Annotated in this window: 67 protein-coding genes; 45 read left to right on the top strand and 22 right to left on the bottom strand. The window is 39.5% G+C overall.

Translation table 11 applies throughout. The features are described 5' to 3' along the window. Positions 1-214 precede the first annotated feature (214 nt). Entirely contained in the window at positions 215-295 is an 81-nt protein-coding gene (locus OK414_RS20420; RefSeq protein WP_016765202.1) for a YjcZ family sporulation protein, read from the top strand. Between the two features lie 189 nt (positions 296-484). Here the strand turns inward: OK414_RS20420 and OK414_RS20415 are convergent, their stop codons facing one another. Further along, the gene (locus OK414_RS20415; RefSeq protein WP_016765201.1) at positions 485-571 is read right to left on the bottom strand and encodes a YjcZ family sporulation protein; all 87 of its coding nucleotides are present in this window, start codon (positions 569-571) and stop codon (positions 485-487) included. A 174-nt stretch (positions 572-745) separates the two neighbouring features. On the opposite strand from OK414_RS20415, the gene OK414_RS20410 reads away from it, so the two are divergent. The 4 genes from OK414_RS20410 to OK414_RS20395 all read left to right on the top strand — a co-directional run bounded on the left by OK414_RS20410 (position 746) and on the right by OK414_RS20395 (position 6,733). Then, positions 746-1,243 carry a tetratricopeptide repeat protein gene (locus OK414_RS20410; RefSeq protein WP_230184466.1) on the top strand — a complete coding sequence of 166 codons (498 nt, stop codon included), beginning with the start codon at positions 746-748 and terminating at the stop codon, positions 1,241-1,243. A gap of 410 nt (positions 1,244-1,653) precedes the next feature. Continuing rightward, positions 1,654-3,732 carry a gamma-glutamyltransferase gene (ggt, locus tag OK414_RS20405; RefSeq protein WP_034649555.1) on the top strand — a complete coding sequence of 693 codons (2,079 nt, stop codon included), beginning with the start codon at positions 1,654-1,656 and terminating at the stop codon, positions 3,730-3,732. Between the two features lie 436 nt (positions 3,733-4,168). Further along, positions 4,169-5,068, top strand: coding sequence for an arginase (rocF, locus tag OK414_RS20400; RefSeq protein WP_013084571.1), 900 nt, complete (start codon positions 4,169-4,171; stop codon positions 5,066-5,068). A 231-nt stretch (positions 5,069-5,299) separates the two neighbouring features. After that, the gene (locus tag OK414_RS20395) at positions 5,300-6,733 is read left to right on the top strand and encodes an amino acid permease (RefSeq protein WP_016765197.1); all 1,434 of its coding nucleotides are present in this window, start codon (positions 5,300-5,302) and stop codon (positions 6,731-6,733) included. 50 nt (positions 6,734-6,783) lie between these two features. Here OK414_RS20395 and OK414_RS20390 read toward each other — a convergent pair whose 3' ends face one another. After that, positions 6,784-7,956, bottom strand: a complete 1,173-nt coding sequence (locus OK414_RS20390) for a hypothetical protein (protein ID WP_264363544.1) — start codon at positions 7,954-7,956, stop codon at positions 6,784-6,786. Between the two features lie 167 nt (positions 7,957-8,123). Next, positions 8,124-8,357 carry a hypothetical protein gene (locus OK414_RS20385; protein WP_095378640.1) on the bottom strand — a complete coding sequence of 78 codons (234 nt, stop codon included), beginning with the start codon at positions 8,355-8,357 and terminating at the stop codon, positions 8,124-8,126. Positions 8,358-8,682: 325 nt separating this feature from the next. On the opposite strand from OK414_RS20385, the gene OK414_RS20380 reads away from it, so the two are divergent. Next, entirely contained in the window at positions 8,683-9,057 is a 375-nt protein-coding gene (locus tag OK414_RS20380) for a GerAB/ArcD/ProY family transporter (RefSeq protein WP_237892821.1), read from the top strand. Here the strand turns inward: OK414_RS20380 and OK414_RS20375 are convergent. Further along, entirely contained in the window at positions 9,013-10,422 is a 1,410-nt protein-coding gene (locus OK414_RS20375) for a polysaccharide deacetylase family protein (protein ID WP_205661828.1), read from the bottom strand. The two genes, OK414_RS20380 and OK414_RS20375, sit on opposite strands and share 45 nt — an antisense overlap. 157 nt (positions 10,423-10,579) lie before the next feature. Between OK414_RS20375 and OK414_RS20370 the strand changes: the two genes are divergently transcribed. From OK414_RS20370 to OK414_RS20360, 3 genes are all read left to right on the top strand, one after another. Then, complete coding sequence (locus OK414_RS20370; RefSeq protein WP_205663078.1) at positions 10,580-11,080, top strand: RNA polymerase sigma factor; 501 nt, start codon at positions 10,580-10,582, stop codon at positions 11,078-11,080. After that, positions 11,077-11,940, top strand: a complete 864-nt coding sequence (locus tag OK414_RS20365; protein WP_034649569.1) for an RsiV family protein — start codon at positions 11,077-11,079, stop codon at positions 11,938-11,940. Before OK414_RS20370 ends, OK414_RS20365 begins: the two co-directional genes overlap by 4 nt. 196 nt (positions 11,941-12,136) lie before the next feature. Next, a complete protein-coding gene (locus OK414_RS20360) occupies positions 12,137-12,670 on the top strand; it encodes an HTH-type transcriptional regulator Hpr (RefSeq protein ID WP_013084563.1) in 534 nt (177 codons plus the stop codon). A 40-nt stretch (positions 12,671-12,710) separates the two neighbouring features. Here the strand turns inward: OK414_RS20360 and OK414_RS29930 are convergent, their stop codons facing one another. Further along, the gene (locus OK414_RS29930; RefSeq protein WP_319638208.1) at positions 12,711-14,000 is read right to left on the bottom strand and encodes a globin-coupled sensor protein; all 1,290 of its coding nucleotides are present in this window, start codon (positions 13,998-14,000) and stop codon (positions 12,711-12,713) included. A 185-nt stretch (positions 14,001-14,185) separates the two neighbouring features. Here OK414_RS29930 and OK414_RS20345 point away from each other — a divergent pair, with 185 nt between their 5' ends. From OK414_RS20345 to OK414_RS20310, 8 genes are all read left to right on the top strand, one after another. Next, entirely contained in the window at positions 14,186-14,860 is a 675-nt protein-coding gene (locus OK414_RS20345; protein WP_034649575.1) for an NlpC/P60 family protein, read from the top strand. Positions 14,861-15,119: 259 nt separating this feature from the next. Continuing rightward, positions 15,120-15,467: a DUF2642 domain-containing protein gene (locus tag OK414_RS20340; RefSeq protein WP_034649577.1), complete on the top strand. Its 348-nt coding sequence runs from the start codon at positions 15,120-15,122 to the stop codon at positions 15,465-15,467. Between the two features lie 18 nt (positions 15,468-15,485). Then, positions 15,486-15,686, top strand: coding sequence for a hypothetical protein (locus OK414_RS20335; protein WP_013084559.1), 201 nt, complete (start codon positions 15,486-15,488; stop codon positions 15,684-15,686). Positions 15,687-15,688: 2 nt separating this feature from the next. After that, positions 15,689-17,215, top strand: coding sequence for a glycosyltransferase family 2 protein (locus OK414_RS20330; protein ID WP_034649579.1), 1,527 nt, complete (start codon positions 15,689-15,691; stop codon positions 17,213-17,215). Further along, a complete protein-coding gene (locus OK414_RS20325; protein ID WP_263044990.1) occupies positions 17,208-18,431 on the top strand; it encodes a nucleotide sugar dehydrogenase in 1,224 nt (407 codons plus the stop codon). Before OK414_RS20330 ends, OK414_RS20325 begins: the two co-directional genes overlap by 8 nt. A gap of 44 nt (positions 18,432-18,475) precedes the next feature. Next, positions 18,476-19,897, top strand: coding sequence for a glycosyltransferase family 2 protein (locus OK414_RS20320; protein WP_095378635.1), 1,422 nt, complete (start codon positions 18,476-18,478; stop codon positions 19,895-19,897). 155 nt (positions 19,898-20,052) lie between these two features. After that, positions 20,053-20,448 carry a DoxX family protein gene (locus OK414_RS20315; protein WP_013058570.1) on the top strand — a complete coding sequence of 132 codons (396 nt, stop codon included), beginning with the start codon at positions 20,053-20,055 and terminating at the stop codon, positions 20,446-20,448. Between the two features lie 169 nt (positions 20,449-20,617). Then, positions 20,618-21,832: a cytochrome P450 gene (locus OK414_RS20310; protein ID WP_034649587.1), complete on the top strand. Its 1,215-nt coding sequence runs from the start codon at positions 20,618-20,620 to the stop codon at positions 21,830-21,832. 110 nt (positions 21,833-21,942) lie between these two features. On the opposite strand, the gene OK414_RS20305 is transcribed toward OK414_RS20310, so the two are convergent. From OK414_RS20305 to OK414_RS20295, 3 genes are all read right to left on the bottom strand, one after another. After that, positions 21,943-22,497, bottom strand: coding sequence for an HPP family protein (locus OK414_RS20305; RefSeq protein ID WP_263044989.1), 555 nt, complete (start codon positions 22,495-22,497; stop codon positions 21,943-21,945). A 113-nt stretch (positions 22,498-22,610) separates the two neighbouring features. Continuing rightward, complete coding sequence (locus tag OK414_RS20300) at positions 22,611-23,210, bottom strand: CGNR zinc finger domain-containing protein (protein ID WP_047930826.1); 600 nt, start codon at positions 23,208-23,210, stop codon at positions 22,611-22,613. Positions 23,211-23,225: 15 nt separating this feature from the next. Further along, positions 23,226-23,594 carry a winged helix-turn-helix transcriptional regulator gene (locus OK414_RS20295; protein WP_263044988.1) on the bottom strand — a complete coding sequence of 123 codons (369 nt, stop codon included), beginning with the start codon at positions 23,592-23,594 and terminating at the stop codon, positions 23,226-23,228. Positions 23,595-23,835: 241 nt separating this feature from the next. Between OK414_RS20295 and OK414_RS20290 the strand changes: the two genes are divergently transcribed. The 3 genes from OK414_RS20290 (at position 23,836) to helD (ending at position 27,179) form a co-directional block, all read left to right on the top strand. Further along, a complete protein-coding gene (locus OK414_RS20290) occupies positions 23,836-24,351 on the top strand; it encodes an enoyl-CoA hydratase/isomerase family protein (RefSeq protein WP_034655000.1) in 516 nt (171 codons plus the stop codon). A 139-nt stretch (positions 24,352-24,490) separates the two neighbouring features. Beyond that, positions 24,491-24,616 (top strand): hypothetical protein, encoded by a 126-nt coding sequence (locus tag OK414_RS20285; protein ID WP_016765178.1) that lies wholly within the window; start codon positions 24,491-24,493, stop codon positions 24,614-24,616. A gap of 244 nt (positions 24,617-24,860) precedes the next feature. Then, positions 24,861-27,179 carry an RNA polymerase recycling motor HelD gene (gene helD / locus OK414_RS20280; protein WP_263044987.1) on the top strand — a complete coding sequence of 773 codons (2,319 nt, stop codon included), beginning with the start codon at positions 24,861-24,863 and terminating at the stop codon, positions 27,177-27,179. Positions 27,180-27,207: 28 nt separating this feature from the next. Here the strand turns inward: helD and comJ are convergent, their stop codons facing one another. Together comJ and OK414_RS20270 are read right to left on the bottom strand one after the other, a co-directional pair. Then, the gene (comJ, locus tag OK414_RS20275; protein WP_016765176.1) at positions 27,208-27,615 is read right to left on the bottom strand and encodes a competence protein ComJ; all 408 of its coding nucleotides are present in this window, start codon (positions 27,613-27,615) and stop codon (positions 27,208-27,210) included. A 35-nt stretch (positions 27,616-27,650) separates the two neighbouring features. After that, complete coding sequence (locus OK414_RS20270; RefSeq protein ID WP_263045151.1) at positions 27,651-28,025, bottom strand: NucA/NucB deoxyribonuclease domain-containing protein; 375 nt, start codon at positions 28,023-28,025, stop codon at positions 27,651-27,653. A gap of 289 nt (positions 28,026-28,314) precedes the next feature. On the opposite strand from OK414_RS20270, the gene OK414_RS20265 reads away from it, so the two are divergent. Together OK414_RS20265 and OK414_RS20260 are read left to right on the top strand one after the other, a co-directional pair. Further along, on the top strand, positions 28,315-28,575 hold the full coding sequence (locus OK414_RS20265) for a metal-sensitive transcriptional regulator (RefSeq protein ID WP_013058561.1): 261 nt from the start codon (positions 28,315-28,317) through the stop codon (positions 28,573-28,575). A 156-nt stretch (positions 28,576-28,731) separates the two neighbouring features. Beyond that, positions 28,732-30,681: an FUSC family protein gene (locus OK414_RS20260; RefSeq protein ID WP_263044986.1), complete on the top strand. Its 1,950-nt coding sequence runs from the start codon at positions 28,732-28,734 to the stop codon at positions 30,679-30,681. Between the two features lie 35 nt (positions 30,682-30,716). On the opposite strand, the gene OK414_RS20255 is transcribed toward OK414_RS20260, so the two are convergent. Next, entirely contained in the window at positions 30,717-31,535 is an 819-nt protein-coding gene (locus OK414_RS20255; protein ID WP_013058559.1) for a squalene/phytoene synthase family protein, read from the bottom strand. Positions 31,536-31,860: 325 nt separating this feature from the next. Between OK414_RS20255 and OK414_RS20250 the strand changes: the two genes are divergently transcribed. From OK414_RS20250 to OK414_RS20225, 6 genes are all read left to right on the top strand, one after another. Beyond that, on the top strand, positions 31,861-32,532 hold the full coding sequence (locus OK414_RS20250) for a response regulator transcription factor (protein WP_034649601.1): 672 nt from the start codon (positions 31,861-31,863) through the stop codon (positions 32,530-32,532). A gap of 1 nt (position 32,533) precedes the next feature. After that, complete coding sequence (locus OK414_RS20245) at positions 32,534-33,568, top strand: sensor histidine kinase (RefSeq protein ID WP_034649604.1); 1,035 nt, start codon at positions 32,534-32,536, stop codon at positions 33,566-33,568. A gap of 87 nt (positions 33,569-33,655) precedes the next feature. Beyond that, the gene (locus OK414_RS20240) at positions 33,656-34,012 is read left to right on the top strand and encodes a YxeA family protein (RefSeq protein WP_263044985.1); all 357 of its coding nucleotides are present in this window, start codon (positions 33,656-33,658) and stop codon (positions 34,010-34,012) included. Next, positions 34,009-34,776, top strand: a complete 768-nt coding sequence (locus OK414_RS20235) for an ABC transporter ATP-binding protein (protein ID WP_013084541.1) — start codon at positions 34,009-34,011, stop codon at positions 34,774-34,776. The genes OK414_RS20240 and OK414_RS20235 overlap by 4 nt, the downstream gene beginning before the upstream one ends. After that, entirely contained in the window at positions 34,763-36,673 is a 1,911-nt protein-coding gene (locus OK414_RS20230; protein WP_263044984.1) for an ABC transporter permease, read from the top strand. Before OK414_RS20235 ends, OK414_RS20230 begins: the two co-directional genes overlap by 14 nt. 127 nt (positions 36,674-36,800) lie before the next feature. Continuing rightward, the gene (locus tag OK414_RS20225; RefSeq protein WP_095378624.1) at positions 36,801-37,733 is read left to right on the top strand and encodes a patatin-like phospholipase family protein; all 933 of its coding nucleotides are present in this window, start codon (positions 36,801-36,803) and stop codon (positions 37,731-37,733) included. Between the two features lie 11 nt (positions 37,734-37,744). Here the strand turns inward: OK414_RS20225 and OK414_RS20220 are convergent, their stop codons facing one another. Then, positions 37,745-38,110 (bottom strand): DUF3221 domain-containing protein, encoded by a 366-nt coding sequence (locus tag OK414_RS20220; RefSeq protein WP_034649615.1) that lies wholly within the window; start codon positions 38,108-38,110, stop codon positions 37,745-37,747. A gap of 174 nt (positions 38,111-38,284) precedes the next feature. Here OK414_RS20220 and OK414_RS20215 point away from each other — a divergent pair, with 174 nt between their 5' ends. The 3 genes from OK414_RS20215 (at position 38,285) to OK414_RS20205 (ending at position 39,824) form a co-directional block, all read left to right on the top strand. Next, on the top strand, positions 38,285-38,893 hold the full coding sequence (locus tag OK414_RS20215; RefSeq protein WP_095378623.1) for a hypothetical protein: 609 nt from the start codon (positions 38,285-38,287) through the stop codon (positions 38,891-38,893). A gap of 136 nt (positions 38,894-39,029) precedes the next feature. Next, entirely contained in the window at positions 39,030-39,290 is a 261-nt protein-coding gene (locus OK414_RS20210) for a hypothetical protein (protein WP_016765166.1), read from the top strand. A gap of 195 nt (positions 39,291-39,485) precedes the next feature. Next, positions 39,486-39,824: a hypothetical protein gene (locus OK414_RS20205; RefSeq protein ID WP_034649620.1), complete on the top strand. Its 339-nt coding sequence runs from the start codon at positions 39,486-39,488 to the stop codon at positions 39,822-39,824. 43 nt (positions 39,825-39,867) lie between these two features. Here the strand turns inward: OK414_RS20205 and OK414_RS20200 are convergent, their stop codons facing one another. Next, a complete protein-coding gene (locus OK414_RS20200; protein WP_013058548.1) occupies positions 39,868-40,341 on the bottom strand; it encodes a YtxH domain-containing protein in 474 nt (157 codons plus the stop codon). Between the two features lie 327 nt (positions 40,342-40,668). Here OK414_RS20200 and OK414_RS20195 point away from each other — a divergent pair, with 327 nt between their 5' ends. Further along, positions 40,669-42,144, top strand: coding sequence for a glycoside hydrolase family 32 protein (locus tag OK414_RS20195; protein WP_034649623.1), 1,476 nt, complete (start codon positions 40,669-40,671; stop codon positions 42,142-42,144). A gap of 50 nt (positions 42,145-42,194) precedes the next feature. Here OK414_RS20195 and OK414_RS20190 read toward each other — a convergent pair whose 3' ends face one another. Together OK414_RS20190 and OK414_RS20185 are read right to left on the bottom strand one after the other, a co-directional pair. Next, entirely contained in the window at positions 42,195-42,476 is a 282-nt protein-coding gene (locus OK414_RS20190; protein WP_028414975.1) for a hypothetical protein, read from the bottom strand. Positions 42,477-42,562: 86 nt separating this feature from the next. Further along, complete coding sequence (locus OK414_RS20185; RefSeq protein WP_263044983.1) at positions 42,563-42,751, bottom strand: hypothetical protein; 189 nt, start codon at positions 42,749-42,751, stop codon at positions 42,563-42,565. Between the two features lie 123 nt (positions 42,752-42,874). On the opposite strand from OK414_RS20185, the gene OK414_RS20180 reads away from it, so the two are divergent. Then, a complete protein-coding gene (locus tag OK414_RS20180; RefSeq protein ID WP_263044982.1) occupies positions 42,875-43,165 on the top strand; it encodes a DUF5316 domain-containing protein in 291 nt (96 codons plus the stop codon). Positions 43,166-43,214: 49 nt separating this feature from the next. Here the strand turns inward: OK414_RS20180 and OK414_RS20175 are convergent, their stop codons facing one another. Together OK414_RS20175 and OK414_RS20170 are read right to left on the bottom strand one after the other, a co-directional pair. Further along, positions 43,215-44,459 carry an MFS transporter gene (locus OK414_RS20175; protein WP_263044981.1) on the bottom strand — a complete coding sequence of 415 codons (1,245 nt, stop codon included), beginning with the start codon at positions 44,457-44,459 and terminating at the stop codon, positions 43,215-43,217. Next, positions 44,456-45,199: a MerR family transcriptional regulator gene (locus tag OK414_RS20170; protein WP_263044980.1), complete on the bottom strand. Its 744-nt coding sequence runs from the start codon at positions 45,197-45,199 to the stop codon at positions 44,456-44,458. Before OK414_RS20170 ends, OK414_RS20175 begins: the two co-directional genes overlap by 4 nt. An 83-nt stretch (positions 45,200-45,282) precedes the next feature. Between OK414_RS20170 and OK414_RS20165 the strand changes: the two genes are divergently transcribed. Both OK414_RS20165 and OK414_RS20160 read left to right on the top strand, forming a co-directional pair. Next, entirely contained in the window at positions 45,283-45,963 is a 681-nt protein-coding gene (locus OK414_RS20165) for a CPBP family intramembrane glutamic endopeptidase (protein ID WP_034649635.1), read from the top strand. Between the two features lie 224 nt (positions 45,964-46,187). After that, the gene (locus OK414_RS20160; protein WP_016765160.1) at positions 46,188-47,150 is read left to right on the top strand and encodes an aldo/keto reductase; all 963 of its coding nucleotides are present in this window, start codon (positions 46,188-46,190) and stop codon (positions 47,148-47,150) included. A 36-nt stretch (positions 47,151-47,186) separates the two neighbouring features. Here the strand turns inward: OK414_RS20160 and OK414_RS20155 are convergent, their stop codons facing one another. Continuing rightward, the gene (locus OK414_RS20155; RefSeq protein ID WP_034649639.1) at positions 47,187-47,573 is read right to left on the bottom strand and encodes a MerR family transcriptional regulator; all 387 of its coding nucleotides are present in this window, start codon (positions 47,571-47,573) and stop codon (positions 47,187-47,189) included. 184 nt (positions 47,574-47,757) lie between these two features. Between OK414_RS20155 and OK414_RS20150 the strand changes: the two genes are divergently transcribed. The 7 genes from OK414_RS20150 (at position 47,758) to OK414_RS20120 (ending at position 50,331) form a co-directional block, all read left to right on the top strand. After that, complete coding sequence (locus tag OK414_RS20150; protein ID WP_016765159.1) at positions 47,758-47,928, top strand: hypothetical protein; 171 nt, start codon at positions 47,758-47,760, stop codon at positions 47,926-47,928. Between the two features lie 62 nt (positions 47,929-47,990). Continuing rightward, positions 47,991-48,149: a hypothetical protein gene (locus OK414_RS20145; RefSeq protein ID WP_162267401.1), complete on the top strand. Its 159-nt coding sequence runs from the start codon at positions 47,991-47,993 to the stop codon at positions 48,147-48,149. Positions 48,150-48,298: 149 nt separating this feature from the next. Then, a complete protein-coding gene (locus tag OK414_RS20140) occupies positions 48,299-48,433 on the top strand; it encodes a hypothetical protein (protein WP_016765157.1) in 135 nt (44 codons plus the stop codon). Between the two features lie 157 nt (positions 48,434-48,590). Next, entirely contained in the window at positions 48,591-49,112 is a 522-nt protein-coding gene (locus OK414_RS20135) for a hypothetical protein (RefSeq protein WP_171776731.1), read from the top strand. A 64-nt stretch (positions 49,113-49,176) separates the two neighbouring features. Next, entirely contained in the window at positions 49,177-49,671 is a 495-nt protein-coding gene (locus OK414_RS20130) for a GNAT family N-acetyltransferase (protein ID WP_013084522.1), read from the top strand. Positions 49,672-49,697: 26 nt separating this feature from the next. Further along, positions 49,698-50,180 (top strand): DinB family protein, encoded by a 483-nt coding sequence (locus tag OK414_RS20125; protein ID WP_016765154.1) that lies wholly within the window; start codon positions 49,698-49,700, stop codon positions 50,178-50,180. Then, positions 50,164-50,331, top strand: a complete 168-nt coding sequence (locus OK414_RS20120) for a hypothetical protein (protein ID WP_013084520.1) — start codon at positions 50,164-50,166, stop codon at positions 50,329-50,331. Before OK414_RS20125 ends, OK414_RS20120 begins: the two co-directional genes overlap by 17 nt. Before the next feature lie 11 nt (positions 50,332-50,342). On the opposite strand, the gene OK414_RS20115 is transcribed toward OK414_RS20120, so the two are convergent. Continuing rightward, positions 50,343-50,984: an MSMEG_1061 family FMN-dependent PPOX-type flavoprotein gene (locus tag OK414_RS20115; protein ID WP_263044979.1), complete on the bottom strand. Its 642-nt coding sequence runs from the start codon at positions 50,982-50,984 to the stop codon at positions 50,343-50,345. 125 nt (positions 50,985-51,109) lie between these two features. Next, positions 51,110-51,364, bottom strand: coding sequence for a hypothetical protein (locus tag OK414_RS20110; protein ID WP_230184437.1), 255 nt, complete (start codon positions 51,362-51,364; stop codon positions 51,110-51,112). Positions 51,365-51,661: 297 nt separating this feature from the next. On the opposite strand from OK414_RS20110, the gene OK414_RS20105 reads away from it, so the two are divergent. The 3 genes from OK414_RS20105 to OK414_RS20095 all read left to right on the top strand — a co-directional run bounded on the left by OK414_RS20105 (position 51,662) and on the right by OK414_RS20095 (position 53,837). Beyond that, complete coding sequence (locus tag OK414_RS20105; protein WP_095378612.1) at positions 51,662-52,672, top strand: aldo/keto reductase; 1,011 nt, start codon at positions 51,662-51,664, stop codon at positions 52,670-52,672. Positions 52,673-53,058: 386 nt separating this feature from the next. Further along, on the top strand, positions 53,059-53,481 hold the full coding sequence (locus tag OK414_RS20100) for a phosphate-starvation-inducible protein PsiE (protein ID WP_013084516.1): 423 nt from the start codon (positions 53,059-53,061) through the stop codon (positions 53,479-53,481). Positions 53,482-53,483: 2 nt separating this feature from the next. Then, positions 53,484-53,837 (top strand): DUF2294 domain-containing protein, encoded by a 354-nt coding sequence (locus OK414_RS20095; RefSeq protein ID WP_016765150.1) that lies wholly within the window; start codon positions 53,484-53,486, stop codon positions 53,835-53,837. Between the two features lie 149 nt (positions 53,838-53,986). Here the strand turns inward: OK414_RS20095 and OK414_RS20090 are convergent, their stop codons facing one another. Together OK414_RS20090 and OK414_RS20085 are read right to left on the bottom strand one after the other, a co-directional pair. Further along, positions 53,987-54,721: a class I SAM-dependent DNA methyltransferase gene (locus OK414_RS20090; RefSeq protein ID WP_095378608.1), complete on the bottom strand. Its 735-nt coding sequence runs from the start codon at positions 54,719-54,721 to the stop codon at positions 53,987-53,989. A 251-nt stretch (positions 54,722-54,972) separates the two neighbouring features. Further along, complete coding sequence (locus tag OK414_RS20085; RefSeq protein WP_263044978.1) at positions 54,973-55,698, bottom strand: AbrB/MazE/SpoVT family DNA-binding domain-containing protein; 726 nt, start codon at positions 55,696-55,698, stop codon at positions 54,973-54,975. Positions 55,699-55,844 lie beyond the last annotated feature (146 nt).

The following is a 55,844-nucleotide window of genomic DNA, read 5'->3' as shown; positions in this document are numbered from 1 at the left end:
ATGGGCAATTTAGAATGTCGGCGCATTAAAGGCCCCCCTTTTTTATAGTAAAAAAATCTCTTACTATATATAACGAAAGAAACAAAAATATGATTCACTTTTTTGGCGAAATTTGAAGGTTTTTCTCGTTAAAAAAATCCGCACCCCTGTCCTAAACATTTTGCCAAGCTGTTGCATACACTAAAAGCAGATAACAGGAAGTGAGGGATGGTACGTGGGAAAACAAAATTTTGCGTTAATCGTTGTGTTATTTGTTTTACTTGTTATTGTAGGTGCGTCTGGCTTTCGCTTTTAAACGTTAACTTTATTTGCGCATAGCCCCCGTCAAAAAGGGCATACTAGGCGGAAGTAAAAACCAAAAATTTCTTCAATATTGCCGAACAATGAGTTCCTCTACTCATTCATCTAATCGGTATGTAGCCATGCGAAAGCATGGTTTTTTTTGAAATAGGAGAGGATGAATGATGTTCATCCCCTCTAAAAATTAGTAGTAGCAAGAACATCCTACGATTACTAATAGAATAAATAAAACAACGATAAATGAAAAACCAAAACCGCCTTTTGCGCCCATATGTGTAACCTCCTTTAATAAAATTCTCTATATCCTATGTACTAATTGGGTTAAGTGATTGAGAAATTTGCCTGTTTTTTAACGGTAACGATCTTTTGAGAAAAATGAAGAACACTTATTTTTTTCATTTGTGCAGAAATCCTTTATGATAAAGAGGAAAAGGAGGGCAAAGTGGTGGGAATACATGTAGAATACGTCATGAATCAGCTAGAAGAGGGTAAGTGGAAAGAGATCAAGCGCGAAATTCAACAAGAAATGAAGAAAAAACCTCAAGCATCTGATTTGTACTGTTACTTAGCGGTTTGTTTAGCAAAGCAAATCGAAGAATCAATTATTTTTGAAAAAATGGTATTAAATTTAGAAATGGACAGAGCTCTTCATCAGGCATTAACATTAAATCCATCTTCAAGCTTGGCGCACTTCGTTCGAGGAATAAAATACCGGGAAACTCCGCTTATGTTTGGAGGGAATTACGAAAAATCGCTGTCTTACTTGCAGCGGGCACAAGATCTTGGTTTTGAAGGGGTTATGCTGCCGCTCGAACTCGCAAAAACCTATATTCAATTAAAAGAAATGGAAAAAGCGAAAGAACAAATCGCCTATGCCCGAGAAATCAATCCTACTCACGCGGATATCAAAAAAGTCGAAAACATGCTGCAAACAGGACGGTGAATCAAAAGTCCTGTTTTATTTTTGGTTTTTAGGAAACATATGCTGATTTTCATAAAGAATTGCTTTTTATATAACAATAGGAATATTTATAGAAATTTTAAGAAGTGCATGTAAGTCCAACGACTTCTTAACTGCTAGATTTTCTACATTATTAGAGCGTTCAGTCTACATAATTCCAAAAATAGTAAGAAACTATCAGCCTATGGATAAATTGTTAGAAAATATAGATAATTGTAAATGGATAGAGAGAAAAGTTAAACATGCGACTAACTAAAAAAAGCAAAGGTCTGATTTACTTTGCTTTTTATTTATACACATATGTAAGAAATATCATAATAAACAAATTTATTCCTTGTGGAATCCATCGTTTCAGACGATGTGAAATAATGTATTTGAAGGAGGAGACCCAGGTGAAGGTTATGAAGATGTTGGTTATTGCATTATTTAGTTTAAGTTTAGTTGTCACACCAGCTGCTGCTGAAGTTCCGGGTGTCGACCATTCAATGAAACGAGGTGCTACACAAGGAATTGTAGCGGCATCTCACCCGTTGGCTGCTGAAGCGGGAAGGAAAGTTTTAGCTGAAGGCGGAAACGCTGTAGACGCGGCAGCTGCCATTCAATTATCTCTCAACGTTGTGGAACCGATGATGTCAGGTATCGGCGGCGGCGGCTTTATGATGATTTATGAAAAAAAGAAAGATAAAATTACGATGCTAGACAGCCGTGAAATGGCACCAGCTGATGTCACGCCTAAGCTGTTTTTAGATTCAAAAGGAAAAGTCATCCCTTTCAGTAAGCGTCACATAACAGGAAAAGCAGTTGGAGTTCCTGGTACGCTAAAAGGGGTAGAAACAGCCCTTAAAGATTACGGAACAATGGACTTATCAGATGTTATTAAACCAGCTATTACTCAAGCAGAACAAGGAATCAAAGTAAATTGGTCGATGGCTCAGTACATTGATGAAAATGCGGACAAGCTTGAAAGATACCAAACGGCCGGTAATGTATTTGTGCCGAATGGCAAGCCGTTAAAAGAAGGAGATAAGCTTGTTCAGCCGGATCTTGCTAAAACATTAAAGCTTATTCAAAAAGAAGGGTCAGACGCTCTTTATAAAGGAGAAATTGGAAAAGCGCTTGTTAAAGAAGTTCAAAAACGCGATGGAAGCATGACCATGGATGATTTGAAAAATTACGTTGTAAAAGAACGTGAGCCGGTTAAAACAACTTACCGAGGCTACGATGTGGTTAGTGCGGCTCCTCCTAGCTCCGGCGGATTAACCGTTCAGCAGATTTTAAAGCTAATGGAAGGTTATGATGTAGAAAAAATGGGTTCCAATACGCCTCAGTATTTGCAGCATTTAACGGAAGCGATGCACTTAGCTTTCGCGGACCGCGCGGCGTATATGGCAGATGAAGACTTTTACGAAGTGCCGAAAAAAGGACTGTTAGATGAAGATTATATTAAAGAACGTCGTAAATTAATTAATCCAAACAAAGCAACGCCTAATGTCAAAGAAGGAGACCCTTGGAAATATGAAGGAAAAGAAAATCCAAATAAAGCAACAGTAAAGGAAGAAAATCCAATCGGCCAAACGACTCATTTCTCCGTTGTAGACAAATGGGGAAACATGGTTTCTTACACGACTACCATTGAACAAGTTTTTGGTTCAGGAATTATGGTTCCTGACTACGGATTTATGCTCAACAATGAAATGACGGATTTTGACGCCACTCCGGGAGGCGTGAACCAGGTTGAGCCTAAAAAACGTCCTCGAAGCAGCATGTCTCCAACGATGCTGTTAAAAGACGGAAAGCCGTTCATGGCAATTGGTTCACCGGGAGGCCCAACCATTATAGCGTCTGTAGCAGAAACGATTATGAATGTTATTGACCATAAGATGCCGATTCAAAAAGCGATTTTAACACCTCGTATTTATTCAGGCGGCTATCCAACCGTAAGATGGGAACCTGGCTTTAGCCAAGATACAATTCTTGAAATGATGGCTAAAGGACATGCGTTTGAGGAAAAGCCTGAGCATATTGGAAACGTTCAAGCGGTTATCTATGACTATGAAACGGGGAAAATGTACGGAGGCGCTGATAATACGCGCCAGGGCACGGTATTAGGAGTAGACGCAATTAAATATGTATCCAAACAGCCAAAACCAATTAAAGAAGAGAAAAAAGGAGAGTTTACAGTTGAAGTCAACCGTGCCGTTTATCCATTTACTGATAAGCAAGTGAAGCTGATTGATGGAAAGCCTTACGTTCAATCCGATCGCCTGCTGTTAGGCTTAGGCGTCGTTGATTCGAGTGACTTAAAGCTGTATAAACCAAATCATCACTCTTATTTATCAGTTATCAAAGTAGCCAAATCACTTGGCTACAAAGTGAAATGGGATGACGAAAAGAAAGTGGTCTCATTAGAAAAAGATCCTGGTGAAGACGATACAGGCGATGATGAAGACGGAGATGTTATTACAAATTAAAAAAGAGACTGGGACAAAAGTATTTTAGGTGAAGAAAAATCCGAACGATGAATTGAGATTCTTGATGAAGAATCCAACTCGTTCGGATTTTTTTATTGGTATGACAAACTTAGGTTTTCTGTGTGTAGTTACTTCTAGCTGTTGAATGGAATTTGTTATGTCGCAATCTCTTTTTTATGAAAGCAAATAAAATTGGCGATTTTAAACGAAACGACAAAAAAATTTGCGTGGTTTGCCAAAAAGTTGTAGAAATCGACAGTTTTTTTGGCATGTGTAAGAAAACCCGTGATAAAAAGACTGATAGAATGCTACAAACAAAGTTGGCATCATTTTTGCATAAGAAATAGATGAGGGGCTGTATCAATGAAAAAATACATAGTTAAATAAACACCTATGTTTACTTCACACAGAATAAAATGCAACGGAGGTATAGAAAATGAAAAAAGACATTTCAATTATCGGTGTACCCATGGATTACGGACAAACAAGAAGGGGTGTAGACATGGGGCCGAGCGCGATCCGCTATGCAGGCATGAATACACGCTTAGAAGCTCTTGGCTATACCGTACACGATGAAGGCGATATTAAAGTAGAAATTAAAGAGCGGGCAGACGTAGATAAAAATACGAATTTGAAAAACTTAGCGGCTGTAGCCAGCGGAAATGAACAGCTTGCTGCACGAGTTGAAGAAGTGAGAGAGCAAGACCGCTTTCCGTTAATATTAGGCGGAGACCACAGCATTGCGATTGGAACACTTGCAGGAGTCGCAAAAGGTTCAGAAAATTTAGGCGTTATTTGGTATGATGCTCATGGTGATTTAAACACAGCTGAAACATCTCCATCAGGCAACATTCACGGCATGCCATTAGCGGTGAGCCTTGGTATTGGACATCCTGTACTTTTAAATATTGGAGGATATACCCCAAAAATTAAACCTGAAAATCTCGTTATTATCGGTGCACGCTCATTGGATGATGGTGAAAAAGAGTTAATTAAAGAAAAAGGAATTAAAGTGTATACCATGCATGAAATTGATCGTTTAGGTATGACGCAAGTGATGAAAGAAACGATTGATTATTTAAGCGGCACAGACGGCGTGCACCTGTCGCTGGACTTAGACGGCTTAGATCCGGATGATGCACCAGGCGTAGGTACACCTGTAAAAGGCGGCATCAGCTACCGAGAAAGTCATTTAGCAATGGAAATGCTAGCGGAAGCAGACATAGTTACATCTGCTGAATTTGTAGAGGTGAACCCCATTTTAGATCAGCATAACAAAACTGCAGAAGTAGCGGTTGCGTTAATGAGTTCATTGTTTGGTGATAAGCTTTTATAAGAAAGAGCTACTTACAGGTATCGTGTAGAAGAAAATCTGTTATGATCCAATAAACGGTCATGCAGGGCTAATCGGCTGCCATCCTCGCTACGGGGCTGGCGCCATTTTAAAAACATCCGGCATTCATGGACTTCAGCCATGAAGAGCTACCTAGTAAGCGGCTATAAAAACAAAATAAACCTAAAAAAATGAAAGCGATTTCATTTTTATGCAGCAAAGGGAGGAAATGGGATGAATATTCCACAGGGACAGCCAGGAGAATTAAAAAGAACGATGAAAACAAGGCATCTTTTTATGATATCACTAGGAGGATGTATTGGTACCGGTTTTTTCCTTGGTTCAGGTTATACCATCAATGAAGCAGGTCCGATGGGAGCAATGATTTCCTACTTAGTAGGAGGGATCATTATGTATCTAACGATGCTGTGTCTTGGAGAATTATCCGTTGCTATGCCAGTTGCAGGATCGTTTCAAACATACTCCACTAAATTTATCGGCCCTGCAACCGGTTTTGCGATTGGATGGCTGTACTGGCTAGGATGGGCAGTAACGGTGGCACTTGAGTTCTTAGCTGCCGGACAATTAATGCAAAGGTGGTTCCCAGACTCGCCCGTTTGGTTATGGTGCGCCATTTTTGGAGCGTTAATTTTTTCACTAAATGCACTTTCAGCTAAAGCATTTGGTGAAACAGAATTTTGGTTTTCAAGCGTTAAAATTTTCGCCATCATTATGTTTATTGTTGTAGGCGGAGCGGCAATGTTTGGACTCATTGATATGAAAAGCGGACAGGAAGCACCGCTTCTATCAAACTTCTTTGCCGAAGGGCTGTTTCCAAATGGTGTAACGGCTTTGCTAATTACAATGATTACGGTGAACTTTTCGTTTCAAGGAACAGAATTGATTGGAATTGCGGCAGGAGAAAGTGAAAATCCGGAAAAAACAATTCCAAAAGCGATCAAGCAAACGGTTTGGCGTACGCTTTTCTTTTTCGTTTTATCCGTGTTTGTACTAGCAAGCATGATTCCTCGTGAAAAAGCAGGCGTCGTAGAAAGCCCGTTTGTTGTTGTGTTAGACAGTGTAGGTGTACCTTACGCGGCGGATATTATGAACTTTATCATTTTAACAGCTCTTCTTTCAGTCGCAAACTCTGGATTTTACGCGGCTACACGTATGCTTTATTCTCTTTCAAGAGAAGGAATGGCAAGTCCTGCGCTTGGAAAAGTCAACAAAAGAGGAGTTCCGTTTAATGCACTATTGATTACGCTTGTGATTTCATGTTTTTCGCTGCTTTCAAGCGTAGTGGCAGCTAAAACCGTTTTTGTATGGCTGATTTCACTTGCTGGACTCGGCGCTCAAATTGGCTGGATTGCGATTACCGCTTCACTGCTTGCATTTCGTCGTGCTTACGTGGCTAAAGGTGGAAAAGTAGAAGATCTGAAATTTAGAACACCTCTTTATCCGGTTCTTCCTATCGTAGCGCTTATTACGAACTGTATTGTTATGATCAGTCTTGCGTTTGATCCCGAGCAGCGAATGGCGTTATACTGCGGAGGTATTTTCTTTATAGGCTGCTATGTTTATTATTATTTGAAAATTCGAAAACAAAATCAGTCAAAACACGAGCAAGAAGTTCAGCTTGCGGAAAATAAACGAATGATTATTTAACATAAAAACCCGGAAAATCGTGATTTTCCGGGTTTTTTATGTACTCTTCTTTAGCTATCTAGTGTTGTCTCTTCATTTTTACGTCGGCGGAGCCTCCATAGTGTGATAAGGGCAACCAGTGTAAGAACAATACCGCTGCCGAGCAGGATATGACTCACTGTTTTATCCTGCTTTTTTTGACCTTGTTCAAAATATTTCTTGTACATTGCCACCGCAGCTTTATTTTGCTTGTATTTTTTCGGAACGCTCATTTCTTTTCCAAGTTTCCAGCCGTCTTTATAAGCTTTTTGCTGTAAAGATTTCACATCTTTATTCGAATAAAAACCTGCTTTGTACCATTTTTCTAGCTCGGGCTTGTCCTGAAGACTTTTAGGCGCTCTATAGGTCTGATAAGTGAAAGCTGAGTCGTATCCGTCCGCTTTTACGTCTTTTTGCTTTTGTTTCTGTCCTTTTTCATATCCTTGCTCAAAGGCTGTTTGCAATTCGCCTTCTGCTTCTGCAGGTACTTCGAGTGGAAGGTCGTGATAGCCTTGTACGTAGCCCTGCTTTTCAAACTGCTTTTTTTGCTGCTTCAGCACTTCGGCTTGAGCGGTTTCAAAGCCTTCTGTAAAAGCCTGACGTGTGACATCCTCATCATCATACATGCTCGGAACACTCATTGAATCATTTTCAAGACCTTGGTCATAGCCTTCTTTTTTTGCTTTAACAGATAAGTCCATTAAAGAAATAGCTTTTTTGTAGCCTTGAACATACCCTTTATTCCAGTCGGATGACTTAGAAGGGAAAGGGTCGATTTCTGACTGAATAGTAGCATGTTTGTAATCAAGGACGCCTTGCTGATAGCCTTCCTCTTCGCCGGCAGCCATTTCATTTTCTTGTTCAGTCTTGAGTTCTTCCTCTTTTTGCTGCTGTCCTTTTTTATATCCTACCGTATATCCCATCATAAACCACGTGAATTCTTCAGAAGATTTGTCCAGTCCTGTTGTTTGATCAAACTGTTCAAATTTTTTCTCTGCGTATCCATCTTCTTCTCCAAGCGAATAGCCTTCTTGATAGAGAGAGTCAAAAATAGCTTTTACATCTTCAGTTGTATCCACGTCTGTTGACTGGTCCAAAACGTCGGAAGAGGAATCCGGGGAATCAGGAGTAGCATAAGAAGGGATGGGATCACTTGCAAGAATAAGTAAGCAAGCTGTACTAATAACGGCTAATTTTTTTTTCATCATTTCTTCACCTTTTAGTTCAAAGTCAATGTTTATTTTGTAGTTTAAGCGTACAGCTTTCTATGTAGAAAGGCGTGTAAAAGTTTTTCCAATTATGAAAATTATAACATTTAAATGAGAAGGAGAATAGGTGGTAAAAAGGAGAAATATGTGTTTTTTACGGAGTTTTATTTTTGTCGCTGTTTTGCTTTTTTCACTTTAAATGAACGATAAAATACTTCAGCTACAAAACAGAACAAAAGGAAAAAAAGGACAAATAGTTCAGCGAACTCCATAACACGAAACGGACTGTAGGCATTTTGCAAGGTCATGGAAAAACTAAATCCTTGCACCATATCCACTCCGATAGAAAATCCCATTAAGCATCCTAACAACAAAGCTGATATCCAAACGATTTTCATACGTTTCACTCTCCGTTTTTGTTTTTTTCTTAAAAACATTCTACCGCTAGTTTTTGTTATTTTTTTGTCTTACGCTTTGATTACTCTATTAAAAATTGCATAAAAAGGATTTATTTAGAAAAAACTAAAAAAGGTGTTTTTAATCGTGCCTTCTTTATTTAAAAATAAAAAAAGCAAAGACAATAAAAAGGAAACAGAAGGTTCGGCGTCAGAGGAACAAGCGACAGGCCTTTATTTGTAATGAATGTGATGCTGATGCTGTTAATTATTTATACGGTGCACAAAGGATTTGAAGTAATAGCTAGAACGGCTGGACGTGTTTTTTATGAGTGCATTAGTCATCGGAGCATTTGTTAAAATCAGCGTCTTTTTTTACGCCGTGATTGTTGGACTTTCCACACTGTTTAAGGTGAAACGACCTTCTGCGCTGACATATCCTGTGGGCACGGTGATTTTATTTTTTTCTTTGACAATTGCAAGTAATTTTCAAGAGCATTTAAAAGAAGGGCTAACGATTATGCCAGTGTTGCTTTTTATCCCTTTTCATGTAGTGATTCCGTTTATGCTGCTCTGTATAGCATTTATTAAACATCGCATAAAAAAACAAACGCGCTGCAGCCATCCTAATGACTGCAGCGCGTTCGCCTGCTATCTGCTACTGCACATGCAGCTGCTCCCGCTCTTTTTTTACTTGTTCTAGCTGTGAAATCGTAACAAGCTGATACCCTTGTGCGTGAAGCTGCTTCATAATTTCAACCGCTGCTTCGGCACTTGTTTGATAAATATCATGCATTAAAATAACTTTTCCGTCTCCGACTTGGCTCATAACCGCTTGAACGGAGTGAGGAACGTTTCTGTATTTCCAGTCTTCGGGATCGATATCCCACAGAGTCACACCAACATTTCCGATATAACGTCTTACATTTGCGTTCACGGCTCCATAAGGAGGGCGTACATGCAGTGGTTCATAGCCGCTCACTTGTTTGATGAGCGCTTGGGTATCGCCTATTTGGTGTTTGACCTGCGCTTCGTTCAAACGTGTGAGCTGAGGATGATCCCAAGAGTGATTTCCGACTTCGTTGCCTTCCTTGACCATACGTTCGATTGTTTCAGGATAATATTGAACGCGACTTCCTAACACAAAAAAGGTAGCGTGCCCGTTCATTTCTTTTAATCCATCTAAAATCACATTGGTAGATGAAGGGTTAGGTCCGTCATCAAAGGTCATCGCAACGACTTTTTTAGTTGGATCAATAGGCGCTCCTTGCTGTGGCATTTCGTTAACGATATGTTTTGGAGGCGTTTCTTTGACTTTATTTTTATTTACTGCTTCGTCTTTGTAAGCATCGCTCAGCATGTCTTTAAATAAATCTTTTTGGATAGCGATTGTTTTGGTTTTCATTTGTTCAGCACCTAGCTGATAAGGCTTAAAATAGATCACAATACTGTTTTCAAGCAGCGCAAACTGACTGAAATTTTGATTAGCTGCCTGAGTTCCTTTTTGAAGGTCAGGGTCAAAATCAGCTGTTTTCATTTGTTTTTTTAATTCAGCATATGAAATAGCCGACAGGCGATCTAAATAGTTTGCATCTTCTTTAAATAAATTCTTTAACGTCATTTGTTTTTGAGCAGGCAGGTCGAAGGTAAAGGTTTTGAGAGAAGACGTTCCTTTCTCTCCATTTACCGATTCATATTCATCAAAGACAATGCTTAGCGTTTGCTTGCTGTAATGGACGATTTTATATGTAATCGTTAATTCAGATTTTTTCTTTTTTGACAGCTTCTTCAGCTTTTTTTCATAGTGTGCCACTTGATCTGTTACGTAAGCTTGAATGTATTGATCGATTTCTTTTTTACCAAAGGAAGGGTAGCTAATGGCGTAGCCTCCGTCGGTAAGGTCCTTAACTAGCGTTTGAATTTCAACGTTTGGATAGGTTTGATCTGTTTGAATACTTGCCGTTTTTTTCTCTGTACTGTTTGCTTTGACGATATACCCTGCTGTACCAAGAAACAAAATACAGCATCCAAGCAGTGTCAAAATACGTTTGTAGCCCATGGTTTTCATGTAGTAATATTCCCCTTTTTGTATATATCTACCTAATAGACGCATGAGACCATCATTTAGTTTTACTTTTTTTAAAAAAACCAAACTATTTTTCTACTTATTCCGTCTACCTTATAGATGTACTTCAGCAAGAGAAAATAGAAGGGTATGAAAGATGATGAAAAAACATGATGCACATCAGATGCTCGTAGCGTGCATAACCGAGCATAAAGCGGATTTTTACCGGCTTGCTTTCAGCTATGTAAAAAATCAAGAAGATGCGCTTGATATTATGCAAGAATCGATTAAAAAAGCACTCATTTCAATAGACAATATCAAGGATATTCAATCGATTAAAAGCTGGCTTTATAAAATTGTTGTACGAACAGCAATCGATTTCCTGCGCAAGCATAAACGTTTAACGCTTATGGACGATGAAGCGCTTGAGTACTTGAGCAGCGGACGTGAAGATCAGTATGAAGATATCGATTTAAAGCAAGCAATGGATCAGCTGCCGGTTAAATATAAAACCATTATTGTTCTGCGGTTTTTCGAAGATTTAAAAATGGACGAAATTGCGGAAATCATTGAGGAAAATGTAAATACGGTAAAGACAAAGCTATACAGAGGGTTGAACCTGTTGCGGATTACGATGACGGAGGAGGACTTAGAACAATGAATGATAAAATAGAAAAGTTAAAGAAGCAGTATCATGACATTCCTATTCCAGAGGAATTAGATGATGTTGTTGCAAAGGCACTTTCTTCACATCCACGTAAAAAGAAATCCTATATTTGGCCGAGCGCGATTGCGGCAGCAGCGATGATTTTTATCACAACAGTGAATGTGAGTCCAGATGCGGCAAATGCAATGGCAAAAATTCCTGTGCTTGGAAAAGTAGTAGAAGTGATCACATTTGATGAACTAAAGCAAGAAGAAAAGCATTCTCGTATTGACGTGAAAACACCATCGATTTCAGGCTTGGAAAACAAAGGTCTTCAAACAAGCTTGAATGAAAAGTATATAAAAGAAAATGAGCAGCTGTATGAACAGTTTAAAAAAGAGATGAAAACATTACAAAAAGGAGAGAAAGGAAACGTGGCTGTCAGCAGCGGCTATGATATTATGACGGATACCGATGATTTGCTTGTGGTTCATCGATATGTGGAAGAATCGAGAGCTTCAACGTCGAGCATCAATCAGTACGACACGATTGATAAAAAACATGAAGTGCTCGTAACGCTTCCAAGTTTGTTCAAAGATAAAAGCTATATAAAGGTCATTAGTGAAAATATTAAACAGCAAATGAAAGGTCAAATGAAACATGAAGAAGGCAAAATCTACTGGCTGACTGAAGAAGATATGGATCCTTTTAAAGAGATTGCTGAAAATCAAAGTTTCTACATTACAAAAGATCACAAGCTTAGAATTGTATTTGATAAATACAAAGTCGCCCCAGGATATATGGGAAACATTGAGTTTGAAATTCCAACGGACGTTATTTCAAACCTTCTGGTTGGTAAACGGTATATTCATTAAAAAACAGGTGTGAACGTTCAGCGTTCACGTCTGTTTTTTTACATAAAGAAACGTTTAAATTTATTTTTATGCAAAATAAGTTGAAATATATAAGCAATCATGTATAATATTTTGTATATATTTTCATTCTTTTTGTTTATAAAGTCTTAGGGGAAAATGATGTGAACGGTTGCATTTCTAGAGAGGAAGTGAAGAGGTGAAACGCACGTTAAATCAAGATACGATTAAAGATGCCATGCTGTTTAACCAGCTTGTGATGCAAGTAAGCAAAGCTCTTTGGAAGTCTACTGAGAAGGATTGGGAACAGTGGGTTAAGCCGTACGATCTGAGCATTAATGAGCATCACATTTTGGGGATTGCTTATCAGCTGGAAATTGCATCGATGACTGACATTTCAAAGCTAGGCGTCATGCATTTATCCACAGCTTTTAACTTTGCAAAAAAATTGCACTTGCGGGGCTATCTTACCCTTTCTAAAAATGAGAAAGATAAGCGGAATACATACGTACAGCTCACAGAAGAAGGAAAAAAGATGTTTTTAAAAACGCTCGAGGATTATAATCCTCTTGAAAATCCTTTGTTTCAAGGAGCGATGCCGCTGCGAGATGTTTACGGAGAGCTGCCTGACTTTGTTGAGCTGACGGCTCTGATTCGAAGCATATACGGAGAGGATTTTGTCCAGTTTATCGAGCGTTCTTCTCAAGAGCCCGCTGCTAGCTTAAAAAAATAAAAAAGCCTTCTTGTGCAAGCTGAGAAGGCTTTTTTGCATATCAACTTTTTTCAGTTAACCGTTCAAGTTCTTCTGAGGAATGGGCCATCTTCTCAATACGCAGAGACAGCTGCTTCAATACATCGGCTATTTTTTCAAGCTCTTTTTTGGTTAGCACGGTTTGCTGTTTGTTCTCCGTTGTTATGCTAAGAACGTTCGTGAAAAAAGAAGTAATGTTGTTCATATTGTCAGCCGTATCTTTTGTTAATGTAGCGACTTCTCCGCCTAGCGCCGAGACGCTTTCGATTTGTTTTTGAATGTCTCCGATAAAAGTGGAAATATTAGCAATAGATTTCTTCGTTTCTTCTGCAAGCTTCCGTACTTCCTGTGCCACCACTGCAAATCCTTTTCCATGCTCGCCCGCTCGAGCAGACTCAATCGAAGCGTTTAATGCTAATAAATTCGTTTGCTCCGCAATAGAAGTAACAATCGAAACGATTTGATGAATTTGCTGTGATGTATGTTCGAGCGTTTTCATTTTGTTTTGAATGAGCGACGTATTTTTTTGTATGCTTCCCAGCATGTTTTGTTCTTCTTTTAATTTTGCTTGACTCGTAACGGATTCCTTCTCAATGACTTCTGCTAGTTCAGAGCTTTTGTTTGCATAAGAAACGACGTCAGAGGACTGGTTGTGCATTTGATTCATAAATGTCTTCGTTTCTTCAGATAGCGAAGAAAGGATAGATGATGTACGAGAGATTTCTAGCTGAATTTTCTCTTTTTGAGTCTGAAGTCCAGCCCGCTGCTCGTCATATTCAAGCTCATAGGCTTTTAACACAATTTGCTGTTCTAGACTAATAAGCTTTGTCATACTTGCAATAAAAGCCAGACATTCTTCTTTTGATTCCATCCTACGTTCACATACTGAAAGAAGTGATGTAAATAAATTTTGAAATGCGCACAAATACCAGTTTGGCTCAAGTCCAATTTTAACGTGCATCTTGGAAATTTTTTGACGTTTTACCACAAAAGCATCGTCTATTTGTCCATCAAACATTTCTAAAATATGCCGTTTTAACGTTTGTTTTAATGCATGGACGCTGCTGTGCTTTTCGATAATCGCAACCAAATGGGCCTGTTCGCCAATAGCTTTGTAAAAATCGTTCACGATCTCTTCGATGGCATTTAGCGCGTGAACTTGAAATCCGGCAATCCGTTCGAGATCCTCTGCTGTTAAGGAAATCATGTTAATCTGCTTTTTTATCATCGGGTCCGATACATGAAGCTTTACAGTGATGGATTCGACAGCGGCTGCTTCGGCGTGCGCTTTGTTTCGTTTAAACCAATTCATGTTTATCACCTTTATTTGCTAGAATAGTTGTTTTTCTCTTCTTCTTATATTTCGGCGTTTTACATCCAAGAGTTGAGGGTGTTTAAGAAGATTGTTATCAAATTGTTATCTTCTATTAATTGAATTGTTATCCGCAGATGGTATGGTTGTACGGTGCTTAAAACATGATTCGGGGAGGAAACGAAATGAAAAAAATGCTATCGGCGCTTCTTGTAGGAGGAGCTTTATTTGCAAGTCCGGCAATGGGACATGCTGCGTTTGGCGACACGGTTTTAAAACAAGGGATGACAAATGATGATGTTGAACAAGTTAAAACGGTGTTAAAAGACAAAGGATTTTTAAAAGGCGAAGTATCGCGTTATTTTAATTATGAAACAAAAAAAGCGGTTATGGCTTTTCAAGAGAAACATAACCTAGAAGCAGATGGAGTTGTTGGAGAGAATACATACAATGCATTAGGTAAAGGCGGCGTTGTAGAAGGCGAATCAGAAGTGAATACGGATAAAGTAATCAGCAAAGCAAAATCCTTAATGGGCACGCCGTACAAATGGGGCGGCACTACACCTTCAGGATTTGACTGCAGCGGATATCTTCAGTATGTATATAAAGAAAGCGTAGGCGTTGATATTCCCAGAACGGTTGAAGATATCTATAAATCAGGTGAAAATGTAAGTGAACCGCAGGTAGGAGATCTTGTGTTCTTTGAAACGTACAAAGAAGGCCCTTCTCATGCAGGCATTTATCTTGGAGACGGAAAATTTATTAACGCATCGTCTTCTAAAGGCGTGACAATTAGCGATAAAAATTCAAGCTATTGGAAAGAGCGCTATATAGGAGCAAAGCGTATTGCAGCCAACTGATTCTTCATTTAATAGATAAGACAAGACAAAGCTTAGGAGCTTTGTCTTTTTTTTGTTTAGGTTTCAGTAGGTAGGAGGAAGTAGGAAGTAATCATATGCAAAACGGGCTAGTCATGTGCGTATTTGTATGGAAATATAATAAAAGTTCTGTCACCTTTCTGATAAAGCTTGTATATATTGATAAAGTAATCTCTTAGGTTACGTCAATTGTTGTAGGTAATTTGAAGGGATAACAGTATAAAAAGGAGGAACAAACTTTATGTTTTTTTGTTGTTACCGTCGCTATATAGAAAAGATAAAACACCTGTTGTTTTCAAATCGATTTGCTGAATTTATTCAGGAAAACACAAAGAAAGCAGTAGAAGAAGTCGTTTATTCTGACACGTTCAAAGAATACGTAATAAGTATTATTAAAGAATCTCAAGAATCACCTTTTAAAGAAATTGCCGAGCAGTATATCGGAAAAGAAGTTGTGATTGAAACAACGGCTGGTCCACTAGAAGGTGTCGTGACATTTGTAGGAGATGATTATTTAGAATTAGTAGAGTCTCCAACATCAACAGTATTACTTCCATTTACAAGCATTGTTACTATTCAAGGCGCTTAAACGAAAGGAGAGAAAAGTATGTTTCAAGATACATTACGAGAAAATGTTGGCTCATTTGTGCAAATCATCACAGCTATTGACGTTATTAATGGAACACTGCTTGCTGTTACGGATGCAGCGGCTGTTGTACGTACATCAAGCTCATATGGTGAGCCAACGGACGTAACCATTCCACTAGTAGCCATCACGTATGTTCGAATTTTCAGCGGAGTTGAGTGAGTTTGAAAGTATCAGTGATTATTCCAGCCTGTAACGAAGAAGATTCATTATTACCGGTGCTTAAAGAAGCTCAAAAAATAAAGCCGTTTGAGATTATTGTCGTAGTAAATGGATCTAGTGACGCAACTAAGGCAATAGCCGAGGATGCAGGCTGCCGCGTCATTTATTATGAGGAAGCTCTTGGCATTAATATCGGAAGAGCCATTGGGGCTAAAAAAGCAAAAGGAGACATTTTGCTTTTTTTGGACGGAGATATAGCGGTTCCTCATGAGGAGCTGATGAAATATACGAAGGCTATAGAAACCGGTCATGATATAGCGTTAAACGACCTTACGTGGATTATGAAACGAAAGGTGCGTCCTCATTCTGTTTCCATTGCGAAATACATGCTGAACTTATGCTTACAGCGTGAAGATTTATCCGTTCAAGCATTAACAGCCATTCCTCATGCCATAAAAAAAACATCGGCTGCGGAAATTGGATATGAGAATTTAGCTCATCCCCCGCTCGCTCAAACGATTGCTCTTTTAAAAGGAATGTCAATCGTTGCACCGTGTTCTTCAGACGTTATTTATACAAATAAGATTAGAACCACCCACAAAACAATTCCTACCAATTCACCTTTTCCTATTTCCACTAATTATATTATTGGAGATCACATTAAAGCGTTAGCTCATCTTATCGAAGAAAAAGGCATAAGAGGCGGACTAACAGACGGCGATCGAAATCGAGACGTTGTTTCCTCTTATACACCAAGCGTGAAGCGGAAAGCAGGCGTTAAGTACAGTGCTGTTATTCCAGTAGGTGAAGAAAAAGAAACGATTGCAAACGTTATTAAAGAAGTAAAAAAAGCCGGAGTGGAAGAAATCATTGTGGTTGCCAACGGGGCAGACGAAGTGACGGTTAAGCGAGCAATTGAAGAGGGTGCTACTGTTCTTCATTACAAGCAGCGGCTTGGGCATAACGTACCTCGAGCAATCGGTGCGATGTACAGCAGCGGTGAGATTTGCTTGTTCATAGATGGAGACATTGTGATTTCCGCGGAAGATTTACGGCGGTTTTTAGAAGCAGCTGACCAAGGCATTGATGTAGCGCTTAATAATTTAGAATGTCTGCTTGACGAAGTGCATCCTATTCACTCGGTAAGTGCTGCGAAATATTTTCTGAACCTTGTCTGTAAACGTCCTGATTTAACGATTAATACAACAACGGCGATTCCGCATGTAATTAAACGGGATGTAATGGAGAAAGTGGGCTATGATTCTCTTATCATTCCACCTTTATTTCAATTAAAAAGTATCATGTACGGCTTTACGGTTCATCCTGTTCATTTTGTAGATGTGGCGCGAACGAACCGGATTCGAAAAGAGCATATGAAAGTCAAAGGTCTAGCAGCATCAACTCAGCGAATTCTAGGAGATTATGTAGAGGCCATGGCGTACTATATTAGCCAAACTAGCGAAAGAGGCGAATTTCTTCCGGACATACGAAGACATGATCTTTTGTTTGAGGTGTTGAAGAATGAATAAAAAAGTTGCCGTTATTGGTCTAGGGTATGTAGGACTGCCGCTTGCTCTTTTGTTTGCTAAGAAAAACTACACCGTGATTGGACTTGATATTGACGTTCCAAAAATTGAAGCGCTAAAACAAGGAAAAAGCTATATTCCAGACGTACGTAATGATGTGATTCAAAGAGAGAAAAACTTTCAAGCATATGAATTAAAAAAAGGTATTTCCGCATTTCAAGCATGCGATTATGTAGTGGTGACCGTGCCAACTCCTATTACAGAGAATCATAATCCGGACTTAGGACCCGTTATTAGCGCATCTACGTTTTTGAAAGAATATATGGTAAAAGGACAAACCGTTATTTATGAAAGCTCTACCTATCCAGGCACGCTGGAAGAAGTCGTTTTACCTATTTTAAAGGAGTCTGATTTGCAAGCAGGAGTTGATTTTTATTTAGCTTATTCTCCAGAGCGAGTCGATCCAGCAAACAAGTCGTACGACATTGAGTATATTCCAAAAGTGATTAGCGGCTACAGCAAAGACTGCCTTTATCACGTGCAGACGTTTTATGAAAGTATTTTTCAGCAAGTCGTACCTGTTTCTTCTCCAAAAGTAGCGGAAATGTGCAAGCTGTTTGAAAACATTCAGCGCCTTGTCAATATTTCGTTGGTGAATGAAACAAATGAACTGTGTGAGGAATTAGGGATTGATTTTCATGAGGTCTTACAGGCGGCATCTACTAAGCCGTTTGGGTTCACACCGTATTATCCAGGTCCCGGAATTGGAGGACACTGCATACCCGTTGATCCGCTTTATTTTTTATGGAAACTAAAGCAAAATGGGTTAACAAGCGAACTTATTGAAGCTGCTCATCATATTAATGAAGAAATGCCAAATAAAGTAATTAGACGTGTTGAAAAGCAGCTCGCAGCAAATGAGAAACGCGTGTTTGTTGTAGGCATGGCGTATAAAAAAGACGTAAATGATATGCGTGAATCGCCGGCGCTGACGGTATGTGAAGGTCTTTTAGCAAAAGGATATGAGCTGACGTATCATGACCCTTACATTGACTCCGTTATATTAAATAAGCAAGTGTATTTCTCTGTCCTGCTGACAAAAGAAGAAGTTAAAAAAAGCGATGTTGTACTTGTGTTAACCGATCACAGTCAAATCGATTGGTCGATTGTAAAATACGCAAAAAAAGTTGTGGATACAAGAGGTATTTTAAATGAATGAAGCCGCTGAATTGTTCAGTGGTTCTTTTTTTAGGGGGGATATCAATGAAAACTCTTTCTGTCGTTCTGCCCGTTTACAATGAAGAAGAAACGCTAAAAAACGTGCTTAAGCAAATTAAAAAAGTGAACGTGCTTGAGATTATTGTGGTCGCAAATGGCTGTACAGATGCTTCAGTAAAAATAGCGAAAGAAGAAGGGTGCACGGTAAAAGTAATAGAAAAGCGTATGTCTCCACATGAAGCGAGAATGGAAGGGGCAAAGACTGCCAAAGGAGATGCCGTCTTGTTTGTAGACGGAGACATTATTCTTTCAGCTTCCGAGCTCGAGCGTTTTGTTCAGCCGCTGTTATTTGAACATAGCGATGTGGTGCTAAACAAGTGGGGGAAAATGAAAATGAATGCCTTTAACCGCAGCGAGCTGATGTGGAGTACGGTTATGCATCATGCGATTGGGAAGCCTCACCACGCCAACGCTTATTTAAAAGCGCCTTACGGGGTGCTGTTAAACGTGTTGAAGAACTACTGGGAGCTGCCGCCTCTTTCGTTATTTGTGACATTTTTAACACAGTACCGCGTAAGTATGTCTATGTCGATTGAAACACAGGGGAAAGGAAGCTTTCGTCCATTTGATCGCCCGCTGCGCAGCAAAGAGCGAATTCAATCCTACCAGCAGCTTCTTCAAACATACTATACGCTGGCGTCAAATCGTAAAAGGCGAGTGGATATGCTTGCGCAGCCCATTCCAGTTGTTGAGCACGGCTGGGGGAAATTATCTTCTTTTTATGGAGGCAAACAGCTGTCTGTTATTGTTCCGGTTTGCAACGAAGAACAAACAATCAAACAAGTGATTGCAGAAGCAAGAAAACTTGAGCCGTTAGAAATCATTGTCGTGATTAACGGTTCCACTGATCAGTCGGAGGCGTATGCCAAAGAACAGGGTGTCAAAACCCTCGTCTACGATGGGCGGTTAGGGCACGATTGCGGAAGAGCTGCGGGGGCCCTTGCAGCAACGGGAGATATTCTTCTTTTTATAGACGGGGATTTTGTTCTTTCAGCTCAAGAGTTGTATCCGTTTGCTTCAGCGGTAGCGAGCGGCGTTGATGTAGCTTTAAACGTATGTGAAGATGAAGCGAAGCTCACGCATGTTGTACAGGGGTGGAAGTACGTGTTAAATGAAACGGTAGGAAGAAAAGATTTATTAATGAGCTCGATGACAGCTGTTCCTCATGCCATAAGCAGAGAGTGCCTGCAAAAAATCGGAACCGAATCTCTTGTGATGCCGCCTTTTGCTCAAGTAAAAGCGATAATAGAAGATTTTCATGTGCAGGCCGTTCACCATGTTGACGTAAATAAATTCAATCGGTTTCGATATTCTGAGCACCTGCCATTAAAGAACCATTCTCCTACAGCAGAACTCATTATTCATGACCATATTTTTGCTTTTCTCTCTTATCTTCAGCCTGACTGAGCAGGGAGTATTGCCTTACTTTCAAAAGAAACGTTTAAAATGAGATAAAGAAATTTGCTGATATCTTGTTTTTCTGTTCTAACCCCTTGAATTTGTTCACAGTTGTAACTAAAATTGTTACATGTGCAGACAAAAGTAAAAAAGGAGGAAAAGAAATGAAAAGCTATCAGCTTGGAACGTTTTTACTTCGTCTTATGTTAGGGCTAACGTTTTTTATTCATGGTCTTGGCAAATTCCAAAGCGGTATTGATAATACGGTCGGTTTTTTCCACAGCATGGGCATTCCTGCGTTTTTCGCTTATGCGGTTGCGGTTATTGAATTCGTAGGGGGAGCCGCTATGATTCTTGGATTTCAAACGCGTTTAATCGGTGTCTTGTTTGCGATTGTGATGATCGGTGCTATTTTTACAGCGAAAAGCGGTGCTGGTTTTACAGGCGGCTATGAGCTTGAGGTTGCCCTTTTTGTCGTTTCGCTTCATATGATTCTAGCAGGAAGCGGCGCGTACGCGTTAGACAACCGATTACAAAAACCAGAAGAACATTATTCTTAAAAAGGTAGGCGCTATGCGCCTACCCTTTTTTGTAAAATATATCCTTCTATCGATTCATTTTTATTAAAATATACAGCTATCATTTTTAAGGAAATTCGTATATATGGTACTATTTGGTCATAGATGACTAGATAGTCATTCTATTTGAACGATACGGGGAGGTTTTAACATGAAAACAGAAAGAGAAAACGGAATTGTCCGTCAAGTGAATACGATTCAAACAAAAGAAGAACGCTTTAATCCTTTTTCATGGTATGAAGAGATGAGAAACACCGAGCCTGTGCAATGGGATGAAAAAAGGCAGGTATGGGATGTTTTTCACTATGACGGGGTCAAAGAAGTGCTAGAACAAAAGAATATTTTTTCTTCTGATCGAAGACCTCCACAAAACCAAAGACAAACTGCTCTAGGAACGAGCCTAATTAATATTGATCCGCCTAAGCATGCTGAAATGAGAGCGCTTGTTAATAAAGCTTTTACGCCTAAAGCAATGAAAGCATGGGAGCCTAAAATTGCGCGTATTACAAATGAATTATTACAAGAAGTTGAGCATCTTGAAGATATTGATATAGTCGAGCATCTGTCCTATCCGCTTCCGGTTATGGTAATTGCCGATATTTTAGGCGTGCCGATAGAAGATCAGCGTCAGTTTAAAGATTGGTCGGATATTATCGTAGCCGGTCCTTCTAATAACGAACGTGAAACGCTCGAAAAACTCCAGCAAGAGAAAATGAAAGCAAATGATGAGCTAGAAACTTACTTTTATCGAATCATTGAAGAAAAACGCACGCGTCCAGGAGATGATATTATCTCCCTGCTTCTTCAGGCAAAAGAAGAAGGGAAACAGCTAACGGATGAAGAGATCGTCGGTTTTTCTATTTTGCTACTGATTGCTGGAAACGAAACAACCACAAATTTAATTTCAAATACGATTTATTGTTTAATGGAAGATAAAGCTTCTTTTGAACGACTCAAACGAGAGAAAGAACTTTTGCCTTCTGCGATTGAAGAAGTTCTTCGCTATCGTTCACCCGTTCAGGCTCTTCACCGAATCGTAAAAGAAGATGTGACTCTTGCAGGCAAGAAACTAAAAGCGGGCGAACACGTCGTTCCATGGATGGGATCTGCGCATCGAGACGCGGAGTATTTTGAAGATCCGGATGTATTTAAAATCGATCGAAAGCCAAATGTGCACATGGCATTTGGAAGAGGCATTCATTTTTGCTTAGGAGCACCCCTTGCTCGAATAGAAGCAAAAATTATGCTGGCCGAGCTGATTGACCGCTATCCGCAGATGGACTGGAGCCCGTCATTTGAGTTAAAGCCAATTGAAAGCACGTTTGTGTACGGGTTAAAAGAATTATTGATTCGTAAAAACGTATAAAGAAGACTTCCCACAGGTCAATTTCACTGACCTGTGGGAAGTCTTTTTTTTATGTAGATTCACTCTAGCGACTATTCTTATAAATTTTTGAATTCTTATCAGCAAATTTCTTATATCCAGTAGGTAGGATACGACCTGTTACTTCGTACGTTATTTATAAGAAGGGCAACGATTACAATTACAATCGATCCTATTAAAACGGGATTGATAATATAATTCCAAGAAGAAGCGCCCAAGATCACAACAATGGGGTCTGCTCCTGCGGGTGGGTGAGTTGTTTTTGTAAGCATCATAAAGAAAATGGCTAGGCCGACTCCTATCCCTAAAGTGTAAGGGTTATTACCGAATAAATGATAGATGGTTAACCCCACCAAAGTCGCTACTAAATGCCCTCCAATAATATTTCTGGGCTGCGATAGAGGAGCGTTCCAAAGTCCAAATGCTAATACACTGCTGGCTCCAAAAGGGGCCATAAGCCAAGGGCTTGATGTAAGCTGAGTCAGTATAGCTAGAAGTAAAATACTAACCGTTCCACCGACTAAGCCTGTAACTGCATCTTTTACGTCAATTTTTAAAGGGCTTCTCGCGGTCGTTATCATTTTAGAAAAATATGATTGCGTATATGAAATGTCTTCTTTTGCCGACGCTTTAGGTGAACTATTCATCTTTATATAAAAACTCCTTTATTTTTCAATTATTTTAACTCTTTATAAATTAACCTGTCAATAATGATTTTAATGGTTATTTTTTGCGAGGTGAAAAAAGCTTGAATTCATGATTAGAATTCAAGCTTTTTTTCACCCCTATCCTTTTTATCTTGAAAACGCGCCGCTTTTTGCCTGTTCCCGCAGATTTTCATCGAGCACCATTTACGTCTTCCAGTTGTATCAATAAATAACAATACACAGTCAGGGTTGCTACATCTTCTTATTTTGTTTAGTTGGCCTTCACTGATTAACTGCAAAGCATCTAATGATAGTAAGGAAAAGAGTTTATTTACGATGCTCCCGGTTGGGATTTGTACCAATTGCTGTGCATGAATTTTAAAAACATAAGGAGCTTTTTCAATATTTCTTTCTAAAGATAATATCCACTTATTATCAATGGAATTTCCATCTGCTATTGATTCAAAGTTGTTTCTTAAACACAATCGAAAATCATATATAAGATGTAACACTTCTGTTAATTCACTTTGAGACATAGTCAATATTGTTTTATCAAGAGAAGGGATCTCTTCACACATTATATGAAGCCAGTCTAATAAATCTTGGTCTTCACTTAGTAACTCGTGACGACGGCCATGACTGACGGCTTCAGTATTTACTAAATTGAGCGAAAGAAAAGGGGAGATTAAAGGGAATTTTTTTCTTTTATTCATATCGTTTCTCATTCCTTACTCTTTTTCTGCTTGAATTCTTGCTTCAGCAATTTTATCGGTATGATCATATCCCCATTTAAACATCAGCTCGATAATAGGGATGAGCGTTTCTCCAAAAGGTGTTAAATAGTATTCTACTTTAGGCGGGACTTGTTTATAGACTTGGCGGTGGATAATTCCGTCGCGCTCGAGTTCGCGAAGCTGCAGCGTGAGCATTCGCTGCGTCACGCCGGGAATGAGTCTGCGCAGCTCATTAAAGCGCCGGCGTTCCTTCGATAATTGATACAAAATGACGCTTTTCCATTTGCCTCCGACTACATCAACGGCTGCTTCCACAGGGCAAGAATAGCCGTGAGGCTCCCATTTTGTTAAGTCGTATTTCATAGTGATTACTCCTTTTATCAGTGAGTTCAGCTGCATTTGTGCTGCTTATACTATAGCACGTCTTATTTGATAAAAACATGGATATGATTTATAGAATTATTGACGGAAAATTAAAAAAGTAATGGAAATAATTATGAGTTTGTTGTATGATGAAACTATGAAAATAACTTTTCTATTAAAAAGCGGATTTTTTGAAAGCGCTTTATTTATAAAGAACAACAGGGGAAAGGGCGGAGGAACGATGAAAAGGTTTATCAAAGTAGAAAAAAGAAATCATGTGGCGGTTGTACGAATGAATCAGTCAATGCTTAATCGTTTGAACAGTGAAGTCATGTATGAGCTGCAAGAAACGATGAATGAGCTGCAGCACGATGGGTCGGTTGGATCTATTGTATTTATGGGACAGTACTATAAAATGAACGGAGATCATAGAACAGCCTCTTTCCTACGTGAAGAAACAGGAAGGCTTTATCAGCCAATTCATGCAGTAACAGCTCGAGCGATTTTTCAGCGTATTTCATGCAGCTCCAAACAAACGATTGCGCTTCTTACAAACTTTACGTTTGGCGGAGGATATGAGTTAGCTTTAGCATGCGACGTACGAATTGCGGAAGAACCTGTGCAGCTCAAGTTAACAAACGGCATGACCGTTAGTGCGCAAGAAGCGTGCAACATGGGCAAAGTGCAGCACATTGTGCAAAAAGGAAAAGGATTAGAATATTCACTTACGCTGAACGCATTAGAAAAGGAAGCTTAAAAAACGCTTTCACTTTATTTTTATAAAGTGAAAGCGTTTTTATTTTGTTTTGTTGATAAAAAGGTATTGAAAATTCTGAAAAAAGGAGTAGAATGATAACAAATCTACTTATTTTAAATAAGCAAAGGAGCTGGTATCAATGCCATTCATTTTTAAAGAAGCGGTAGTCGGATTGTTTACAGCGGCAGCAGCAGGTTTACTGGCGTTTCAAGGGGTAGAAGTGGTGTCAGCCATCATTCATCTGCTAACTTTTTGGAAACAGTAATAGCTAATAAGTAGAGGAACGACCTATAAAGATAAGGGGCTTGAGACTTTCTCAGCCCTTTTTGTTGTGGAGTTCATTATTTTTCAGTATACTAACGGTGGAAATTAAGACATAATATGGTTACATAGCAGGGATTTACGAACTCAGTAGGGAAGTATGTAGACTCTGAAAAAAATAAACAACGATCGCTTTTACCCGGTAACAAGTTTTGTTATCGGGTAACGTGTGTAAGGGGTGTGGATAAGTGAAAGACAAAAATTTAACAGAAGAACAGCAGCGAGTTGATTGGGTAGTAGAAGAAATCAGCCAAAAAGCTGAAAAAATAGGTAAAAGCGTAGGAAACGTAAAAGGCGAAATTGTCGATTTGCGAAGCACGTTTTGGGACGATGTTACGGTTAATATGGATGAGCCAGATGACGTGATTGAGACATTTACGAGCATTAAGCAGCAGGCAGAACTTTTAGCTGAACGTGAAATTACCCATAGACAAGCGTATGATCAATTAAAAACATTAAAAAAACTAACGCAATCCCCTTATTTTGGACGTTTTGATTTTATAGAAAATGGTGAAAAAGAAGCAGAAGCTATTTATGTGGGCGTGGGCTCTTTAATGGATCAAAAAGATGAAGAGTTTTTAATTTATGATTGGCGTGCGCCTATTTCGAGTCTTTATTATGATTATTCACCGGGAAAAGCGCAGTACGAAACGCCAGGTGAAGCGATTAAAGGCGAGATGAAGCTAAAGCGTCAGTTTATTATCGAAAATAGCGTAATTAAAAGCATGTTTGATACAGGAATTACTATTCGAGACGAGCTGCTTCAAGAAGTGCTCGGACATAATGCAAGCAGTCAAATGAAAAGTATTGTAGCGACCATTCAAAAAGAACAAAACCAAATTATTCGAAATGAAAAAAATAAAGTGCTGATCGTTCAAGGAGTAGCAGGGAGCGGTAAAACGTCTGCGGCTCTTCAGCGCGTGGCTTATCTTCTCTATCGTCACCGAAAGCAGCTGACTGCAGAAAACATGATGCTGTTTTCACCAAATCCGCTTTTTAACAGCTACGTCTCAACCGTTCTTCCGGAGCTTGGAGAAGACAATATGAAACAAACAACGTTTCAGCAATATGCCGATGGCCGGTTAGGAAACGAGTTTGAAGTGGAGGACTTATTCGTTCAAATCGAATATTTGCTAACGGAAAAAGATGCCGCAGCAAAAAAGCAAAAAATGCAGGAAATTCGCTACAAGGCAAGCCGTGAATTTAAAAAGCAGGTAGATGCGTATATCGAAGAACTGTCTACTAAAGACATCATTTTTAAAAACATTAAGTTCCGCGGCGAAATTGTTTTATCCGCTCGGCGTTTGCTGTCTTATTTCTATTCGCTTGATACGGTAATTTCCATACCCAACAGGATGCAGCTCGTAGCTGAGTGGGCGCTTAAGCTCATTAATCAGCTTGAAAAACTTGAGCGCAAAAAAGATTGGGTTCAAGAAGAAATTCAGCTCTTAGAAAAAGAAGATTATGTAGAGGCCTATCAGCATCTGCAGAAAAAGGAAGGCTATACGGAAAGCTCATTTGATGATTTCGACCGGGAACAAGCGTATTTAGCCAAAGCCGTTGTAGCTAAGAAAATGAAATTTATTAAGCAGGCGATCAAGCAGCTTAAATTTATCGACATTCGACGTATCTATATGCAGCTGTTTGAAAGGAGTCACCTTTTTCTACATGTAGAGGGATGGGAAGACACTGCTAAAAACACGGTGCAAAGTGTCATGAACATGAAGCTGTCTTATGAAGACGTAACGCCTTACTTATATATAAAAGATCAACTTGAAGGACGCAAAGCCAATCCTGTCATTCGCTATTTGTTTATTGATGAAGCACAAGACTATTCACCGTTTCAGCTGGCGTTTTTAAAAGAGCTGTTTCCGCATGCCAGAATGACGCTGCTTGGAGACTTGAATCAAGCGATCTATGCGCACGCCTTGAACGCACCGACCATTCTTTCAAGCGAACTGTACGAAGAGAAAGAAGCAGAAACGCTGACTCTTACGAGAAGCTACCGATCAACACGTCAAATTGTCGAGTTTTCAAGAGATATGGTGACAAATGGTCATTTAATCGAGCCGTTTAATCGAGACGGTGCAAAGCCAACCGTTACGGCTGCACATAACGTCCAAGACCTTCATGAGGCAATCATACACAAAATTAATGAATTGAAGCAGCAAAACTATAAAACGATTGCCGTTATTGCCAAAACAGCTGAGGAAAGTCTTCAGGCATTCCAAGCACTGCCTGAAGCGATGTCTGCAAGGCTGCTGACAAAAGAAACAAGTTCATTTGAAAAAGGCATGCTTGTTCTGCCAGCTTACTTAGCAAAAGGAATTGAATTTGATGCCGTCATCATTTACAATGCATCGAGTGAATGTTACCAGGATGAATATGAGCGAAATTTATTTTATACAGCATGCACAAGAGCGATGCATGAGCTGCACTTGTTCTCACTTGGTGAAATCAGCCCGTTTATATCAGATAAAGAAACTTATGACTATCAAGGTCAATAAAAGAAGGAAGCCTACTGGCTGCCTTCTTTTATTGACCTTCAAAATGCAGCAAATACTTCACTAAATAAAGGCCTGAGTTTGTTTTTTCTTGAAGAGGAATAGTCAGGCATGTGACGTAATAATACCCGTTTGGAATGTCATAGCTTAAGGTTTCAGATAGGACGCTTTTGATTTCGATCCCATCGCTTTCGACGTGAAAAGGAAGGCGAGTGGTCTTTTCAGCTTTTGATGCGTCTGGAGTTTCGTTTACCCATACTTCAATAATGGCTCTTGTGTTTGATACGGCTTCAAATGAAATAGCTTTATCGTCTGCGACATATCCTTTTTGAATATCTTCATCGCTCCAGTCGTGATGGGGCTTTGGCTGTCCTTTTTGAAACAGCGTAAACTGATGATAAGACATGGTTAGCTCTTGTTCTTTCCATTTTGTTTTCATGATTTCACCTCTTCAAAGTAAAGCTTGTTCTGCTATTATTGAACGATAAATTGTACGCGTGTACCATCTGGATACTGTTCTAACTGATTTCCAACCCATGAGCCGGCTCCACGGTTATCAGAAGGCGAAATATAGCGAATTTCAGCTCCTGCTTCGCCTTCTTCACACATAGCCATTGGCCATTCATCACGGTCATAACCTGTTTTTGTCGGATATCCTTTCAGGGATTCTTCTCGGTTCGCTTCAGCACCGTCGCGATCAATTGTGCAAACGGAAGAGTGCCCAGCGGCAATCGCGTCACGAATATGATCACCCGTTTCAGGATATCGGTCTAACGGAAAATAAAGTGTCGCATCATAATTTACTTCAGCTTCCGTTTTTTCAGGAGCTAAAAAAGCTCCATGTCCCATAAACCCTAAAATACATGCCATGATGAATAGACTTGCTATTAATTTTTTCCCGTATGTAGCCATCTCAAACCTCCAGTGTAAGTCGTTTTTACAGCTTAACTATACTCTCAGATTGCTAAGTTTAGATTACAAGACAATAAATACGGTGTAAACAAGTATTAACATTTATGTTAAACTTCCTTTACTTGACATCATACCCTGATAGGTATAAAGTTGTGTATACATTTACTTCTTGCGTACAGCTTAAAAGCAAGAAGCGCAATTATGCATGAGCGGAGGTAGTAGTATGATGGAATATGATAAGCAAGTTAAAAATCGTTTAAAACGTATTGAAGGTCAGTTAAAAGGTGTCTTAAATATGATGGAACAAGGAAAAGACTGCCGTGACATTGTGACACAGCTCTCAGCAGCCAGAAGCGCAATTGATCGCACGATGGGTGTTATTGTCAGCACCAATCTTGAACAATGTGTAAGAGAAAGTATTGAAAAAGGCGAGAATACCGAAAACTTAGTAAAAGAAGCAGTAGAGCTGTTAGTAAAAAGCAGATGAGACATTCGTTTCATCTGCTTTTTGCTTTTATTGTACGCTGCTCATAAGGATAAAAACCGCTGTTCCTAAACACAATACGGATAGGAACAGCGGTTTTTTAGGTTTATCTCGTTTTAAGAACAGGAAAGATATATGGAGAGAAAGGAGGAGGTCAAGGTGAGTGATGACAAAAATTCACCAGCATATAATCATACGGAAATTCATCATAAAATTGAGGCTTCTCCAAAAGCGCCGGGAATCAAAGCCGCTTTTCGCTTTAACCACGCTTCTTCTCCGTGGGTAAGAGGAATCAGCTCAGGCTTGTCTTCAAGCCTGCCGATTTTGATAGGGATTTTGTTTGATCATTTGCAGTACGGACTCATTGCAAGCATTGGCGGCTTTACATATTTGTATACAAAAGATGAGCCTTATGCGCAGCGTGGCGTTAAGTTATTTTTAGCTTTGCTTGGCGTTACACTGTGCTTTACACTCGGCTCGTTATTTGCTGACGTAGCTTGGATGAAAACTATTTTATTTGGTGTTATTGGAGCTGTATCGGTTTATGTTTTCGGAGCGTTAAAAATTCCAGGACCTTCTGCCATGTTTTTTGTCCTTTCATTTGCTGTGAGCACGGGCATTCCAGCGCCGAATTTGCAGGCTATTTTTTTGCACGCAGGACTCGTTTTTTTAGGAGGGACACTATCTTGGTGTATTAGCATGAGCGGCTGGCTTATTAACCCGCGCGGACCTGAAACTGCCGCTGTGGCGAAAGCGTATAGGCAGCTAGCTTCATTTGTCGGGTCTCTTGGTACGGAATCGTTTCACGCCGAGCAGCATAAAACGGTTGTCGAGCTTCGAGCAGCGGAAACAGCGATGAAACAAGCGAAAATTAATCGAAAAAAATCATCGTTTGCGCATCGTCTGTTTTTATTAAATCAAAAAGCCGAAGGGCTATTTATCTTTGTGATGGCCGCTGCGAACGATTTTAATCCAGCTGTTTCTAAAAAAGCACAGGCGGTGATTGAAACGTTCGCATCCGAAATGGCCACGTTAAAAAAGCATAAAAAAATTCGAGACGTTCGAGAAGAAATTGAAGAGCTGTCCATCAAAGAAGAGCTGCGTACATTGCTATTGGATGTAAATGACGTTCTTCAAATGAAAGAATTAAAAGAAACAGAGTATATTCAATTTTCACAAGGCAGCGTAAAAACACGGTTAAAAGCTGCTTTTCACAAACGTTCGTATGTGCTTAAAAATGCTTTGCGCTACGGAATTATTATGATCATCGCCGCAGCCGTTGCCTACACGACAAATATTCCAAGGTCTTACTGGATTCCGCTTACGTGCGCGGGAGTAATGCTTGGAGCAACCGTTCGTGCAACGGTTCAGCGAGGTATTCAGCGCTCTGTCGGAACTATTTTAGGTATTTTAATTGGAACCGGAATTTTGATGCTTGAACCAACGGGAATCGTCATTGCGCTCATTGTCTTCGTGCTTCAGTCAACGATTGAAATTGTAATTGTCAAAAACTACGCGCTCGGCACGCTCTTTATCACACCGAATGCTCTTTTAATTGCTGAAAGCGGTCATCCGGATAAAGCGATTAGCTACTTTACGTCTGCTCGAGTGATTGATATTGTCATTGGTTCTGTTATTGGAGTGGTCGGCACGGTATTAATTTTCAAACGAGCTTCTTCGCTTCGTTTGCCATATTTACTTGGAGATGTGATACGAAAAGAAGGACAGTTTTTAGAAATGCTAAGCACCGAACAAGATGAAGAAAGAATTAAACGAGAAAGAAATAAGCTTCAAGGAGAACTCGTTAATCTTCGGGCGCTGTACGACAATGTGATTGGAGAATATTCTAAAACGGCCGTCAAACTAGAAGGGTTGTGGCCTGCAGTTGTCGCTACACAGCAGTTAGGTTATATGCTTCTTGCTTCGTTTGAAGGATATGAGCTGTCAGAAACGGAGAAACGAGAGCTTCAGGAAACATTTGCTCAGCTAGCTGCAGCAGCTGAGCAAAAACGAGCGCCAAAGCTTTCAAGTGTTCCGACCCTGAAACACTACCCTATTATTCAAGGGGAAATCGTCGCTTTATATGAAAGTCTGCAGGTGGAAATATAAAAAGCACGGAACCCAGGGGCTCCGTGCTTTTGTTTTTACATATCCACAACTTCATTTACCGTTTTATTTACATCGTCACGCGTCATTTTTTCTTTTCCTTTCATCAAGGCGTTTAATGTTCCGTCAGCAAGCGCTAACGGAATTTTACAGAAATGAAGGATCGGAAGCGATTTGACATCTTCTAAATATTTCTTTCCTAGTGAAAGATTGCGGCGAGCGTAGGCAAACATATCTTCTCTGCTCCAATTGTTAGGAAAGAAGCTGACTCCGCGCTCTGAATCTTCCGAGGTATTACGCAGGATATTAACAGACTGCAAGCCGCGTCCAAACGCAATAGCTAATTCCTTGTCTGTTTCCGTACCGTCATACCATTTCCAAATGTCATTAAGCATCACACCTACTAGACCAGCTACGTAGAACGTATAGTCATCTAAATCCGCTTCATTTTGAATATGCCAGTCTTTTTCTACCCAATCGGCCATTCCTTTGGCCATAATAGAAGTTGCATCTAATACTTGATCTGCAACTCCAGTCGGACAAAGCGCAATCCAGTTGCCGAGCTGAAGCGTTACGTCAGGTAAATCAGCTTGATAAGGACCTACTAATGCCATGTACTCGTCTTCGTTAAAAGACTTTTTTAACAGGTCACTAATGGCGTAAAGCAAGCGGCTTTTTACACCGGCTTCTAGCTCAGGGTGATCTTCAATTTCATCAATTGCCCTCATACATAAGTAAGCAGATCCTACTGCATCCTGCAATTCTGCCGGCAAGTGGCTAATTGGAATAAAAAATGTTCGGCTTGTCTCTTTTAACATCACCATTGCGTTGTCGCGTAATTTGTTGGGTACACTCATTGATAACTAGCTCCTTTTTACATATCCACATGTCAAATTAGTTTAAGTTTTCATCTTATATACTATAGTAACAAAAAATGAGCATTTAATGGAGTTTAAAGATTACTTATTAACGATATTGTCATTATTTTGTAGTATTTGTACAGGGAAACTTGTAACATATACAAGTTTACACTACGATAATACTCGTTCATTCTTCGTTTTACAGAAATAAATGGTTTATTTTTAAGAAAATTGCTGTCATGCTAATGAATTAGATGAGCTTTTAAGAAAGTATTCAACAGTGGGTTATACATAATATATAGGACAATACAGAGGTGAATGCATGAAAATTTTAATTGTAGAAGACGATGATAAAATATATGAATTAGTGAAAGAGAAATTTGAACAGTGGTCATTTGAAGTGGCTGGAGTAGAAGACTTTCAAAAGGTAATGGAAGTATTTATTGCAGAAAGCCCAGAGCTTGTTATTTTAGATGTGAATTTGCCTGTATATGACGGGTTTTACTGGTGTCAGCAAATACGTACAGTTTCAAAAGCTCCTATCGTCTTTCTTTCCTCTCGTGAACACCCAATGGATATTGTTATGGCAATGAATGTTGGCGCGGATGACTATATTCAAAAGCCGTTTAACTTGGATGTTCTTGTTGCTAAAGTGCAGGCGCTTCTGCGCAGAACGTATTCATATGGAGACACGATTTCAGACGTTATCGAGTGGAACGGCGCGGTACTAGACTTAAAAAAAGGAAGTTTGCATTACAAAGATCAAGAAATTCATTTAACGAAAAATGAATTTTTTATTTTACGGCTTCTTTTGGAAGAACGAGGCAAGATTGTATCGCGAGAAGAGCTTATGCGAAGGTTATGGGAAGATGAGAAATTTGTAAGTGACAATACGCTTTCTGTCAATATCACACGCATTCGCACCAAGCTGGAAGAAATCGGGCTGAATGATAAAATTGTGACCAAAAAAGGCCAAGGATATTTGGTGAATTAAGATGTGGAAAAGTTTTTTAAGAGAAAGACTAAGCTGGATTTTATTTGTTCTTATATGGCTGAGTGTAATCGATGCTCTGCTGCTACTTGAGTATGATATTAAGGTGTCGTCCACTTCGTTTTGGTATTTGAATCTACTAACGCTGTGTCTGCTGATTCTGTTTCTTTTATGGAGAGGAATAAAAGAAAGAAGATTTCTGAAAAAGTTGAGCTTAATGCTGCGGAATGATGCGTACGATTTACAAGAAATGCAGCCATATGTTCGAACAAAAGCAGAAGAAGACATGCTGAGTTTGCTGCAGCATATAGATCGTGTATATCGCAGACAAACTCATGCTCTTCACGTACAGCAGCGAGAGCAGCAGGAATATGTAACGACTTGGGTTCATGAGATCAAGACGCCGCTTACTGCGATGAAGCTGCTTATTAATGCTCATCGTACAGAGCTTTATAAATGGCCTTGGCTAAAGGATATTGAAGATGAGTGGATGAAAATTGACGGATTAGTAGATCAGAATTTATATTCTGCACGCCTGCAGTACTTAGAAAAAGATTATCAGGTGCAGGCAGTGTCGCTAAGCGAACTTGTTTTTCCAAACGTTGCGTACTTCTCAAAATGGTGTATTGAAAAGAAACTGCATATTGATGAAAAAAATCTAGACATACTGGTGTACACTGATTCAAAGTGGATGCAGTTTGTTGTGAGGCAAGTGCTGTCTAACGCCATTAAATATAGCCCTCTAGAAGGAAAGCTTTCTTTTTTTAGTGAAGAAACGCCAAAGTACGTAAAGTTATTTATCGCTGATCAAGGAAAAGGGATTCCAACTCAAGATCTTCCCCGGGTTTTTGAAAAAGGATTCACAGGAAATGCGGGAAGAAAAACGAAGGGAGCTACGGGGCTAGGGCTGTATTTTTCAAAAAAAATTACAGATGCTCTTGGCCATCGAATAGAGGTGAATTCACTTTTACACGAAGGAACCACGGTGATTCTGACCTTCTACAAACCGAATTCTTTTGATAACCTTTCAAAAATGTAAGATTGCACGCTGAGATTGTCATCTGCTTCAAACGAATCTTTCCTTGTTTCAAAGTAAGATAGAGCTATACACAAGGAGGGAACGTACATGAAGCGAAAGTGGATTAGCCTCTTAGCTCTGCTTTTGGTTGTAGGAGCAGGTATAGGAGGAATAAAGATTTATCAAAAAGCCGCAACGGAGCATCAATACGGGATGATCCCAAAAGAAGCAAAAAAAGTGGATGAGTATGGACGAGTTCAATATACAATTTCAGTGATAAATGAAAAAGGACAAACAACGTTTCAAACATTTACAACGATTAAACAGTTAAAAGAAGGAACGGTTATTGACCTTTTCGTTCGAGGCAATGAAGTTCGGAAATATGACGTTATAACAAAGAATGAGCTGCCGCAGCGAGTGAAAAGCGTGTGGCCTACAAAAGAACGAAAGGAGGAGGAAAAGTGAGCATTGTTCTTGAAGGAAAAAATGTAACCAAAACGTTTGGATCAAGAGGAAATGTATACGAAGCGCTAAAAGGAATTGATTTTACAATCGAAGAAGGAGAGTTTGTTGGTATTATGGGACCATCTGGAGCGGGAAAAACGACGCTGATGAACATTCTTTCAACGATTGACCGTCCCACCGATGGCGAAATATGGATTCAAGGAGAAAACGTGGCGCTCATGAAAGATAAGAAGCTGTCTGCTTTCAGACGCAATCATTTAGGGTTTATTTTTCAAGATTATAATTTATTGGATACGTTAACGGTAAAAGAAAATATTCTTCTTCCGCTTACGGTTATAAAAATGTCTAAGAAAGAGATGGAAGCGAAGCTTAAAGACACCGCAACGCGACTAGGCATCTATGAGCTGGCCGATAAGTATCCGTATGAGATTTCTGGCGGACAAAAACAGCGCGTTGCAGCAGCGAGAGCAATGATTACGAATCCAGCTGTTATTTTCGCCGATGAACCTACCGGAGCTCTTGATTCCAAAGCTGCTTCAAGCCTGCTTGAAAAGCTGTCGCAATTAAATCAAGAAGACCGTGCCACGATTATTATGGTGACGCATGATCCGCTGGCTTCAAGCTACTGCAGCCGCGTGCTGTTTATTAAAGACGGACAAATTTACACGGAGCTGTTTAAAGGCGAACAAACGAGACAAGCATTTTTTAAACGAATTATGAACATTCAAGGCGCATTAGGCGGTGAAGGCTATGACCGTATTTGATCTTGTTAAAAAGAATATGCGCAAAAATATTAGCCGGTACAGCCTTTATTTCTTTTCAATGATTTTTAGTATTATTGTGTACTATGTGTTTGCTACGCTTCAGTACGACCAATCGATTTCAAAGGTTATTGGAGAAGAGCTGAGGCTGCAGGGCATTTTTAATGCTTCAAACTACGTTCTGCTTACCTTTATTGTTGTCTTTATTTGGTACACAAACTCATTTTTTATCGGGCAGCGTAAGAGAGAGCTCGGGCTGTATCATTTAGTCGGCATTGAAAAACGTACGATTGGAAAAATGATTTTTTATGAGAATATGCTGCTGGGGATTTTTTCTCTGGTGGTCGGTATTTTACTAGGTACCGTGTTTTCAAGGCTGTTTGTGCTGTTTTTACTAAAGCTTATGGGACTGTCGCTTTCGATTACGCTCACATTTTCTTTTCAAGCGGTTTTAAAAACAGCCGTAGTGTTTTTGATTGTTACCATTTTTATATCGTTTCAAGGCTATTTTATTATGTACCGCTATACGCTATTAGATCTGTTTCAAGCAGAAAGCAAAAGTGAACGCGTAAATAAAATGAATTCGAAACGCTCAATTGTAGTGGGAGGACTGGGTATCTTACTCGTTGGCTACGGATACTACCTTTCATCGGGAAACATTGTGACACCTAAGTTTTTTCTAATTGTAGCCGTTGTACTGTTCTCGGTCATTTTCGGTACATTTTTACTTTTTAAAGCCACAATTGAGTGGCTGATGGGGCTTTACCGAGAGCATGCAAGCCGATATTATTCGTTTGCAAATATGCTAAGCGTTTCTACTATGATGTATCGAATTAAAGCAAATGCACGAGTGTTAACCCTAATTACGATTTTGTCGGCTACTACACTTGTGGCAGTTGGTGTGACGTATTCCTCGTACTATAATACAAAAGCCGACGCCAGAAGCATGCAGCCTTATGACTATACGCTGCACAGCAAAAAAGCAGCGGAAGACTTTATGAAAGTGCTGCGTGATTTAGATATCCAATCAAATCAGTATGTGTATCATATCGTGAAGCACTCTGCTGATTTATCGGATTTTCGATTTATTACATCGGGCTACTATAAAGATAGGGAACAAATCAGCTTTTTAGATGAAGAAGAAGTACGAAAGAATGGCGTTTCGGTCCCTGCGCTAAGCGCAAACGAAACCGTTATTTTTGATTCAATGGCAAAAGGAAAAGTGTTTAAACCTAGTACAGGTAAAACCGCAGCTGTGGAGCTGAACAAATCAGAACAGCTTGCTTTAAAAGTCGTTAAATCCGAGCCTTTCCTCATTCTTGATTCTGACAGTGCCGGCTATCAGTTTGTAGTCAACCACGATACATTCAACAAGCTTTTAAAAGCTGGACAAAAGCAAGCGGTGTACGTATTTAATACCGATGATGGAAACAAACAAAATGAACTTACTAAGAACTATCATCAAATCGCAAAAGAAGCTGGCGAAAGCCGTACTTCATACTATGATGTGTTTCAGGCAGGCTTAATGAGTAAAGGATTGTTTATTTTTATTGGAGGGTTTTTAGTGCTCGTCTTTTTGATGGCCACGGGCAGTATTATTTATTTTAAGCAAATCTCCGAAGCCGAACAAGAGCGCAAAAGATTTGAAGTTCTGCGTAAGCTTGGGTTTTCAGTGTCTCAAATGATGAGCGCCGTTCGAAAGCAGCAGCTGTTTACGTTTGGTTTGCCTTTAGTAATTGGCATCTTGCACAGTCTATTTGCGCTTAAGGTCATTACGAATCTAACCGGTGAAAGTCTGATAGTCCCTGTTTTAATAGCGGATGCAGTATACGGGATTATTTATTTCTTTTTCTACTGGCTGACAATGAATTACTACCGAATGGTAATAAAGCGACTGTAAAGAAAAGACTGTTTCGATCAAAGAAACAGTCTTTTTTTGTTGGGAAAATAAAAGGTATGGAGTAATGAAACCCTGAATATAAAAAAAGGGTATATAAAAAGTAGAGAGTTGTATTGGAGGGAAAAATGTGAAAGCAGATGCTGTATTTGAAGGGGGAGGCGTTCGAGGAATTGCATTCACGGGTGCGATTGAAGCGATGGAAGAAAGCAATGTAGAATGGCAGCGTCTAGCAGGTACGTCAGCGGGAGCGTTAATTGCGGCACTTTTAGCGAGCGGCTATAAAAGCGGTGAAATTCGCAGAGAGCTTCAAAACATGGACTATGCTAAGTTTCGCGGGAAAACGATCATTAACCGAATTCCTCTGATTGGAAACTTGATTGAACTGATGGTTCATTTAGGCTTTTATAAAAATGATTATTTGGAAAAATGGGTGTATGGTCTGCTGCGTGAAAAAGGAATCGAAACGTTTGCGGATTTGCCGGCAGATAAGCTGAAAATTATTGCCTCAGACATTTCGAACGGACAGATGCTTGTGCTGCCTGACGACTTGCCGCGATATGGAATGAAGCCAAGCGATATGAAGATTTCACAAGCCGTGATGATGAGTGCGTCCATTCCTTTTTTCTTTCGTCCCGTCATCTGGAAATCCAAAGGGTTCAAGAGGTCATACATTGTCGATGGAGCGCTTTTAAGCAATTTTCCAATTTGGCTGTTTGATACGGAGCATCCGCGTTTCCCGACGTTTGGTTTTCGATTTGTAAAAGAAGAAATTGATACAGCCGCTATTATTCCGACGCCAGTTCATCTATTTAAAAGTATGTTTACCACGATGCTGCAAGCTCATGATTTGCGGTATTTGAACGCGGAGACAAAAGAACGAACGGTGCAAATTCCAACGGGGGTGATTACGGCAACGGATTTTGCCTTAAAGGAAGAAGAAATTGAATTTTTATATGAATCTGGTTATATATCAGCAAAGCGCTTTTTAGAAAAGTGGGATTTTGAACAGCATAAAATGAATCGGACCGGACGGCAGCTGACAAGAAGAAAGCTCCCGTAACAGGAGCTTTTCTACGGCTGTTTTAAAATGTTGACTTCAACAGCTTCGCCTTTTGCCGGAACGGAATACTGAACGCTTTTGTCTTTTTTGAGCCATGCTTTAACGAGCTGTCCTTTTTTGTATGTTTGATCATCCGAAACTTTTACATAAATAGGCTGTACATCGCTAGAACCAAGTATTTCTTTTGTTGTATAGTCAAGCGCAGTATCTCGCGGAATGACGTTTGCAATAAGAATTTCATCCCGTTTCACTTCTAAAATGCGCCCTTGAACTAAATAGCCGGCCGGCTTTTTTGACTGCTCGGCGTTATCAGAACAGCCGCTTAAACAAATAAAAAAGAGAAGAAAAAGTGCAGTTGATTGAACGGTAAACTTCATAAAATCTCCTTTCCGTTTCAACATGACTACCATTATAACGCGTTTGACCATTTCTTTTCCAGTTTTCGGAGAAAGCAAGAGGTAATCGTTGACGTTATTTCAGCACGCATGATATGTTTTAACTCATAAACGCTATTTTTACTAGAAGTCACGTTTAGTACGGGAGGTCCTTATATGGATGTTACCTTTTTAACCAATGTTATTCGACATATATTAGAACGAGATAATTTTGTCATTGACTTTGAAGAATCAGATGAACAAAATATTCACTTTTGGCATCGAGACGAGCCGTTTCGCCTTTTTATTTCAGAGCAAACGGAAAGTTATTTAGTATGGACCGTTTTTGAAGATGAAAAGGAACAGTGGAGCGGAAAAACATTTCTCCAAGAAGTGTCGAATACGTGTAAAGACTGCAGTGAGCCAATCGCGCACTGGATTTATAAAGATGGAGGCAAAGCAGGTTATTGCGATCATTGTCTTCAAACGTTTGGAAATGCGTATTTTACAAATGCTGATGATATCAAGCAAAACCTTCATTTAATTGACGGTTCTATTTGTTTTATTACCGATGAAACTAGAAGCGATTGGTGGATTGCATATGAAGGATTCAAACGAGTAATTGCAAGATTAGAAGAAAATCCCGATCAGAAAGTCGAAATGTACAAGCCCGAATATCCGGTCTTTAAATGGGAAATACATTTTCTAACGGAAAACAATTCTGCTAGCTTTAAGTTCAAAGATGACTTTGCATCTGGAATTGTACCGAAGGGAAGAATACTCTAACATCCTTGTTATAAGGATGTTTTTTCTTATAATGGGAGGTTTTTTTGAAAAAAATAATTAATTTAGGTTAAAAAGAAGGAATTAAAGGGTAAAGAATAGAAGATATATCACTATAGGAAGAATGGGGGAAATAATTATGACAACTACAACAAATTTAACACTGGGGTACAAAATGTACACGATTGATTTTAGCCGTCCAACGCAGTCTAACGAGGCATTGCTGGATTTCTTTAAAGATGTGCAGCACAGACAGGGAAATAATGCAGAAAGCTTTTCTAAAACATTAATGGAAATCGAAGAAATCAAAACAAAATATGTAGATCATGAAATCGTACTGCTGGCTAAATCGCTTGAACAGCAAATAAGCCGCTCAAATGCAGAAAAACTTGAGGTCTGATAATCACCAGAAATGGTCGATTTATCAGACCTTTTTTATTTCTATCGATGTAACACTTTTGGGGTGAAGTCAAGGGGACGGGATATCTGGTAGTATAGGTTTTTGGTGGAGGATAAAATTTTGTACATGTCAACAGATGTTTGATTTCATCAAAAGTTGTAGATGAATAGACTATCAAGTCGTTGGAGGCGTTGTATGGTTGGAATTTGCAGCTGGAAGTGTGCAGTGAGTGGAATAAGTATTGCGAGTGTCTACAGTAAACAGCCGTCGTGGCAGCGGGAGTGCTATTTGGTGACACCTGGTAAAGTTTATTATGAGTCGTGCTATCAAGGGTACGGAGAGTTTGCGGGAATGGATATTTTTTGTTTGATGAGAGAAAGCGGAGCGGGGAAAGAAGACAGTGAAGGGGTAGCGGCTTTTAAGCCTAAGATTGTGCTGGCGAAGTATTACAGCGGACAGCGTTATGAAGAACTGCCGGAATCAGAGCTGTGTCCGTACGCAGGCTATTTTTTTGAAGGGTGGAAGGAAGGGTAGCGAATATACATAAAAGCTGTAGAGATATCTCTACAGCTTGTTATTAACGTCTTGTTTCATCGACAGATTGTTCTAAATCACTTACTTCTTGCGTAATTGTATTTAATTCTTCTTGCACCGCTTCAGCTTCAAGAACAGGATCTTGAACGATTTCTGTCGTTTCAAGCTCTTCTGCTGCAGCCGTTTCTGCAAGCGGCTGTTCTTTAGCAGTGCGCAGAGATTTCACTTTGTTGACAACTTGCGAAGATTGTTCGGAGACTTTTTGTGAAAGGCGGGCCGTGCGCTGTTTGAGGTCTTGGCCTTTTGCATATACCGTTTCTTTCACTTGACCTGTTTTAGCAAGTGCTTGATTCGCTCCGTCTTGAATAGAAGCACGCAGCTCTTTTCCTGACTTTGGCGCTACTAGTAAAGCTGTTGTGACACCGACTACGCTGCCTACTAACGTGCCGACTAATAACTCTTTGCTTCCACCTTTTGTTTCTTTACCCACTGTTTCTTTTACGTTTTCTTTTGTCATGACATTTCCTCCTTTTATAATATGTAATATGAAGGGTTTACCATTTTGTTGAATACTTCCTGTAAAACGCAAATGATTCGCTAAAAAAATGTGCAAGTGCCGTCGGACGCTCGTACAGGCTGGTGAAATTTGATTGTATATAGTATTCAACCACCTGACAGAAAAACCTTCTTTTCTGCTATAAAAACAGAAAAAAACTTATCTATAAAATCCGACACAAGAAAACGACAACATTCGTTCTTTGGTAGCATTTTCACTTAAAATTTTATATCATAGAGGGCAAGGAGAATACGTTCTCTTTTTTTAGATGCTGGAGGGATTGAAGAAATGGCTGAATCGAAGTACAGAACGATTTTAGAAGCAAAATCTGGAGAGTTAGAAGCATTAAAAGACAAAGCAATCAAAGACACCTGGCAGCCGATTTATCATATTCATCCACAGTACGGGCTGATGAATGATCCAAACGGATTGATTCAATTAAACGGTGAATATCATGTGTTTTATCAGTGGTATCCGTACGGTGCGATGCATGGAATGAAGCACTGGGCTCATGTGAAATCTACGGATTTAGTAACGTGGGAACGCCTTCCGGTTGCGTTAACGCCAACGGAAGAATATGAATCGCACGGCGCATACTCAGGCGGCGCGATTGAAAAAGATGGTCAAGGGCTGCTGTTTTATACGGGGAATGTAAAATACGAAGACGGCTCACGTTCAGCTAATCAATGTATCGCGATGCTAAACAGGGATGGAAGTGTGGAAAAATACACGCATAATCCAGCGGTACAAGGCGTTCCTGATGGGTATACAGGACATGTGCGTGATCCGAAAGTATGGAAAGAAAATGATACATATTATATGCTGCTAGGCGCTCAGCGTGAAAACGAAACGGGCGCGTTAATTGTGTATGAATCAAGCGATGCGCTTCAGTGGTCATTTAAAGGCGAAGTTAAAACATCGCTTCCTGACTTTGGCTATATGTGGGAGTGCCCGGATTACTTTAAACTGGATGGAAAAGATGTGTTTGTCTTTTCGCCGCAAGGAATCAAAGCGGATGGCCACAATTTTTATAATATTTACAATGTAATTTACGCGGTGGGAACATTTGATGTGGAAAGTTTAACGTTTGAAATGGAGTATTACCGTGAAATTGATAAAGGGTTTGACTTTTATGCACCGCAAACGTTCCAAGATGAAAGCGGACGTCGCTTGCTATTTGCATGGATTGGAAACCCGGACGTTGACTATCCGTCAGACGAATACGGATGGGCCCATGCCTTAACGCTTCCTCGTGAGCTTTCGCTTGAAGGAAATGAACTTGTTCAAAAGCCTGTAGAAGAGTTACATAAGCTTCGAGATCAAGCAGTTCATTTTAGAGGAACGCTAAAAAATGAAGAAGTGATCATTGATGAAGCAACAAACAATGCATATGAAATCAATATGACGTTCCGCGAGATAGGGGCCAAACAGTTTGGTTTAGAGCTATTTAATAGTAAAGAAGAAGAGCTTCGCCTCGTGTTTGATACAGAAAAGCAAGAAGTGCGACTCGACCGTTCTTCATTCCACCATCAATATGCAACGGAATACGGTGTGGTTCGCTCTGAAAAATGGACAGCGTCAAATGAAGTCGATGTTCGTGTATTTGTCGACAAAAGCATCGTCGAAATTTATATAAACGGCGGCAAAATTGTCTTCACTTCCCGGGTATTCCCGAAAAAAGATTCCAAATCAGCTGTAAATGTATTTGCAGAAGGGGCTGTGGATTACCGTATTGATTATTACGGTATGTCGCGCGGTATTTAACATAATAAAAAAGAAAAGCCAATGAAGATCATTCATTGGCTTTTTGGTTTCTATAAAAATAAGATACAAATACATGAAGCAACTAAATGAGGGACAGCTGCAATAATAAAACGTTTCATCCATTCGGTATCCTCTCGCTGCCGGACCGGGGTAAAGTAAGGTCCTCTCGTTTCAAATCGAAATGTGTCCAGTAAGGTTACGAGTGCAATTGCCGTAAGTAATATGCCAAGAGGGCCTGAAATATAGTAAATATACTGCCAGTTGCCTGCTGTAATAGAAATGATAATCACAATAATTAAAGATATAATGCCAGATATTAATCCTGTTTTCAAACTCAAAATCTCCTTACATCCAGTTTTTGCTTATCTATTTTACCATAACCGAATGAAGGTTTGTATATACGGCTCAGGGCGTATATTTACTTCTTAATTGACTCTCTATGTAAGTATCTTCTCGTATAAAACGAGTTTCCTAACAAAAGCAGTGTTCCTAAAATCCACCCGGTTGCAGGGGAATAAGGAAAGATATTTTTTAAAGCCATCCCAAAAGAAATAGAGGCTGCTCCGAGTATAAATAAAAGCAGCGTGATTCCTTGACGTTTTTTCATATGTACCACCTCTCTTACTAATTTTACCATAAGGTGCGAGTATAGTAGAATGAAATGTAAGATATCTTACAAAAAAAGAAGTATATGGTAAAATTTAAGGAGCAGGAAGGGAAGAGGGATGCAATGATTAAAAAAGGATTTATAGTAGGTATCGTGACGGTAGGGATTGTTCTTGCCCTTGCTGCTTTTACAGAAAAGTGGAGCTATCTCTATTTTGTGTCAGGCACAATGGGAGCAGTATCACTGGTTTTAGCTTTGGCATACCTTATTGACAGTATCGTGCTAGGAAGTACAGGCACATTCTTTTCATCCAAAAAGACGCGCAAGGTGAGCCGAGTTGAAGATGCAAAACGATTTGGAGCTATTGCAGTACCGAACATATTAGCTGCTTTGATTTATATAGCCGCTGGTTGATGAATAGGAGTCTATAAAAACAGCTTGAGGTATAACCTCAAGCTGTTTTTTATGCGTCAATCTGAACGTTTCTTTCCTGTTTATCACGCAGAGGCATCAGCATACTCACAAATCCAACGCTTACGATGATGATTGCCGCCGCTAAAAAAGTCGTCTGAGCACCTGCAAGCTTTACGAGCATGCCTCCAAGAAGAGGAGCAGTAAGTAAAACGGCACTCGTTAAGGTGTTGATGAATCCGTACACTTTTCCGAGGTGTTCCTTGTCGCTGTATGTTTGAACGATATAGTTAAACAGCAGTAAATTAAGCCCAACTCCGGCTCCTCCAATAGGTGCAGCAATCAAAATGAAATAGCGTGACATAACGGCTGGATTAAAGCAGCTAATGAAAAATAAAGCCCCTCCAAATAGAAGCAGTCCAAATGATAACAGTCTAAATGGATGGTGAACCTGTTTTTTTCTATTAAGATACACTCCTGTTGCTAGCGCCCCCAGTCCGATTCCAGAAAGCAGCCAGCCGAGCATTTCCGGATGGTGAGGCAGCACATCTCGTAGAAAGATGCTAATTTGAGCGTCAACAAGCATCACTACAAAATACGAAAGGTGAAACAAAATAACGACGCGTAAAAGGAGTGAGTGCTGAAAAACGATTTTCCAGCCGTTTGAGTACGTTTCTTTCGCTTGATGGGAAGAACGAGCAGCTTGCCCTTGAATGTTTTTACCTGCTTTTTTAAGTGAAAACAGCACGCCAATAGAAATCATACAAGCTGCGGCATTAACTAAAATGCATGCTTTTGGCGTTGTAATCGTCAGCGCGGCGGCTCCGAGAAACGGCCCCACAACTTTGGTAACTTGAAACATAATGTTTTGTAAAGTAGAGGCCTGCATCAGCTGATCTTCTTTGACCACTTCTCGAACGTAAGAGAGCTGTACGGGCACTTTCATAACAGAACTCATAGAGCGCAGCATCAGCACCCCAAGTGCCAAAAGCGGTTCATTTGTGAAAAATAACAGACATGTGAACAGAAGACGGACTAGTTCAGACAGAAACATCAGCTGTACTTTATCATAGCGGTCCGCTAAATTTCCTGCTGCTTGACTTAGCAGGATGCTAGGTAAAGCGTACGCGACAGGAATAAGCGTAATCCAGAGGGAATTTGCGTGCCACACGTATGTAAAAAGCGTCATCACCGCAAACATATCAAATAAATCTCCGAAGCTTGCTGCAGTGCTTGAAATAAATAATTTTTTATAAGAAGAATTAGCAAACAGCTTTTCTTTTTTCAATACCTTCATTCCTTTGCATGTTGTTCGTGAAAAATAATCGCATCTTCAATAAATTGAAGGACTTCGCTGTCAATAGGGTAGAGATTAAGTGAACTTGATGCCTCAGGAGATTTGCGAACATCCCAAAAGGCTTTTTCTAAAGTCGTATGAGAGCCAAATAGCTTACTCGATAAAAGCAGTATATCAGCTGCAATTAGCTGTCCATCTTCAGATTGAGATGCACGCTGATGCTTTAAGCAAAGCTGAACTCGTTTTATGATGTTAATCCATTTACCGGCACTCGCATTCTCCATTTTAGGCAAATCATGCTGCAGAATCTCACTTTCTTCTATTGAAACCGAAAGCAGATCATTCCAGCTGCTCTTGGCATTAGTTTCATTGTCAACTAAAGGAAGGAGCTGCTTCCAGTTTAATTCACCTTCTATTTTTATACTGTTGCGAAGCGTGTGAGTATGTTCTAAAGCTTGTTGAATTTCCATCGCTTTTTGCTGAAGTTTTTGCTGATGAATGGCTAGAAGTTCATCGATACTCACTTTGTGAAGAATAAGTTCAATATCTCGCAAAGGAACGGCTAAGTTTTTTAACAAAGTAATTTTCTCTAGTGTGACTAAATCCGTTTCTGAGTAGGAGCGTTTTCCATTTTCTGATTTTGACGATGGATGAAGCAAGCCAATTTGATCGTAGTAACGAAGCGTACGCACCGTGAGGCCTAATTTTTTAGCGGCTTGCCCAGTAGAAAAATAAATCATTTTTAACCCCTCCAAAAAAATGCTTGCAGGTAACGTTACGTCACCTTTTACACTGAATATATGTAAAAGGGAGGCGAAGTAAATTGAAACAAAAAAATCAAGGATTATGGACAATAAAATCATTCGTAATTATGCTGGTCGTCACATTTGTTGGGGTGCCTATCTTAATTGAAGGCATATTGCAGGATGCTTTACATTCCCTGTTTAAAAATGAACTTTATGCTGGAACAGCTACTGGGTTTGTTATGGCAGCTGTGTTTTTATCAGCTCTGTATGGGCTGATGGTTCAGGCTGGTGATAGAAAAATTGGTTTTCAATCGTTTTCAAAACGGCACTGGCCGCGCATTCTTTTTTGGCTTTTTGTGCTGATCTTAGGAAGTGTGGCAATTGTTGTGCTAATGGAATGGTTTGGTATGACATATGAAAATAAAAAAACAGCCAGTTTACAGCAAGACCTGTCGCTGTTTTCATTTATACTTGCTTTTGTTTCAGCCGCTGTGATCTCACCTTTTTATGAAGAGATTATCTACCGAGGATTTTTTTATACGTGGCTAAAACGTAAAGGAGGGATTGTCGTTGGATTAGTAGGAAGCTCGTTTATCTTTATGCTGGTGCATATTCCAACGTACAATACCTTGCCCGTTAATTTTTTATCAGGTCTCGTGTTTGCATGGGTGTACGAACAAACAAAGTCGCTGCTTCCAAGTATGATCATTCATGCTTGTTTTAATGGAATCGCCGTTATTTTAACAGCGGCAGCTTAATGTAGTTTCGATAACGAGTAAGCTATGATTTATCTTACCATATTATGTCTACTGAAGAAGCGAATTGCAAAAAAAAGCGGAAATGAACCCGAAAACGGCTAGAAGCACTGCCTGTTCCTAGCCGTTTTTTGTATATGCACGCACGCTTAAGGCTTGCCTTAAAGTGGACGTTAAGGTGTATGATAAGAGAGAGTAGAGACAGCCATAAAAAGGAGAGGGTATCGATGCAATATCGAAAGCTTGGAACAACAGGTCTGGAAGTATCAAATTTATGTCTAGGTACTATGGCGTTTGGACGATGGATTGACGAAAAAGCGTCGGCAGCTATTTTACATAGCGCCATTGACAACGGAATTAGCTTCATTGACACGGCCAACTATTATGGAAAAGGGCAAGACGAAGAATTTAGATATGGCACAGGGGAATCTGAAGAAATTATTGGACGTGCGTTAAAAGGAAAACGAGATGATGTTGTGCTTGCAACAAAAGTCGGCATTGCCGTAGGAAAAGGCCAAAATGATAAAGGCCTTTCACGCACACATATTATGAGAGAAGTGGATAATCAGCTGCGACGACTGCAGACAGACTACATTGATCTTTATCAAGTCCATCTTTTTGATCCGAATACACCTATGGAAGAAACGCTTCGCGCGCTAGATGATTTAGTTCGTCAAGGCAAAGTTCGTTATATTGGCTGCTCCAATTATGCCGCTTGGCAAATCGCAAAGTCTCATCATATTAGTGACAAAATGAATCTTGAAAAATTCATTTCCGTTCAGCCTCAGTATAATCTTCTCTCTCGTGAAATTGAACAAGAGCTGCTGCCGTTTAGTCAATCTGAAGGTGTAGGCGTCATGGTATACAGTCCGTTAGCACGAGGCATGCTTTCAGGCAAATATAAAACACCAAATGACGTGCCGCCAGAAAGTCGCGCTGCGCATGGTGAAAAGCTGCTGCGAAACTACTTTACAGACCAAAACTTTCAGCTGGTGGAGCAGTATCGCAAGTTAGCAGAAAAAAATGAAGTAAGCTTGTCTCAGTTTGCTCTTTCATGGGTATTGAATCAGCCCGCTGTAACATCAAGCATTATCGGAGCTAGTAAATTGCATCACGTAACAGATGCGGTTGAAATCAGCGATTGGACATGGTCAGAAGAGTTGTTGAATACCGTGAATTCACTGTATTAATAAAAAGTCCGCAGGTGCACCTGCGGACTTTTGTGTTTAAATTTTAATTTCCTTTTGCGTTAATTCTGCTTCTAGTGAGTCGTACAAAGCAAGCTTATAGTTGATTTGTTCAAGGTATTTAAAAGTTTTGGCCATTTCTTCTTCGACCGCTTCTTTGTGCTGAAGCATCATGTTTTTTCGTTCTTTAATTGTGCTTTCGCCTTGTTTATAGAGCTCTACATAGCGCTTGATTTCTGCAAGAGGCATGCCCGTTGAGCGCAGAGCTAAGATAAAACGGATCCATTCAATATTCGTATCATTATAGAGGCGTTTTCCATTTTCATCACGCTCTACAAAAGGAAGGATCCCTTCTTTTTCATAGTAGCGTAAAGTCGGTGCGGAAAGCCCGGTTTTTTCATTCATTTCTTTCATGCTATAAGACAAGATTGTTCACTCCCACTTATGAATCCTAAAGCTTACTTTAAGGTATATGATAATCGATAGTTGAACGTTTTATCAAATTATTTTCCGTTTATTTTTAAAATATGGAACTTTTATACAGTTTTTCCGTAATAACAAGTAGACAATAAGAAACTTACTGTAAAAGTTAAGTAAAGGGGATAGAGTAATGAAAAAAGTAAAATGGATTAGTTTTATCCTGCTGCTGATTTCAAGCGGAGTCTTTTTTATCAATCATCAGTATGCCATTTTACTAGCGGCTTGGACCGTGTACGGAATGGCTTTATCAATCCTGGTTTATTTCTTTTCATACGGCATGAGTGATTCAAACAAAGAGTAAAAAGCGTGTACGCGTTTCTTATTGTCTTCAAAATAAGAGCAGAAAATGAAAGGGTGGAAGAAATGGGAGAACTTTTTTGGATAATTTTGTTCGGAGCGTGTATTTGGGTGCCACTAATTTGGAATAAAATTGCGATTGGCAAGCGCATCGCAGACGAAGAAAAGAAAGCAGGACGTGATTTAACAGGGGAAATCAATCCGTTTACCGGAGGAAGAATGTAAATAAGCGTAAAAAAAAGCTGTGACAAAAGTATTTTCGTTGAAAGAAGATCTGAATAATGAATCGAGATTCTTAATGCAGAATCAACTTCGTTCGGTTTTTTTATTAGTATGGTGGACGTAGGTGTCATGTATATAGTAGTTTCTAGCTGGTGATTGGAGGACAAGGCGAAGACTCCTGCGGGAAAAGCGGAACAGGTGAGACCCCGCGGGAGCGCAAGCGACGAGGAGGCTCACCGGCCGCCCGCGGAAAGCGAAGCCTTGCACGGAAATCAACAGCGGTGTAACAGGCAGTCCAGCTTATTTATCCCATCTGTTCGTCTTTAGGTTGGAGTAATTTTGTTATGTCTAAGCCTCTTTATTAGTAAAGAAAACAATAGTTTAATTCTGTTATTAATAGTATAATTAACCATATTTCTTTTGAATAGAAAGGCTGATAAAAAGGTGTTAATATTCTTTTTAGCCGGCACTGTACTTGTGCTGGCGATGATTATTTTTTCGCGTACGCTGTGGGTGCCCAGCGGAATGATAGAAGGTCTTAGCAAGAAAAAGTGGTTTCAAAACCATTGGCTAAGCGGAGGCTATTTGTTTGGCATTAATGCTTTATATTTTGGGACTACGATATGTTTACTCTTCCTTCCTATCTTTACTAATATCCCTTATTTGCATCTTGTTCTTATGTTTTTAGCGACAATTGTAAGTATTTTCACGTGGAGCGCCTTTAGTACAGCGTGGACAGGATCATTTAAAAACCGTCTTAAAATGGCTTTAACGGGAAGCAGCTTTTATTTAATATTGGCATTAATTATGGTGATCCAGTGGGTAAGCGTTAAGCCCCTGTATCCCAATGAAGATACGTTTATGCGAGCTTTAGGGTGGATGCTTGGCTTTTTCGTTTCAGCGGTCGCTTTTAGTGTATGTTTTATCTTCACGGCGTTTCTTGGAAAACGTTCAGCACGTGTGTAAGGATATCATCCGTTTTTTAGCGTTTTTTTCTAGTTAATTACTATTCACGAAAGCAGGGGTAAACGTGATTCGAGAAATTTTAGCTTCTGATGCAGCCGCTTTTTTAGCGTTAAATAAAGAGCTTGATCGAGAAACAGCATATATGCTGTACGAGGAAAATGAGCGTGCGATTACGCTCGAACAGCAGAAAAAAATGATTACAACTTTTTTAAAGATGCCGAACTCGACCATTTTAGTGGCGGAACAAGACGGACAGCTTGTCGGACATTTATCTGTGATTGGCGGAAGCGTTAATCGAAAAAAACACAGCGCATACTTAGCTGTTGGCGTACTGCGTTCCTATGGAAACCAGGGGATTGGTACTTCATTGTTTGAAGAAATGGAGAACTGGGCGGCGCGTATCGGCATCAAACGAGTAGAGCTAACCGTTATGACCCACAATGAAACGGCCATTTCGCTGTATAAAAAGATGGGTTTTAAAATAGAAGGGAAAAAAATATGTTCGCTCGTTGTAGATGGAAAATTAGTCGATGAATATTATATGGGGAAGGTTTTTTAAAAAACGTGCTTAAAGGGGAAATGAACATGAAGTCGACGGTTGTTGAGTTAAATGAATGGATGATAAAGCTTCCTAAAAAGCTTGAAGTATTCTCTGAAGCAGCGGCGTCAAACCGTCTTGCTCCTAAGAAGTGGTCACCGAAAGAAATTGTGGGGCACTTATGTGACTCAGCCCTTCACAATTTGCAGCGGTTTGTCAACGTGCAGCATGAAAAAACACCTTTGGTCCTGACGCCTTACAAACAAGATGAATGGGTAGAACTGCAGCACTATCAAGATATGCCCATGGAAGAAATAGTTGCCCTATGGCACAGCTTAAATAAGCAAATTGCTTCCGTTCTTTTGCATATACCAACAGAAAAGCATATGTATCAATTCGAATTAAAAGATGGAAAGTTCGTTTCGCTCCAGTGGTTGACTAAAGATTATATTGCTCATTTAAAGCATCATATTAAGCAAATTGACGCTCAAATGCCGCTAGGAGGCAAAGAGGATGAAAAAAGAACATAAAAAAGAAGAATCTCAGGTGAAAGTAGATTTTAGAGCAGGCCGCGCCTATGGTGATCATGAATACATAGGAAGTTCGAAAAAAGGCGTGCTTCTTGCTTTGTTACCAGTTCTGATCATTGCCGGAGGTATACTGTTTCTGATGGTAAAATGACAAAAGCCGCATTACAGCGGCTTTTTTTCATAGAGGTGCTGAGTTTTGCTTTCTTCGGGATTGGTACGACTTTCTAAAGTGGAAAAGCCTGCGTGTTCTGCGACTATTTGAGCTGCGGAAGGAAGCGTTTCGACTCTTTCCCAAGATTCTGGATTCCACAGCTTTGATCGCTTGAATGCTTTGCTGCAGTGGAGAAAGCATTCTTGTACTTCGACGCCCATAGCGAGCAGCGGAGTTTCGTTTTGAACCGCTATTGTTTCAAGCAGCGCTTTTTCTTTTACAATGCAAGCTTTGCCGTTAATTCGCAGTGTTTCTTCTATGCCTGGAATCAAAAAAAGCAGCCCTATTTGAGGATTAGATAAAATATTTTCCAATGAATCTACTTTTTGATTGCCACGCCTCTCTGGAATCAATAGCCTTTTCTCATCGACAACTTGTACAAAACCAGGGTGATCGCCTCGCGGAGAACTGTCGCAAATACCTTTATAATCAGCTGTAGCGATGATAACAAAAGGGGAATGTTTAATAAATTCCCGGCAGTGTCGATCTAAATAAGAAATTATTTTTTGATGCGCTAATTTGTTAGGCGCGCCGACTATATCGCGAAGCTCTTCCTTCGTTTTTACTTGTTCTTTAAAATGACTGTTTTCCATTGCTTTTTTTCACTCCTACTTTTTGCGTATACTGAAAATACCATTTTCACATGTGAAATACTATATTTTTATATTTAAAAAACAGAAAAATCAGTATATTAAAATGGAGTAGAAGTGCTATAACGCTAGCTTCGGTCTTTTTTTAAATTTTTGATTGCGTTATCAAATATGTCATTAACCGTCTTCATATGTTCGCTGACGAGATGATTCGAGTCTTTTTCTCGCTGGCGCATGTCTTTCAATAAATCATCCATATCATCTAGCAGACTTTGAAAATATTCATCTTTTTGTTCTTCTTTCATTGTGGAATCGTCCATTTCATCAAGCTTATCGAGCTTATCTTCAATTTTTTTGAAGTATTCATCTCTCAAGAATCTCACCTCATTTATAAAGTAGCTTTCTGCTTATTGTATGCAAAATGTTTGTTTGCATGAGTAAGAAGTAGAAAGTACATAAATAAAAGGAGAGCCTGAAAAGCTCATTTACTCCTTAGTAGGTTACTTTTTAGTTCCCATATTACTTTGAAGTGCGTACTTTTTTTTATTGTGTATATGCTTCATAATAAATTTTGTCAGGAGATAATATGACATTTAATGAATAGATCAGTCGTTGAGTTTACCTTCATACTGATCAATTTCTAAAATAGAATTATAAAAATTTCAGGAGGTTTTATGAATATGAGAGAGATACTGCAAGGAAAACTAGGTTTTGGAACGGCACCTCTAGGCAATATGTATCGTAATATTCCAGAAGAAGAGGCTATAGCGACGGTCGATGCAGCTTGGGAAAGCGGCATCCGTTACTTTGATGCAGCTCCTCTTTACGGAGCTGGCTTAGCTGAGATGCGCCTTGGTGAAGCCCTGTCAAAAAGAAATCGCGATGAGTATGTGCTAAGTACGAAAGTAGGTCGCGTCATTTCAGATGAACTAGAAGACACATCTTCACGTGATATGGGAGAAAAAGGCGGACTTTTCGAATTTGGCCGTAAAAATAAAATTATCAATGACTACAGCGCAGATGCCACTCTTCGTTCGGTCGAGCAAAGCTTAAATCGTTTAAAAACAGATCGCTTGGACTTTGTGTATATTCATGATGTTGCGCAAGATTTTTATGGAGATGAGTGGGTAGGACAATTTGAGTCTGCTCGAACGGGCGCATTTCGTGTGCTTACGCGCTTGCGTGAAGAAGGAGTTATTAAAGGATGGGGACTTGGAGTAAACCGAGTAGAACCAATTGAAATCATGCTGGAGTTAGAAGAAGCAAAGCCGGATGTATCATTGCTAGCGGGCCGATACACGCTGTTAGATCATGAACGTGCGCTGCAGCGAGTGATGCCCGAAGCCGTAAAGCATAATATGGACATTGTTGTCGGCGGACCGTACAGCTCAGGCGTTCTTGCTGGAGGTACACACTTTGAATATCAAAAAGCATCTTCAGACATTATGGCAAAAGTAGAAAAAATCAAAGCGATTGCAGATCGTCATCAGATCAGCATTAAAGCCGCTGCTGTACAGTTCTCACTGGCTAATCCAGCGGTTGCTGCTGTTATTCCTGGCGCTAGTCGTCCAGAGCGTATTGCTGAAGACAAAGCGGCATTAAATACAGTAATTCCGGCAGCCTTCTGGGAAGAAATGCGTGAACAAAAGCTTGTAGCTTCTTATGCTCCGCTGCCGATCAATGTTAAATGAAGAAATAGTTAAAAACTATATCAGTGCAAACGCTAAGTAAATCTTTATTTGAAGTTTTGACGTATTGCGCTATAATTAATTGTAAAGAAGCTTATTGATAGAAATTCATTATATATGTTTTTTTATCTTTGGTGACTTGACTATATGTAGATATATGAAGGGCTGGATAACAAGTATTGAAAAATGCTGAGTCGTTAACCCATCATAAAGAAATTTGTACAGCTATGCACAAATCTCTTTATGATGGGTTTTTTTGTGGAGGAGTGGATATGTTGAAGACAACTAATAAAGCAGCAAGCTCTAAAACAGGCTAATAGTTTTTGAGCGTTTTGCTAACATGAATAGAATCAATGTAAGAAAGTTAGATAGAAGGAAGGGATACAAAGGTGTTGGAACTATTTTTACGTAAAAAAAGGCAGTATCTAATTACGACATATCAATTTATTTTAAACGTCTCGCTTATTGTCCTAGGGTTTATACTCGTTTATTTTTTATTGAGAGAGCTTTTTTATATTATGAATGATGCCTTAACAGGAAATAATAATGTTCATAAAATCCTTGGAAAAGTATTGGTTTTCTTTTTATATTTTGCTTTTGTTTCGATGATTATGACTTACTTTAAGGAAAGCTGCCATTTTCCGTTGAGTTATCTTTTATACATTGGAATTACTGCTACAATACGATTTATTATTGTAAATAACAATTATCAAATTGGAAGTTTATTTTTATCGCTAGGAATTATTGCTTTAACGATTAGTTACTTAATGTTAACGAAAAAAAGATTAGAAGATAATGAAAGGAGAATTTGAATATGAGTAGAAATAAGGAGCATGAATTTAGTAATTTAGTGCGCGAAATCCGTAAGGAGCAGGTTGGAAATGGACCGAGAGAAATTACTACTCGCTTTGTAGATGCGTGGGCTGTTAGTGAAATGAAAGGCAATCTTACGAATGTAGAAAAATTTATGATAACTTCTCCTGAAGGCAAAAGAATGGTTCATGAGGCACGTACAGAGCTAGTGAAAAAAATTTATGATTGCTCCGAGATACGAGATAAGTTTGAAAAACTTGTTCATGCAAAAATTGTAAGAGTTTTTTCAGACATTAATATTGAAGAAGATGTTGCGATGACTACTTTTGTTTTTGATAAAAAGTTAGACGATTAACTAAAATAGTTTTTTGAAAGAAAGAGGGATTTAGTGACGCCAAACAACAGAGACATAGCGTATGTTGCTGTTGTGAAGAGTAAGTGTAAAAGAGCATCAAAGCCTTTGTTTCCTTAACAAAGGCTTTGATGCTCTTTTCATCTAGGCGCTTATCTATTCTTCACGCCGCTCATCAGTAAAAACAAAGGAATACGCATTCGCCGCTCGTAAGTTTCAGCGCTGTCGAAATATTCTTTTTGAGGACATGCTTCTTTTAAATTTGTAACGGTGAATCCGCTTTGCTGCATCAAAGAAAAGTACTCTTCAAGCGTGCGATGATACTTTTGAACGTATCCGCCCATCCAGTGCTGCTGACGGAATCCCATTGAGAAGTAGTTATCCACGGTCCAGTTTGTGCGCAGAGCAGAAGGCTGCAAAGTGGAAGTAATGACTGGGTGTTCAACGGAAAAAATAAATCTTCCTTCAGGTTTGAGTGCTTGATTCACTTTAGTGAAAATGGAAGCTAAGTCTTCCATGTAGTGGAGAGACAGTCTTGCAGTAACCAAATTGTATTCGGTGCGTGGTGGAGTATAATGCTCCATCGATTCATGGAGCACTCTTGCATTTGGATAGTTTAAAAGCTGTTGCTGAGCCGCGTTTATCATATTGATCGAGCCGTCTACCCCGGTATAAGAGAAACATCCCTGTTCAAGAAGCTCCGTGCCAAATCCAGCGTTTCCGCACCCTAAATCTAAAACGTTTGCATCTGTAACATCACCTAGAAGCTGTAAAATGGCCGGTTTTTCAATCGTATCGTTGGCATTTTCTTTTTGCTGCCGGCGTTTTGTATAGGCCAAAAACGTCTCGTCATTATCGTAAAATTCAGTTCCTGTTGAAATCTTCAACTAAATCAGCCTCCTCTATGCAAAGTACCTCATTATACAGGTATATTGAAATTATTTACAAATATTTTGATAGATATGGAAATGGCTTTTTTATTTTGGAAGTAGTGCTATTATGTGGAGTAACCGGCTTGTACACGTTTACGGAAGATAAGTCTAAAAGCTAAGAGTTGAGTATAGAAAGGGTGAATCTATGCGTAACTCTTAGCTTTTGCAATGAAGTCGTAGGGAACCATTTGTTTTTTGCGTCGTTCTTATTTCGATAATTTTTCAACAATTGCTGCGTCTATTTGCTGAGATAATACGCTGCTAATCTCTTTTTCATTCTCCACTTTTTCTAAAATGAGCTGCTTATTACTCTTCTTTATTTTTAACATCGTACCTGAGTGAATAGAGAAATCATCTCGCAGCTTTTTAGGAATAGTAAGTCGAAAACGGTCATCAATTTTTCGAGATTGAGCCGTAAATGTTAAAGTCGTTTTCTTACCAAAACTCATTTCATATTTTTGAATCACAACGTTATTTTCCTGGTTAATAAAAAATTGAACCTCCATGTTGGCATCCAATTCGACTGACGTTAAAAGTTCAGAAGTGAGCTGAATCTGCCGTCCGGTTAATGTTGCATAATAAGGGGGAGGCGCCGCAGGTTTTTGTGAAAGCGCTATCGATTTTTCGTCTCTTTTTTTCATCACAATTTGCTGTTCTACCACGTATAGTTCTACATAATCAAAGGGCTTAAGTTCATAGTCATCTCGCAGGGATTTTGGAATGACTATTCTACTCATGTGGTCAATTGTTCGAATGAAGATACGAGAAGGAACCGGGACATTTCCATCATGATGATCGATAATAATCCAATCATCACAGCTCCGTAAAAAAACTTTGTCGTTCGTCTCGAGTTTTGTTAGTTGCATAAACAAAGAAGGAAGGGATACTCTTCCCATTTCGTCAATTATACACTCTTCTTTTTTTGTACGCATCTTGCTACTTAATCCTTTCTAAAAACAGTTTAGATGGGGTATGTTACTTAAATTACACAGCATTTATTTCTTTGTCAAATGAAGCAAATGAGTATTTATTCATCCTACAGATTGAGAAATACAGGAAGTTTGACCTCATTCAGTAG

It is taken from the genome of Priestia sp. JV24 (genome assembly GCF_025910025.1).
Taxonomy (GTDB): domain Bacteria; phylum Bacillota; class Bacilli; order Bacillales; family Bacillaceae_H; genus Priestia; species Priestia megaterium.
Note: the sequence above shows the minus strand (reverse complement) of the source record. Positions and strands in the feature narration are given on the sequence as shown.

Excerpts from the sequence above, each read along its gene's own strand:
- OK414_RS20415 (WP_016765201.1), bottom strand. The coding sequence starts at position 571 with ATGGGCGCAAAAGGCGGTTTTGGTTTTTCATTTATCGTTGTTTTATTT.
- rocF (WP_013084571.1), top strand. The coding sequence starts at position 4,169 with ATGAAAAAAGACATTTCAATTATCGGTGTACCCATGGATTACGGACAA.
- OK414_RS20395 (WP_016765197.1), top strand. The coding sequence starts at position 5,300 with ATGAATATTCCACAGGGACAGCCAGGAGAATTAAAAAGAACGATGAAA.
- OK414_RS20390 (WP_264363544.1), bottom strand. The coding sequence starts at position 7,956 with ATGAAAAAAAAATTAGCCGTTATTAGTACAGCTTGCTTACTTATTCTT.
- OK414_RS20385 (WP_095378640.1), bottom strand. The coding sequence starts at position 8,357 with ATGAAAATCGTTTGGATATCAGCTTTGTTGTTAGGATGCTTAATGGGA.
- OK414_RS20380 (WP_237892821.1), top strand. The coding sequence starts at position 8,683 with ATGAGTGCATTAGTCATCGGAGCATTTGTTAAAATCAGCGTCTTTTTT.
- OK414_RS20375 (WP_205661828.1), bottom strand. The coding sequence starts at position 10,422 with ATGAAAACCATGGGCTACAAACGTATTTTGACACTGCTTGGATGCTGT.
- OK414_RS20370 (WP_205663078.1), top strand. The coding sequence starts at position 10,580 with ATGAAAAAACATGATGCACATCAGATGCTCGTAGCGTGCATAACCGAG.
- OK414_RS20365 (WP_034649569.1), top strand. The coding sequence starts at position 11,077 with ATGAATGATAAAATAGAAAAGTTAAAGAAGCAGTATCATGACATTCCT.
- OK414_RS29930 (WP_319638208.1), bottom strand. The coding sequence starts at position 14,000 with ATGAATTGGTTTAAACGAAACAAAGCGCACGCCGAAGCAGCCGCTGTC.
- OK414_RS20345 (WP_034649575.1), top strand. The coding sequence starts at position 14,186 with ATGAAAAAAATGCTATCGGCGCTTCTTGTAGGAGGAGCTTTATTTGCA.
- OK414_RS20340 (WP_034649577.1), top strand. The coding sequence starts at position 15,120 with ATGTTTTTTTGTTGTTACCGTCGCTATATAGAAAAGATAAAACACCTG.
- OK414_RS20335 (WP_013084559.1), top strand. The coding sequence starts at position 15,486 with ATGTTTCAAGATACATTACGAGAAAATGTTGGCTCATTTGTGCAAATC.
- OK414_RS20325 (WP_263044990.1), top strand. The coding sequence starts at position 17,208 with ATGAATAAAAAAGTTGCCGTTATTGGTCTAGGGTATGTAGGACTGCCG.
- OK414_RS20320 (WP_095378635.1), top strand. The coding sequence starts at position 18,476 with ATGAAAACTCTTTCTGTCGTTCTGCCCGTTTACAATGAAGAAGAAACG.
- OK414_RS20315 (WP_013058570.1), top strand. The coding sequence starts at position 20,053 with ATGAAAAGCTATCAGCTTGGAACGTTTTTACTTCGTCTTATGTTAGGG.
- OK414_RS20310 (WP_034649587.1), top strand. The coding sequence starts at position 20,618 with ATGAAAACAGAAAGAGAAAACGGAATTGTCCGTCAAGTGAATACGATT.
- OK414_RS20305 (WP_263044989.1), bottom strand. The coding sequence starts at position 22,497 with ATGAATAGTTCACCTAAAGCGTCGGCAAAAGAAGACATTTCATATACG.
- OK414_RS20300 (WP_047930826.1), bottom strand. The coding sequence starts at position 23,210 with ATGAATAAAAGAAAAAAATTCCCTTTAATCTCCCCTTTTCTTTCGCTC.
- OK414_RS20295 (WP_263044988.1), bottom strand. The coding sequence starts at position 23,594 with ATGAAATACGACTTAACAAAATGGGAGCCTCACGGCTATTCTTGCCCT.
- OK414_RS20290 (WP_034655000.1), top strand. The coding sequence starts at position 23,836 with ATGAAAAGGTTTATCAAAGTAGAAAAAAGAAATCATGTGGCGGTTGTA.
- OK414_RS20285 (WP_016765178.1), top strand. The coding sequence starts at position 24,491 with ATGCCATTCATTTTTAAAGAAGCGGTAGTCGGATTGTTTACAGCGGCA.
- comJ (WP_016765176.1), bottom strand. The coding sequence starts at position 27,615 with ATGAAAACAAAATGGAAAGAACAAGAGCTAACCATGTCTTATCATCAG.
- OK414_RS20270 (WP_263045151.1), bottom strand. The coding sequence starts at position 28,025 with ATGGGACATGGAGCTTTTTTAGCTCCTGAAAAAACGGAAGCTGAAGTA.
- OK414_RS20265 (WP_013058561.1), top strand. The coding sequence starts at position 28,315 with ATGGAATATGATAAGCAAGTTAAAAATCGTTTAAAACGTATTGAAGGT.
- OK414_RS20255 (WP_013058559.1), bottom strand. The coding sequence starts at position 31,535 with ATGAGTGTACCCAACAAATTACGCGACAACGCAATGGTGATGTTAAAA.
- OK414_RS20250 (WP_034649601.1), top strand. The coding sequence starts at position 31,861 with ATGAAAATTTTAATTGTAGAAGACGATGATAAAATATATGAATTAGTG.
- OK414_RS20245 (WP_034649604.1), top strand. The coding sequence starts at position 32,534 with ATGTGGAAAAGTTTTTTAAGAGAAAGACTAAGCTGGATTTTATTTGTT.
- OK414_RS20240 (WP_263044985.1), top strand. The coding sequence starts at position 33,656 with ATGAAGCGAAAGTGGATTAGCCTCTTAGCTCTGCTTTTGGTTGTAGGA.
- OK414_RS20230 (WP_263044984.1), top strand. The coding sequence starts at position 34,763 with ATGACCGTATTTGATCTTGTTAAAAAGAATATGCGCAAAAATATTAGC.
- OK414_RS20220 (WP_034649615.1), bottom strand. The coding sequence starts at position 38,110 with ATGAAGTTTACCGTTCAATCAACTGCACTTTTTCTTCTCTTTTTTATT.
- OK414_RS20215 (WP_095378623.1), top strand. The coding sequence starts at position 38,285 with ATGGATGTTACCTTTTTAACCAATGTTATTCGACATATATTAGAACGA.
- OK414_RS20210 (WP_016765166.1), top strand. The coding sequence starts at position 39,030 with ATGACAACTACAACAAATTTAACACTGGGGTACAAAATGTACACGATT.
- OK414_RS20205 (WP_034649620.1), top strand. The coding sequence starts at position 39,486 with ATGGTTGGAATTTGCAGCTGGAAGTGTGCAGTGAGTGGAATAAGTATT.
- OK414_RS20200 (WP_013058548.1), bottom strand. The coding sequence starts at position 40,341 with ATGACAAAAGAAAACGTAAAAGAAACAGTGGGTAAAGAAACAAAAGGT.
- OK414_RS20195 (WP_034649623.1), top strand. The coding sequence starts at position 40,669 with ATGGCTGAATCGAAGTACAGAACGATTTTAGAAGCAAAATCTGGAGAG.
- OK414_RS20185 (WP_263044983.1), bottom strand. The coding sequence starts at position 42,751 with ATGAAAAAACGTCAAGGAATCACGCTGCTTTTATTTATACTCGGAGCA.
- OK414_RS20180 (WP_263044982.1), top strand. The coding sequence starts at position 42,875 with ATGATTAAAAAAGGATTTATAGTAGGTATCGTGACGGTAGGGATTGTT.
- OK414_RS20175 (WP_263044981.1), bottom strand. The coding sequence starts at position 44,459 with ATGAAGGTATTGAAAAAAGAAAAGCTGTTTGCTAATTCTTCTTATAAA.
- OK414_RS20170 (WP_263044980.1), bottom strand. The coding sequence starts at position 45,199 with ATGATTTATTTTTCTACTGGGCAAGCCGCTAAAAAATTAGGCCTCACG.
- OK414_RS20160 (WP_016765160.1), top strand. The coding sequence starts at position 46,188 with ATGCAATATCGAAAGCTTGGAACAACAGGTCTGGAAGTATCAAATTTA.
- OK414_RS20150 (WP_016765159.1), top strand. The coding sequence starts at position 47,758 with ATGAAAAAAGTAAAATGGATTAGTTTTATCCTGCTGCTGATTTCAAGC.
- OK414_RS20145 (WP_162267401.1), top strand. The coding sequence starts at position 47,991 with ATGGGAGAACTTTTTTGGATAATTTTGTTCGGAGCGTGTATTTGGGTG.
- OK414_RS20125 (WP_016765154.1), top strand. The coding sequence starts at position 49,698 with ATGAAGTCGACGGTTGTTGAGTTAAATGAATGGATGATAAAGCTTCCT.
- OK414_RS20120 (WP_013084520.1), top strand. The coding sequence starts at position 50,164 with ATGAAAAAAGAACATAAAAAAGAAGAATCTCAGGTGAAAGTAGATTTT.
- OK414_RS20115 (WP_263044979.1), bottom strand. The coding sequence starts at position 50,984 with ATGGAAAACAGTCATTTTAAAGAACAAGTAAAAACGAAGGAAGAGCTT.
- OK414_RS20105 (WP_095378612.1), top strand. The coding sequence starts at position 51,662 with ATGAGAGAGATACTGCAAGGAAAACTAGGTTTTGGAACGGCACCTCTA.
- OK414_RS20095 (WP_016765150.1), top strand. The coding sequence starts at position 53,484 with ATGAGTAGAAATAAGGAGCATGAATTTAGTAATTTAGTGCGCGAAATC.
- OK414_RS20085 (WP_263044978.1), bottom strand. The coding sequence starts at position 55,698 with ATGCGTACAAAAAAAGAAGAGTGTATAATTGACGAAATGGGAAGAGTA.